Source organism: Mycobacterium sp. shizuoka-1 (assembly GCF_002723835.1).
GTDB lineage: Bacteria > Actinomycetota > Actinomycetes > Mycobacteriales > Mycobacteriaceae > Mycobacterium.
Genome location: NZ_BEWG01000105.1, coordinates 1 through 48,022 on the forward strand (window position 1 = coordinate 1; position 48,022 = coordinate 48,022).

The 48,022-nt window shown below is 68.9% G+C and carries 38 protein-coding genes; 15 read left to right on the forward strand and 23 right to left on the reverse strand.

Annotated elements, in window-relative coordinates; all coding sequences use genetic code 11:
- Nucleotides 1–49 precede the first annotated feature (49 nt).
- Entirely contained in the window at nt 50–1,687 is a 1,638-nt protein-coding gene (locus MSZK_RS26485) for a CocE/NonD family hydrolase (RefSeq protein WP_199203506.1), read from the forward strand.
- 65 nt (nt 1,688–1,752) lie between these two features.
- Nucleotides 1,753–2,502 carry an SDR family oxidoreductase gene (locus MSZK_RS26490; RefSeq protein WP_099251518.1) on the forward strand — a complete coding sequence of 250 codons (750 nt, stop codon included), beginning with the start codon at nt 1,753–1,755 and terminating at the stop codon, nt 2,500–2,502.
- Between the two features lie 74 nt (nt 2,503–2,576).
- On the opposite strand, the gene MSZK_RS26495 is transcribed toward MSZK_RS26490, so the two are convergent.
- Nucleotides 2,577–2,867 carry a WhiB family transcriptional regulator gene (locus tag MSZK_RS26495; RefSeq protein WP_043406099.1) on the reverse strand — a complete coding sequence of 97 codons (291 nt, stop codon included), beginning with the start codon at nt 2,865–2,867 and terminating at the stop codon, nt 2,577–2,579.
- Nucleotides 2,868–3,245: 378 nt separating this feature from the next.
- On the opposite strand from MSZK_RS26495, the gene MSZK_RS26500 reads away from it, so the two are divergent.
- The 3 genes from MSZK_RS26500 to MSZK_RS26510 all read left to right on the forward strand — a co-directional run bounded on the left by MSZK_RS26500 (nt 3,246) and on the right by MSZK_RS26510 (nt 6,006).
- On the forward strand, nt 3,246–4,061 hold the full coding sequence (locus MSZK_RS26500; protein ID WP_099251519.1) for a hypothetical protein: 816 nt from the start codon (nt 3,246–3,248) through the stop codon (nt 4,059–4,061).
- Nucleotides 4,062–4,148: 87 nt separating this feature from the next.
- A complete protein-coding gene (locus MSZK_RS26505; protein WP_099251520.1) occupies nt 4,149–4,727 on the forward strand; it encodes a sigma-70 family RNA polymerase sigma factor in 579 nt (192 codons plus the stop codon).
- Entirely contained in the window at nt 4,720–6,006 is a 1,287-nt protein-coding gene (locus tag MSZK_RS26510) for an anti-sigma-D factor RsdA (protein ID WP_099251521.1), read from the forward strand. The genes MSZK_RS26505 and MSZK_RS26510 overlap by 8 nt, the downstream gene beginning before the upstream one ends.
- 14 nt (nt 6,007–6,020) lie before the next feature.
- On the opposite strand, the gene MSZK_RS26515 is transcribed toward MSZK_RS26510, so the two are convergent.
- The gene (locus MSZK_RS26515) at nt 6,021–6,425 is read right to left on the reverse strand and encodes a DUF5319 domain-containing protein (protein WP_036340680.1); all 405 of its coding nucleotides are present in this window, start codon (nt 6,423–6,425) and stop codon (nt 6,021–6,023) included.
- A gap of 98 nt (nt 6,426–6,523) precedes the next feature.
- Between MSZK_RS26515 and guaB the strand changes: the two genes are divergently transcribed.
- Together guaB and MSZK_RS26525 are read left to right on the forward strand one after the other, a co-directional pair.
- A complete protein-coding gene (gene guaB, locus MSZK_RS26520) occupies nt 6,524–8,101 on the forward strand; it encodes an IMP dehydrogenase (protein ID WP_199203507.1) in 1,578 nt (525 codons plus the stop codon).
- Nucleotides 8,102–8,120: 19 nt separating this feature from the next.
- A complete protein-coding gene (locus tag MSZK_RS26525; protein WP_099251545.1) occupies nt 8,121–9,248 on the forward strand; it encodes a GuaB3 family IMP dehydrogenase-related protein in 1,128 nt (375 codons plus the stop codon).
- 26 nt (nt 9,249–9,274) lie between these two features.
- Here the strand turns inward: MSZK_RS26525 and MSZK_RS26530 are convergent, their stop codons facing one another.
- Entirely contained in the window at nt 9,275–11,515 is a 2,241-nt protein-coding gene (locus tag MSZK_RS26530) for an MMPL family transporter (RefSeq protein WP_099251522.1), read from the reverse strand.
- A 234-nt stretch (nt 11,516–11,749) separates the two neighbouring features.
- On the opposite strand from MSZK_RS26530, the gene fni reads away from it, so the two are divergent.
- Entirely contained in the window at nt 11,750–12,784 is a 1,035-nt protein-coding gene (fni, locus tag MSZK_RS26535; RefSeq protein WP_099251546.1) for a type 2 isopentenyl-diphosphate Delta-isomerase, read from the forward strand.
- An 8-nt stretch (nt 12,785–12,792) separates the two neighbouring features.
- A complete protein-coding gene (locus tag MSZK_RS26540; protein ID WP_099251523.1) occupies nt 12,793–14,091 on the forward strand; it encodes a glycosyltransferase in 1,299 nt (432 codons plus the stop codon).
- Here the strand turns inward: MSZK_RS26540 and MSZK_RS26545 are convergent.
- The 7 genes from MSZK_RS26545 to MSZK_RS26575 form a co-directional block, all read right to left on the reverse strand.
- Nucleotides 14,014–14,520 (reverse strand): MarR family winged helix-turn-helix transcriptional regulator, encoded by a 507-nt coding sequence (locus MSZK_RS26545; protein WP_099251524.1) that lies wholly within the window; start codon nt 14,518–14,520, stop codon nt 14,014–14,016. The genes MSZK_RS26540 and MSZK_RS26545 overlap by 78 nt on opposite strands.
- 160 nt (nt 14,521–14,680) lie before the next feature.
- Nucleotides 14,681–15,040 (reverse strand): DUF2784 domain-containing protein, encoded by a 360-nt coding sequence (locus MSZK_RS26550; protein ID WP_099251525.1) that lies wholly within the window; start codon nt 15,038–15,040, stop codon nt 14,681–14,683.
- Nucleotides 15,041–15,052: 12 nt separating this feature from the next.
- A complete protein-coding gene (locus MSZK_RS26555) occupies nt 15,053–16,054 on the reverse strand; it encodes a DUF5914 domain-containing protein (protein WP_099251526.1) in 1,002 nt (333 codons plus the stop codon).
- Nucleotides 16,051–17,571 carry an FAD-dependent oxidoreductase gene (locus MSZK_RS26560; protein WP_099251527.1) on the reverse strand — a complete coding sequence of 507 codons (1,521 nt, stop codon included), beginning with the start codon at nt 17,569–17,571 and terminating at the stop codon, nt 16,051–16,053. Before MSZK_RS26560 ends, MSZK_RS26555 begins: the two co-directional genes overlap by 4 nt.
- The gene (locus MSZK_RS26565) at nt 17,568–18,545 is read right to left on the reverse strand and encodes a phytoene/squalene synthase family protein (protein ID WP_099251528.1); all 978 of its coding nucleotides are present in this window, start codon (nt 18,543–18,545) and stop codon (nt 17,568–17,570) included. The genes MSZK_RS26560 and MSZK_RS26565 overlap by 4 nt, the downstream gene beginning before the upstream one ends.
- Nucleotides 18,545–20,071 carry a phytoene desaturase family protein gene (gene crtI, locus MSZK_RS26570; protein WP_099251547.1) on the reverse strand — a complete coding sequence of 509 codons (1,527 nt, stop codon included), beginning with the start codon at nt 20,069–20,071 and terminating at the stop codon, nt 18,545–18,547. Before crtI ends, MSZK_RS26565 begins: the two co-directional genes overlap by 1 nt.
- A gap of 19 nt (nt 20,072–20,090) precedes the next feature.
- On the reverse strand, nt 20,091–21,176 hold the full coding sequence (locus MSZK_RS26575) for a polyprenyl synthetase family protein (RefSeq protein WP_099251548.1): 1,086 nt from the start codon (nt 21,174–21,176) through the stop codon (nt 20,091–20,093).
- Between the two features lie 286 nt (nt 21,177–21,462).
- Between MSZK_RS26575 and MSZK_RS26580 the strand changes: the two genes are divergently transcribed.
- A complete protein-coding gene (locus MSZK_RS26580; RefSeq protein WP_099251529.1) occupies nt 21,463–23,199 on the forward strand; it encodes a GMC family oxidoreductase in 1,737 nt (578 codons plus the stop codon).
- Here MSZK_RS26580 and MSZK_RS26585 read toward each other — a convergent pair.
- The 3 genes from MSZK_RS26585 to MSZK_RS26595 all read right to left on the reverse strand — a co-directional run bounded on the left by MSZK_RS26585 (nt 23,196) and on the right by MSZK_RS26595 (nt 27,352).
- A complete protein-coding gene (locus MSZK_RS26585) occupies nt 23,196–25,559 on the reverse strand; it encodes a glycoside hydrolase family 65 protein (protein WP_099251530.1) in 2,364 nt (787 codons plus the stop codon). The genes MSZK_RS26580 and MSZK_RS26585 overlap by 4 nt on opposite strands.
- Nucleotides 25,556–26,299 (reverse strand): beta-phosphoglucomutase family hydrolase, encoded by a 744-nt coding sequence (locus MSZK_RS26590; RefSeq protein ID WP_099251531.1) that lies wholly within the window; start codon nt 26,297–26,299, stop codon nt 25,556–25,558. The genes MSZK_RS26585 and MSZK_RS26590 overlap by 4 nt, the downstream gene beginning before the upstream one ends.
- Nucleotides 26,300–26,377: 78 nt before the next feature.
- Complete coding sequence (locus MSZK_RS26595) at nt 26,378–27,352, reverse strand: alpha/beta hydrolase (protein WP_099251532.1); 975 nt, start codon at nt 27,350–27,352, stop codon at nt 26,378–26,380.
- Between the two features lie 63 nt (nt 27,353–27,415).
- On the opposite strand from MSZK_RS26595, the gene guaA reads away from it, so the two are divergent.
- Complete coding sequence (gene guaA, locus MSZK_RS26600) at nt 27,416–28,984, forward strand: glutamine-hydrolyzing GMP synthase (protein ID WP_099251533.1); 1,569 nt, start codon at nt 27,416–27,418, stop codon at nt 28,982–28,984.
- Nucleotides 28,985–29,120: 136 nt separating this feature from the next.
- Here guaA and MSZK_RS26605 read toward each other — a convergent pair whose 3' ends face one another.
- A complete protein-coding gene (locus MSZK_RS26605) occupies nt 29,121–30,002 on the reverse strand; it encodes a fructose bisphosphate aldolase (RefSeq protein ID WP_099251549.1) in 882 nt (293 codons plus the stop codon).
- A gap of 170 nt (nt 30,003–30,172) precedes the next feature.
- Here MSZK_RS26605 and MSZK_RS26610 point away from each other — a divergent pair, with 170 nt between their 5' ends.
- Both MSZK_RS26610 and MSZK_RS26615 read left to right on the forward strand, forming a co-directional pair.
- Complete coding sequence (locus tag MSZK_RS26610; protein ID WP_099251534.1) at nt 30,173–30,862, forward strand: hypothetical protein; 690 nt, start codon at nt 30,173–30,175, stop codon at nt 30,860–30,862.
- Between the two features lie 31 nt (nt 30,863–30,893).
- On the forward strand, nt 30,894–32,450 hold the full coding sequence (locus MSZK_RS26615; protein ID WP_099251550.1) for a DNA polymerase Y family protein: 1,557 nt from the start codon (nt 30,894–30,896) through the stop codon (nt 32,448–32,450).
- 14 nt (nt 32,451–32,464) lie between these two features.
- On the opposite strand, the gene MSZK_RS26620 is transcribed toward MSZK_RS26615, so the two are convergent.
- The 4 genes from MSZK_RS26620 to MSZK_RS26635 form a co-directional block, all read right to left on the reverse strand.
- Nucleotides 32,465–33,469 carry a nucleoside hydrolase gene (locus MSZK_RS26620; protein ID WP_233211528.1) on the reverse strand — a complete coding sequence of 335 codons (1,005 nt, stop codon included), beginning with the start codon at nt 33,467–33,469 and terminating at the stop codon, nt 32,465–32,467.
- A gap of 102 nt (nt 33,470–33,571) precedes the next feature.
- Nucleotides 33,572–36,178, reverse strand: coding sequence for a LuxR C-terminal-related transcriptional regulator (locus tag MSZK_RS26625; protein ID WP_099251535.1), 2,607 nt, complete (start codon nt 36,176–36,178; stop codon nt 33,572–33,574).
- 73 nt (nt 36,179–36,251) lie between these two features.
- Entirely contained in the window at nt 36,252–36,659 is a 408-nt protein-coding gene (locus MSZK_RS26630) for a thioesterase family protein (RefSeq protein ID WP_099251536.1), read from the reverse strand.
- 1 nt (nt 36,660) lies between these two features.
- Nucleotides 36,661–37,368, reverse strand: a complete 708-nt coding sequence (locus MSZK_RS26635) for a histidine phosphatase family protein (RefSeq protein WP_099251537.1) — start codon at nt 37,366–37,368, stop codon at nt 36,661–36,663.
- A gap of 92 nt (nt 37,369–37,460) precedes the next feature.
- Here MSZK_RS26635 and MSZK_RS26640 point away from each other — a divergent pair, with 92 nt between their 5' ends.
- Nucleotides 37,461–38,330 (forward strand): MaoC family dehydratase, encoded by an 870-nt coding sequence (locus MSZK_RS26640; protein ID WP_099251538.1) that lies wholly within the window; start codon nt 37,461–37,463, stop codon nt 38,328–38,330.
- Between the two features lie 22 nt (nt 38,331–38,352).
- On the opposite strand, the gene MSZK_RS26645 is transcribed toward MSZK_RS26640, so the two are convergent.
- The 4 genes from MSZK_RS26645 to helR form a co-directional block, all read right to left on the reverse strand.
- Nucleotides 38,353–39,078 carry a VIT family protein gene (locus tag MSZK_RS26645; RefSeq protein WP_233211526.1) on the reverse strand — a complete coding sequence of 242 codons (726 nt, stop codon included), beginning with the start codon at nt 39,076–39,078 and terminating at the stop codon, nt 38,353–38,355.
- On the reverse strand, nt 39,075–39,767 hold the full coding sequence (locus MSZK_RS26650; protein ID WP_099251552.1) for a DUF899 family protein: 693 nt from the start codon (nt 39,765–39,767) through the stop codon (nt 39,075–39,077). The genes MSZK_RS26645 and MSZK_RS26650 overlap by 4 nt, the downstream gene beginning before the upstream one ends.
- Before the next feature lie 66 nt (nt 39,768–39,833).
- Nucleotides 39,834–40,691: a hypothetical protein gene (locus MSZK_RS26655; RefSeq protein ID WP_099251540.1), complete on the reverse strand. Its 858-nt coding sequence runs from the start codon at nt 40,689–40,691 to the stop codon at nt 39,834–39,836.
- Nucleotides 40,692–40,833: 142 nt separating this feature from the next.
- A complete protein-coding gene (gene helR, locus MSZK_RS26660; RefSeq protein WP_199203508.1) occupies nt 40,834–43,038 on the reverse strand; it encodes an RNA polymerase recycling motor ATPase HelR in 2,205 nt (734 codons plus the stop codon).
- Nucleotides 43,039–43,223: 185 nt separating this feature from the next.
- Here helR and MSZK_RS26665 point away from each other — a divergent pair, with 185 nt between their 5' ends.
- Nucleotides 43,224–46,517 carry an error-prone DNA polymerase gene (locus MSZK_RS26665; protein WP_099251541.1) on the forward strand — a complete coding sequence of 1,098 codons (3,294 nt, stop codon included), beginning with the start codon at nt 43,224–43,226 and terminating at the stop codon, nt 46,515–46,517.
- A gap of 75 nt (nt 46,518–46,592) precedes the next feature.
- Here MSZK_RS26665 and MSZK_RS26670 read toward each other — a convergent pair whose 3' ends face one another.
- On the reverse strand, nt 46,593–47,876 hold the full coding sequence (locus MSZK_RS26670; protein ID WP_099251542.1) for an HNH endonuclease signature motif containing protein: 1,284 nt from the start codon (nt 47,874–47,876) through the stop codon (nt 46,593–46,595).
- Nucleotides 47,877–48,022: the final 146 nt, after the last annotated feature.

Here is a 48,022-nt window from a genome sequence, read left to right on the forward strand (position 1 = left end):
GGCGCGCCGGTGCCGGCCGCGCCTCCCGACGAGCAGCCGACCCCCTGACGTGACACCTCGGTACGACCGGCCCTGGCGGAGGCCGGGCGCCGTGGCGTATGCCCGCAACCGGATCCGCGCCTTCGTCCGTCCGCCGGTGACCGTCGTTTCCGCGCCGACCGACCTGATCAAGGACCACGACATCGCGGTACCGATGCGCGACGGTGTCACGTTGCGGGTCAACGTCTATCGTCCGCCCGGCGAGGGTCCGTTCCCGGTGATCCTGTCCGCCCATCCCTACGGCAAGGACAGATTGCCGCGCCGGACGCGTTCGGGGTGGCGGCTGAATTTTCAGTTCCGGATCATGAATCAGCCGCAACCCTTCCGGATTTCCAGCGAGACCGGGTGGGAGGCGCCCGACCCGGTGGCCTGGGTTGCGCGGGGCTACGTCGTCATCAACGCCGACACCCGCGGGGCGGGCACCTCCGAGGGCGTGGGTGCGCTGCTGTCCGACGAGGAGGCGCTCGACGTCTACGACCTGATCGAGTGGGCCGCAGCGCAACCCTGGTCCAACGGCCGGGTCGGGATGCTCGGGGTGTCGTATCTCGCGCTCTCGCAATACAAGGCGGCGGCGCTGCGGCCGCCGCATCTCGCCGCGATCTGCCCGTGGGAGGGGTTCACCGACGCCTACCGCGACTTCATGACGCCCGGCGGCATCCCCGAGCGGGGATTCTCGGTGATCTGGCAGGCCATGACCCGGCGGGTCGCCCGGCTCTCGGTCGACCTCGGCGCACAACGGCGGCGCCACCCGCTGCGTGATGCCTGGTGGGAATCGATCACCCCGGACCTGGCCCGCATCGAGGTACCGATCCTGGCCTGCGCCAGCTTCTCCGACCACAACCTGCACAGTCAGGGATCGTGGCGACTCGTCGAGCAGGCGGGTTCGGCCGAGTGCAGCGCCTACACCCACCGCGCCGGTAAGTGGGCGGCGTTCTACGGCGACGACGCCCAGCGCGTGCAGACCGCCTTCTTCGACCGGCACCTGCGCGGAGGCGACGCGGCGCCGCCACCGCGGGTCCGGCTGGAGGTGCGCGACCGTCGCGACGGGGTGGTGGCCGTGCGCGAGGAGCAGGAGTGGCCGCTGGCCCGGACCCGGTGGACGGCGCTGCACCTGAGCGATCACGGTGCGCTCGGCACCACCGAACCGACGGCGGCGACCACCGCGACGTTCCGGCTGCGCCGCCAGGCGGTGGCGTTTGCCCACCGCTTCGAGCGCGAAACCGAGATCACCGGCCCGATGAAGCTGAGCGTGCGGATCAGCCTGCACGGTGCCGACGACGCGCACCTGTTCGTCGGCGTGGAGAAGTGGAGTGGTGGCGAGTACGTACCGTTCGAGGGGTCGTACGGCTACGGCCGCGACCGGATCGCCGACGGCCGGCTGCGGCTGGCGCTGCGGGATTCACTGGTCAGCCCGTGCCCGGTGCGACCGGGCGAGGTCGTGGACGCCGACATCGAGCTCAGCGCGTCGGCGACGCTGTTCCGCGCCGGCGACGAACTGCGACTGCTCATCGCCGGCCGCTACCTCGAACCGTTCAATCCATTGTTCGGCCATCTGCCTGCGCGTTACGTGCCCAGCCGCCGGGGCAGCGCCGTCGTGCACTGCGGGCCGGGCGCCTCGGTGCTGACGATTCCTGTCATCCCCGGATGAGTTCGCCGCCGCCTCGGCGTTGAACACCATCAGGTAGCCACGACAACCCCTGGAGGTTCTTCATCATGCGAATCGCGGTAGCCGGCGCGACCGGCAACATCGGCGCCCGCACCGCCGCGGCCCTGGAACGCGACGGGCACGAGGCGGTCCGGATCAGCCGCTCGCTGGGCGTGGATCTGCTCAGTGGTGACGGGCTGGACGCGGCCTTGGAGGGCGTCGACGCGGTGGTCGACGCCATCAGCGTGGGGCCGATGGGCGTGGAGGAGGCCCGTGAGTATTTCGCAACGACGACAACAAACCTCCTCGAAAGTGAGCAACGGGCCGGCGTGCGCCATCACGTGCTGCTCTCGATCGTCGGCATGCATCGGCAGGACGCCAAGACCGCTCACCACGTGGGCAAACTCGAGCAGGAACGGCTGGTCGAGGCCGGTCCGCTGCCGTGGACGATCGTCCCGGCCACGCAGTTTCACGACTACGCAGCCATGGTTGCCGGCTGGACCGAGCAGGACGGCGTCGCGCTCATCCCACCACTGCTCGTGCAACCGATCGCACCGAACGACATCGCCGACGTGCTGGCCGAAATCGCGGTCGGGGCGCCCCAGGGCAGATACGTCGACGTCGCCGGACCCGACACTCAGGACCTGGTCGACATGGCGCGCCGGACGCATGCCGTGCATGGCAAGTCCGTGAAGCTGGTGCCGACGTGGGAGGGTCCGCAGGGTGTCGAGTTCGCCGGCAACGTCCTGCTTCCTGGCGACGATGCGCGGATCGCGCCGACGACGTTCGAACAGTGGCTGTCGGCCGGTGCCCGGTGACGTGATCGGGCGTCGTGCGACCAAAAGAGGCCCGTCCGCATCGGAGGGGCCTCTTCGGGAAGTTTGCTACGAATTCAGGCGGAGCGGCGAATTCCGCGCTTGAGCAACAACTCGCGCTCCGATTCGCTCAATCCGCCCCAGATGCCGTAAGGCTCACCGACGGCCAATGCATGCGAACGGCATTGGGTGATCACCGGGCAACTCCGGCACATTTCCTTGGCACGCATCTCGCGCTGCGCGCGGGCGCGTCCGCGCTCGCCGTCGGGATGGAAGAACATCGACGAATCGACACCGCGGCAAAGGCCTTGCATCTGCCAATCCCAGATGTCGGCGTTCGGGCCGGGTAGCTGTTGCGGCTGTGGCATTGGAAAACCCCTCTCTCCGCACATCTTTCGCATGCGTGAGTTGTGGAACCGATCCGAGCACTGTCGCCTGTGACTACTCGTGCCCCCAAAATTAGGGGTGCGTTGCAAACGGAGTCAATAGCCGCATCATGTGCGCAATCACATAATCGCAGCTCGAGAATTTACATCACGTTCATCATTGCGACCCACCGTCGCCGGCTGAGGTGCTATCCGGCAGGGCTCGACCGTGATGATTTCGTGATTTGCGCAGGACGGCACCGCGGCCGTCGTGGCCAGATTCCCGAACGCCCAATAGGTAGTAAACATGCCTGTAACACAGCGACCACGAACTGTTAACTGACGGGTTTCCCGCACCCGGTTGATAGCGTCCTGGATCAGATGAACCACACCGCACTGGCCGTCGCCGCGTTCGGCGACAACCCGGGCTGCTGGCCGCTGCCCGCCGCGCGCACGCCCGAGCAGCTCTGGCTGCGGGCGGTCGCCGCCGCCGGTCAGGGCCGCTACAGCAGCGCCCGCGCGGACCTCGCGACCCTGCGTCGTGAGCAGCCGGCCGGTGCCTTGGCGTCGTTGTCGCACAGCACCGAGGCATCGTTGCTGCGCCAACTCGGTGGCCACCGCCCGGCCGGCGGCTGGGACGGCCGGGCCCTGGCACTGGCGCGGACCGCGGGCGACGACCCGATGGCGCACGAAGCCGGTGTCGACGCCCTCGTCGGGCTGGCGGCCGACATGTTGGGCGTAGGCCGGCTCGCGGCCTCGGCCCGCTTACTCGGGCAGGCCGAGGAGATGATGCGCGACGCGGCGACGGCACCGCCGCGCCTGGCCATCCGGACGGCATGGGTGAGCGCCGAACTGGCGATGGCGGGCGGCCGCGGCGAGGACGCGGTGATCCATGCCCGCCGCGGGGTCGAACGAGCCCAGCAGTGCGAGCCTGCGCTGCGACGCCACCGGATCAAGAGTGACGTGGTGCTCGCCGCGGCGCTGTGCTGCGCCGGAGCCGTGGGCGACGCACGCGCGGTCGCCGACGCCGCGCTCGACGACACGCAGACCTACGGTCTGCTGCCGCTGCGTTGGGCACTCGCGTGTCTGCTCGCAGATATCGATAGCGCAACGCTTACGACACAGCAGGTCTCGGCGATCCGAGACGATTGTGCTGGCGTTATCACACGGCGCGGCGGGCGGTGGAGCCGCCGGTAACGCCCGATCGGCAGTTTCGGCCGATATTGTCTAGCTCAGTGCCTGCCGGGAAGCGTCCCGTTCGTAACGTTGGAGATATCGCCGTCGATGACAATTCCAGGAGATCGTCTCGACGCCGCCGTTGCTGAAGCTGTGGCCGGCAGCCGCGATGCCCTCCGGGAAGTTGTAGAGACCATCCGCCCCATCGTGGTCCGTTATGTCCGGGCTCGCCTGGGCGCCACGGAGCGGGTTGGCCTCTCTGCCGACGACGTCGCACAGGAGGTTTGCTTGGCCGCCATCCAGGCGCTGCCGCGCTACCAGGATCAGGGTCGCCCCTTCCTGGCCTTCGTGTACGGCATCGCTGCTCACAAGGTCGCCGACGCGCATCGCGCCGCGGGCCGCAACCGATCCGACCCCACCGATGTGGTGCCGGAACGGTACTCGCTGGAAGCGGGTCCCGAGCAGATGGCGCTGCAATCCGATTCCGCCGCCCGGATGAACAAGTTGTTGGCCGTCCTGCCCGAGAAACAGCGCGAGATCCTGATCCTGCGCATCGTCGTGGGGATGTCGGCCGAAGAGACCGCCGAGGCGGTCGGCAGCACGCCGGGAGCGGTGCGCGTCGCTCAGCACCGGGCGCTGGCCAAGCTCAAGGGCGAGATCACGGCGGGAGGTCACGGCTATGCCTGACTTCGGACGCAACTCCCGGGGCGACGACCCGTCGCTGGACGCCATCGTCAGCGCCGACCGCTTCATCGACGCCCTGGCCGCCGGTCATCCGCCGGCTCCCCAGGATCAGGGCGACGCCATGCTGGCCGAACTGCTCGGCGGATGGCGCGACGAGATGCGCTGGCCGCCGGCCACCGGACTGATCACCGAACGCGATGCCGTCACCGCCCTGCGCACCGGTCTCGCCGAGAAGCAGAGCAGCGGGCGCAGCCGGCGTGGCCTGAGCATCGTCGGTGCGGCCGCCGCCGGTGTGCTGATGTTCGGCGGCTTCGGTGCCGTCGTCTACGACGCCGGCCCCGGCGATGCGCTCTATGGGCTGCACACGATGTTGTTCGGCGAGCCCAAGCAGGTCCGCGAGGACCAGGTCACCCTCGCCTCCGCCGCCGAGCAGCTCAAACAGGTCCAGCAGCTGGTCGAGCAGGGTGACTGGCCCGCGGCCCAGGCCAAGCTCGTCGAGGTCAACAACCAGGTGGCCGGGGTCGCAGACGCGCCGCAGAAGCAGCAGGTGCTCGAGCAGTGGAACGAGTTGTCCGCGAAGGTGGTGCAGAAGGATCCGGAGGCCACCGTGCCGCCGGGCATCACCTACACGGTTCCGCCGTCGGCCACCGAGCTCGTCCCCGCGGTGATCACCCCGACCAGCGGGCCTGAAGCGCCGCCGACCAGCGTCCCCGACCAATCGTCGATCACGCTGTCCACGACGCCGGACGGCACCGGCACCGTCGGCCCGAGCACGTCGGACACCCCGACCACGTCGGTGGAGCAGACCGAGCCGACCACCACGTCGGCGCCACCGGCCACCACGACGACGTCGGCGCCACCGGTCACCACGACGACGTCGGCGCCACCGACGACCACGACGACCACACTGCCGACCACGACGACGACCACCACGGTTGCCCCGACGACGACGACCACTACGACGACGAGCTTGTCCGGCGGCGCAAGCGCCACGTCGTCCGTGGCGGTCCAGTCGCCGGCCGCTACGACGACGAGCCCGCCCGCCGCGGCGGAGTCGCCGTCGGCGGCGTCCACCCAGTCATCCGTGCAACAGTCGGCGGCTCCCACGTTCGATTCGACCCCGAGCTTCACCGAACCGCGGACGATCGCCACGATCCCGTCGACGGTGGTTCAGGCGCCGAAGACCCAGGCGCCGGCTGTGATTACCACCACGATGATGATGCCGATGCCGCAGTTGCCGAAGCTGCCGAGTCTCGGTGGCGGCGGTAGCGGCGAGAACTGAGCGTCAGCGCGACGTCAGCGGAAGCCGTCGTAGTCCGACGTGGCCTCGTTGAGTGAGGCGTCGGCATAGCCGCGGCAGTAATCCCACGTGACGTAGGCGTCCGGCTCGGGATCGTAAGCCGGCTCGTGCGGACGTACCGTGCCGTCGACCAACAGCTGAAGAAGGTTGGCGCGCAACATATCCCAGTCGTGATAGTGGTCCTGCTGGCACTCGTCGCAACACACCACGAGACCGCGGATGCCCCGATGGGCCAGCAGCGCCTCGTAGACCGCCAGGTCGGCCAGATCGGCCTCGACCGCGGCGCGCTCCTGCGGATCCAACGGCTGCCCGGGCTCCAGCGCATCCAACGCGGCCGACGGGTCGGCGGGATCGTCGGCGAACGGATCGGGTGGCAGGCCTGGTGGAAGGTGGTCGCGCACGACACCACACTACGCAGCGCGGCGGGTATCGCGCCAGGGAACGCAGCGGCGAGCCGATAGGATGGTGTCCTCTTTCCGCCAGCTGATGGGGGCTCCCGATGACCATTGCCGAAGGCAGCGCCGGCCGCATCGACGGCCTGACCGCGCATCTGAATGGCCTGCTCGGGGATTCGGTTCCCACCGGCGGAGACGACCCCAACAAAATCGCGATGCTGGGCCTGACGTTCGACGACGTGCTGCTGCTGCCGGCTGCCTCCGACGTGGTGCCGGCCGCCGCCGACACCTCCAGCCAGCTGACCAAGAAGATCCGGCTCAAGGTGCCGCTGGTCAGCTCCGCGATGGACACCGTGACCGAGGCCAGGATGGCCATCGCGATGGCCCGCCAGGGCGGCATGGGAGTGCTGCACCGCAACCTGTCGATCGCCGAACAGGCCGGTCAGGTCGAGATGGTGAAGCGCTCCGAGGCCGGGATGGTGACCGACCCGGTGACCTGCTCGCCGGAGAACACCCTGGCCGAGGTCGACGCGATGTGCGCCCGGTTCCGGATCTCGGGCCTGCCGGTGGTCGACGCCCAAGGCTCGCTGGTCGGCATCATCACCAACCGCGACATGCGCTTCGAAGTCGACATGAACAAGCCGGTCGCCGAGGTGATGACCAAATCGCCGCTGATCACCGCCCAGGAGGGGGTCACCGCGGACGCCGCGCTGGGCCTGTTGCGGCGCAACAAGATCGAAAAGCTGCCGATCGTCGACGGCCACGGCCGGCTGACCGGGCTGATCACCGTCAAGGACTTCGTCAAGACCGAGCAGCACCCGCTGGCCACCAAGGACAGCGACGGCCGACTGCTGGTCGGCGCGGCCGTCGGAGTCGGCGACGACGCGTGGGAACGCGCCATGGCCCTGGCCGACGCCGGCGTGGACGTGCTGATCGTCGACACCGCCCACGCCCACAACCGCCGGGTGCTCGACACCGTCGGCAAGCTCAAGGCCGAGGTCGGTGACCGGGTCGAGGTGATCGGCGGCAACGTCGCCACCCGCAGCGCGGCCGCCGCGCTGGTCGAGGCCGGTGCCGACGCCGTCAAGGTCGGGGTCGGGCCCGGCTCGATCTGCACCACCCGGGTGGTGGCCGGCGTGGGCGCACCGCAGATCACCGCGATCCTGGAAGCCACCGCGGCATGCGCGCCGGCCGGTGTTCCGGTGATCGCCGACGGTGGTCTGCAGTACTCCGGCGACATCGCCAAGGCGCTGGCCGCCGGCGCGTCGACCGCCATGCTCGGCTCGCTGCTGGCCGGTACCGCCGAGGCGCCCGGCGAGCTGATCTTCGTCAACGGCAAGCAGTTCAAGAGCTACCGCGGCATGGGCTCGCTGGGTGCCATGCAGGGGCGCGGCTCGGCGAAGTCCTACTCCAAGGACCGCTACTTCCAGGACGACGTGCTCTCCGAGGACAAACTGGTGCCCGAGGGCATCGAGGGCCGGGTGCCCTTCCGCGGACCGCTGGCCACCGTGATCCATCAGCTCACCGGTGGTCTACGCGCGGCGATGGGCTACACCGGTGCGTCCACGGTCGAGGCGCTGCAGCGCGCGCAGTTCGTCCGGATCACCGCCGCGGGTCTCAAGGAGAGCCACCCGCACGACATCGCCATGACTGTCGAAGCCCCCAACTACTACGCCCGCTAGGGGTACAGAAGTGCGCGACATGGTTGAAATCGGCATGGGCAGAACTGCCCGCCGCACCTACGAACTCGACGACATCAACATCGTCCCGTCCCGGCGGACCCGGTCGTCGAAGGACGTCTCGACCGCCTGGCAGCTGGATGCCTACCGGTTCGAGATCCCGGTCGTCGCCCACCCGACCGATGCCCTGGTGTCACCGGAGTTCGCCATCGAGCTGGGCCGCCTCGGCGGGCTGGGGGTGCTCAACGGCGAGGGCCTGATCGGCAGGCACCCCGACGTGCAGGCCAAGATCACCGAGCTCATCGAGGTCGCCGCCAAGGAACCCGAGCCGACGGCCGCGATCCGGCTGCTCCAGCAGCTGCACGCCGCGCCGCTGGATCCCGAACTGCTGGGCGCGGCGGTGGCGCGCATCCGCGACGCCGGGGTCACCACCGCGGTGCGGGTGAGCCCGCAGAACGCCCAGCTGCTGACGCCGGCGCTGGTGGCCGCCGGCGTCGACCTGCTGGTCATCCAGGGCACCATCATCTCCGCCGAGCGGGTCGCTTCAGACGGTGAACCGCTCAATCTCAAGACCTTCATCTCCGAGCTGGACATTCCGGTGGTCGCAGGCGGGGTGCTCGATCACCGCACCGCGCTGCACCTGATGCGGACCGGTGCAGCCGGCGTGATCGTCGGCTACGGCTCCACCCTGGGGGTGACCACCAGCGACGAGGTGCTGGGCATCAGTGTGCCGATGGCCACCGCGATCGCCGACGCGGCCGCGGCTCGACGGGAGTACCTGGACGAGACCGGCGGGCGCTATGTACACGTGTTGGCCGACGGCGACATCCACACCTCCGGTGACCTGGCCAAGGCGATCGCCTGCGGTGCCGACGCGGTCGTGTTGGGCACCCCGCTCGCCGAGTCCGCCGAGGCAATGGGCGACGGCTGGTTTTGGCCGGTGGCCGCCGCCCACCCGTCGCTGCCGCGCGGCGCCCTGCTGCAGATCGCGGCCGGGGAGCGACCGTCGCTGGACCGTGTCCTCAACGGTCCGTCCGATGACCCGTTCGGCTCGCTCAATCTCGTTGGCGGCCTGCGTCGGTCGATGGCCAAGGCCGGCTATTGCGACCTCAAGGAGTTCCAGAAGGTGGGCCTGACCGTCGGCAGCTGACCCTCGGAGGTCGCCGCGACTCGCGGTTACCGGGCCGCCGATCCGGCCCGATGCGCCCCGACGGTGGGGGAGAACAGGTATCGGTGCATGCGCGCCAGGGGAGCCGGCGCCCACCAGTTCAGCCGCCCGAGGACATGCATGAAGGCGGGCACCAGCAGCATGCGCACCACGGTCGCGTCGGCCAGGACGGCGATCGTCAGCCCGACGGCGAACATCCGCATGAACGACACCCCGGCGAATATCAGTGCCGCAAACGAGATCGTCATCAGCAGTGCGGCGGCGGTGACCACCCGCCCGGTGCTCTCGATGCCCAGCGCGATGCTCTCGTCGTTGTCGGCGTTCGTCTGGGGTGAGGCCAGCCAGTACTCGCGGATCCGTGACAGCAGGAACACCTCGTAGTCCATCGACAATCCGAACGCGATGCAAAACATCAGCACCGGGATGTTGACCGCCAGCGTGCCCGTCGGTGTCGTGCCTGCCGCCCACAGGTGCCCCTCCTGGAAGATCCAGACGAGCGCGCCGAACGCCGCCGTGAGCGACAGGATGTTCAGCAGCACGGCCTTCACCGGCAGGACGACGCTGCCGGTGAGCGCGAACAGCAGGATCAGGGTCACCACCGCGATGAACCCGAGCACCAGCGGGAGCCGAGACGTGATGCCTTGTACGCCATCGCGATTCGTCTGTGCTGCGCCGGTGAACATCGCGGCGGCATCGCCCGGCGGCGCGACCGCGTGCAACCGGTCCAGCTGGGTCTCGGACGCCTGCGTATACAACGGCGCGGTGGTTTCGACAGTCAGGAAGGCGGCTTGGTCGGTGCGGCCGGCCGGCGCCGACGGGGGCCCGCGGCGGACACCGCCGACGAAGGTGCCCGTCGGCGCCGAGACGGCGGTCACGTCGGGCACACCCGACAGCTGGGCGGCGTAGCTTTCCAGGTCGCGATCGGTCATCCCGGCGGTGTCGGGCAGCACGATCTTGACCGCCGTCGTCGAATTCATCGCGAAATCGGCGCGGATTCGGTCGTTGACGGCGCGGGCCGAGGAGGACGTGGGCAACACCCGGTCGTCGGGGTTGCCCCACTTGACCCCGAGGAACGGCGCCCCGAGCACCAGCAAGGCCGCGGTGATCACCAGCCCGAGCGGAATGGCATGGCGCATCACGAATTTCGCCATCCGGTACCACCCGGAGTGCCCGGCCGCCGACCGCGGCGCCGGTTCGGGGCGGCCGAACATCCTGCGCAGCGGGCGCCGGACGTCCAGGGCGTCGAGGCGTTCGCCGGCCAGCATGATCGCGGCCGGGGTCACCGCCACCGCCGCGAGTGCGGCGAACGCGACCACCGCCACCCCCGCGTAGGCGAACGATTTCAAGAAGTACATCGGGAACAGCGCCATCCCGACCAACGCGAGGGCCACGGTCATCGCCGAGAACAGCACAGTTCGGCCTGCGGTGGTCATGGTGCGCAGCAGGGCCTGCTCGCGGGAACTGCCGTCGGCCAGTTCTTCGCGGTAGCGGCTGATGATCAGCAGGGTGTAATCGACCGCCAGGGCGAACCCCAGGGCCACCGCGACGTTGAGCGCGAAGATCGACACGTCGGTGACGAAGGTCATCGCCCGCAGCACGGCCAGTGAGCCCAGGATGGCGAACCCACCCACCGCCACCGGCAGCGCGGCCGCGACCAGACCGCCGAACACCCAGATCAGCGCGAGGAAGCTCAGCGGGATCGCGACGGCTTCCATGCGGATCAGGTCTTTCTCGGTTTGCCGGCCGATCTCCGAATACACCAGGGCGGACCCGCCCGCCTGCACCCGGACCTCGCCGGTACTGCCGGGCAGCTGGTCGGCCAGGGTCTGGGCGCGTTTCGGCGCGGTGTTCTCGTCGCCTTTGATCGCGGCGACGATCATGGCCGATTTCCCGTCGGCGGTCAGCGTGCCGGGCACCGGTTGACCCCCAAACGGGGAGATGACCTGGGACACGAACGGTGATGCCGCGAGTTCGCCGGTGATCTCGGTGCCGACGGCCTTGGCCGCACCGGTCACGGCGCCGGTCTGGGAATCGAGCACGACGACCAGCTCCATGTCGCCCTGGCCGAACGTGTTGGTGAGCATCGCGGACGCGCGCGCGGACTCCGAACCGGGGTCGAGGAATCCGCCCGCGGACAGGCTGGCGGGGGCGGGGATTCCGAAGATCGCGGTGCCGATCAGCAGGAGCAAGGCGCCCGCAAGGATCCGTCGCGGCGCGGCGACGGATGCCCTGGCAATGCCCGCTAACATCTACCGCCCTCGGGGATCGGGGCCGATGCAGCTCGGATTCCGGCGATCGTCAACCCGCAGAACCGTTAACATAGTTAGCTATCCCTCGAGTCGAAACCATGGCCAATCCGCCTGCCGGCCATACTCTTCACCAAGTTATATTCACTTGCTTAACTATTCAACGGCTTAATCAAATCCAGATTCGCAGGTAGGGTGGACGGCACCGGCGACCAGGGAAACGAGGTGGTGAGTGACATGGCGTTGCTCGAACACCGCAAACGTCGGCACATCGAGGTCTGCCTGGACGGTGACGTCACCTATCGGGGTGTCACGACGGGTCTGGAACGCTACCGGCTGCCCTACAACGCCCTCACCCAGACCAGCCTGGACGGGGTCGATCTGTCGACGGAGTTTCTGGGGGTCCCGCTGCGGGCGCCCGTGCTCGTCGGTGCCATGACCGGGGGCGCCGAGCTCTCCGGGGTGATCAACCGTCATCTGGCCACCGCGGCCCAGCAGCTCGGCATCGGCATGATGCTCGGGTCGCAGCGGGTGATGTTCGCCAGCACCGGCGGCGAGCGCGCGGCGAAGAGTTTTGCGGTTCGCGACGTGGCCCCCGACGTACTGCTGATCGGCAACGTCGGACTGGCCCAGCTGAGCCGGGCGGCGGTCCCCGACATCTGCGGCGCACTCGACAGGGTCGGCGCAAACGCTCTCGCCGTGCACACCAATCCGCTCCAAGAGGCGATGCAGGGCACCGGCGAGACCGACTGCACCGGGTCGCTCGAGCGGCTTCACGAGGTGGTGCCGATGATCGACCGTCCGGTGCTGCTGAAGGAAGTGGGGCACGGCATCGGCGCGAATGCGGTCGCCGAACTGCTGCGCCGCACAGGCGAGCCGGCGGTGGCGGCGATCGACGTCGCGGGCGCGGGCGGCACTTCCTGGTCGCGCGTCGAACAGCTGGTCCGCTACGGCGAATTGCGCTACCCGCAGCTGGCGGACTGGGGCATCCCCACCGCCCAAGCGCTGGTGGAGGTGCGTTCGGCGCTGCCGCGTCTGCCGCTGGTGGCCTCCGGGGGAATCCGAACCGGTTCCGATGCGGCCAAGGCTCTGGCCTTGGGCGCCGACGTGGTGGCGATCGCCCGGCCACTGCTGGCCCCCGCGATCGAGTCCGCCGCCGCGGTCACCCGGTGGCTGGAGAACTTCATCGACGAACTTCGAGTATGCCTACACTGCTGCGGCGCAAGCGATCTGGCGGCGCTCCGCGTTCTCGGTGCGGTTCCCGTCAGCTAGGCGACACCATGGCAGTGATTTTGGCCTACAGTTCACCGGGCCTTGGGCACGTCTACCCTCTGGCATCGCTTCTGGTGGAGGTGGCTCGGCGCGGCCACGAGGTGCATCTGCGGACCATGGCCGACGAAGTCACCGCGATGCGCGCGGCGGGCCTGCATGCCGAGCCGGTCGATGCCCGTATCGAGGCGATCGACGGGCAGGACTGGTTGGCGCGCAACGCGTTGGGCGTGTTGCGGCGATCGACCGACGTGATCTGCCGCCGCGCGGTCATCGAGGTGGACGACTACCGCGCGGCGGTCGAGCAGGTACGCCCCGACGCGGTGATCGTGGACGCGAACTGCTGGGGTGCGATCTCGGCCGCGGAGACTACAGATGTTGCCTGGTCGGTATTTTCACCGTTCACCCCGTATCTGCGCTCGCGGCATGCGCCACCGTTCGGGCCGGGTCTGCGGCCGCTGCCGGGCGCCCTGGGTGCCGTTCGTGACGCGGTCATGCGACCGGTGGTCGGGTTGCTCTTCGACCGCCCGGTCCTACCCAGAATCAACGCGATTCGCTCCAGGTTGGCGGTGCCGCCGGTCGACTCCGTGGACGGCCTGATGCGGCGGGCGCCGTTGCTGCTGGCCGTCGGCGGTGAGCCGTTCGAGTATCCGCACCCCGATTGGCCGGACACCGTGCACTTCCTCGGAGCCTGTGTCTTCGACCAGAACCCGGCACCCGTCCCGCAGTGGCTGGCCGGGATCGACAGCCCGATCGTCCTGGTCTCGACTTCCTCGATCGCCCAGGGCGACGAGCAACTCGGCCACATCGCCCTGCAGGCTCTGGCCGACCAGCCGGTCCACGTCGTCGCCAGCTTCCCGGCGGGCATTCCCGCGGGACTGCCCCGCACACCCAACTCCACCGTGTGCCGCTACGTCTCCCATGACCTGGTCCTGCAGCGCGCGGTCTGCGTGGTGACCCACGGCGGCATGGGAACGACGGTCAAAGCACTCGATCGCGGCGTGCCGGTCTGCGTGGTGCCGTTCGCGCGGGATCAGGCCGAGGTGGCCCGCCGGGTGCAGATGGCCGGCTGCGGGACTCGGTTGACGCGCAGGAGACTCACCCCGCGCCGACTGCGGAACGCGGTGCTGCAGGCGGCCACCATGACCGAGGGGGCGCGACGGGTAGCCGACGGCTTCGCCGCGACCGGCGGCGTGCGGCACGGCGCGGACGTGATCGAGCAGCAGCTGCTCTCAGCGGGTGCGCGAGGTGGAACGGGCTTTTCCCCGCGTCCGTCGCGGGGCGTCGGCGGCGTGTCCGACGTGTGCTGATCCGGGCGAATCGCCGTCACCGAGATCGTCTTCGAACATCGTCATGGCCTCGATCATCGCGGTGAACACCCGGTGCGCTGCGACCAGCTCGGTGTCGTCGAGATCGGCCAGCGCCGTGCTGATCCGGGCTCCGAGGGGTCTGAAGAAGTCATGGGCCAGCGCCATCCCGCGATCTTCGTAGCGCAGCAGCCACTTGCGGCGATCGTTCGGGTCGGGCTCCCGACGAATGTGGCCGGACTCGATCATCCGGTCGACGAGGTAGGTGATCGCCGGGGGAGAGAGATCCATCCGCTGCCGAAGCTGCGCCGGAGTCAGCGGCACGCCGGCCGTCTCGGCGACCATGATGTGCAGGAGGGCGTGAAAGTCGCTGTTGTTGACGTCATTCGCCCGGGCAAAGTAGCGGCCTACGCGGTCGGATCGTGCGGTCATCGCGCGGACGTCAGCTGAAAGCTGTCGTTCCAACTCGGCCCGCTGCGGCGCTGTGTCACCCGTGGGGCGCTCGTCGCTCACCTACCCGCATCTTTCATCAGGTCCTCAAGGGTACGGCGTCGAGGGCCGGAATGGTCGCATCGGCCGCTCGGCAGCCTCGTCACCGGCGCCGATGGACTGCCAGCGCCACCCACGACACCGCGGCCGATGCGAAGGCCAGTGCCTGGGCGACGCGGGTCTGCCGGGCCGGGAACAGGACGCCTTCGACGTAGCGGCCGATGAATCCGGTTTCGCCGAGCGGCTCGAGTCCCGCCGAGATGCGGGCGCGCTGTTCGAGTGCGGTCAGCGGGCAAGGCACGTCCGCGGCCACCACGGCCACACCCCAGCACACCGCAGGCAGGTGCAGCCAGAAGGTCCGCCGCCAGCGCAGCGCCATGAAACCGCCGCTCGGCAGGTAGATCAGAAAGCCGAAATGCGCGACGACAGAGGCGATGACGATGGCCAGATGGACTTTCTTCATGACCGGATAAGGCTATCCCGATCCGCGTTGCCGCAGCTGATATCTGCGTTCGGCGTACTCCAGGTCGTCGCGCCAGAGTCGGTGGCCGGCGTGCCGGACCAGCGGCTTGACCACCGGTGCCAGCGCGCGCGCCGCCCGGAACCCCGGGCGCGGCGACTGTGCGACCACCGCCTCGAGCACCGCCACGTTCGGCCCCCCTTTCGGCCCGGGCCCGAGCGGGGTGGCGTGCGTCTCGACGACACTGCCCACCCCCTCGCCCTCGACGATGCGCATCACGATGGTGCGGGCGTCCGGGCAGGTGAACTCGGCGATCGTGGGCACACCCAGCCCCCCGACCCGGAAGGTCACCGACACCACGAAGCGGTCGTCGTCTTCGGTTGGCGTGCTGAGCACGTCGAGCAGTGCGAACGAGTGCGGATGGAACCAGGCGCCGTGCCATGGGTCCAGGCGGTTGGCGATGATGTCGCTGGGTTCGCACGCGCCGACGACGCGGGTGACCGCGGCCAGGGTGGCGCCCTCGGGGCGGCTGGGAACCACCGGACGATCCAGCGGCGTCTCGCCGCCGACCGAATCCAGGCGGACCCAGGCCAGCACACCGTCGTCGTGGCCGGGCAGCCGACGCCATCTCAGAGCACACCCCGCGGCGGTCATCGCCAGCCCGTGCCAGGGGCAGAACAAGGTGCCGTCAGACACCGTGCCGGTCGCCAGATCCGCGCCGAGGTGGGGACATCCGGCCGGCCCGACGATGAGCTCGGAGTCAGCGCCGCGCCACGCCACCAGTTCGACCCCGGCGACCCGCGTCCCGAACGGCCGGTCACCGCGAACCTCGTCGCTGGCCGCGAACGCGAACCAGTTTCCCGTCGGTCGGTGAAGGGCGCGGTCCAGCGCCGCGTTGATGATCGCCGGCTGTGCCTCGGCGTACAGCGGTCGCTGCTGTGTCCAGGCGACGCGCGGAACCATCTGCAGCGGCCACTGTTTGGGCCACCGTCGGCGTAGTTGATCTGCGAGGGTCATCGAGTCCTGGTCTCCTCGCGCAAAGCCAGCGAGCGCAGCAGTGCCGACCTGCCGCGGGTGGGGACGGTGTACAGGTCGTGCCCGGTGAGTCCCCAGCGCGCCAGCACGTGGTTGGCCGCCAGCCAGCCGGTGGTGGCGGCCCGTTCCATCAGAGCGACCGGCAGGTCCACCCGAATGCCGTCGCCGGCCAACACCAAACCGGGTTGCGGGGTGAGGATTTGGGGGCGGCGGGTGTAGGTCCCCGGGGTGAACAGCGGGCAGTCGTTTCGCTCCAGCACCCGCTCGTGGACGACCGTCGCCGATGCGGTCTCCGGGTAGAGCTTGTGCAGCTGGCGCAGGGCCTCGTGGCTCGGTGTCGCGCCGTTGAGCGCATAGGAATGCAATTCGACGACCGAGCCGTGGTGACGGCGGGCCCACGCGGCGGCCTGGCTTTCGTAGCGGTCCAGCACGCTGATGTTGTCCAGCGGCTCATGGCCCGACGTGCCGAGGAAGGCCGGCCGGTCGGCGCCGACCGGCCGGTCCAGCCACAGCCGGTGTACGGCGAACGGCGGAGCGTTGCGGAGTTGTCGAATCTGCTCGTGCCATACCGTGTTTCCCAACCTCGGGGACTGGGCGGCAATGGCCTGCAGGCCGGCGACGTCGGTGGCCAGCACGACGGCGTCGGCGTCAATGGCATCCCCGGCATCGGTATGCACGCGGAAGCCCGCGCCGACGGCGTCGATGCAGCGAACCGCGGTGTTCATCGCGAACCGCACGCCGCGATGACTCAGGTAGTCCCGCAACGGATTCCACAGGCTCGCATCGAAGTTGTCGTTCGCGACGTCGAAGATGAGCCCTTCGCTGGAGCCCAGGAAGTAGATGTGGAACATCGTTGCCAGTTCGCCGGCGGACAGCTGTGACGGCTCGGCAAAGAAGCTGCGGGAGAACACCTCGAACGCGAGATGACGCGCCGATTCCGGGAAATTGATGTTCTTCAGGAAGGTTTCGGCATCGACGTGATCGAGCTGATGGTAGGTCTCGGGTACCGATACCGTGGCCAGCGGCGCGGCGGCGCGGGCATCCATCCGAACCATGTCGCGCAGCCGGAACGTCGGGCTGCGCAACGCGAACATCAGCGCGTTCCACGGTGGCGTCCTGGGCAGCCCGCGGAAGGTGTCGCGCCGGCCCGCCCCGTCGATCAACGGGTAGTCCTCGACCGGTGTCAGCATCCGCAGCTCGGGGTCGACGCGCCGCAGCAGGGCGCGCAGGTTGTAGTACTGGCGGAAGAATGCGTGGAATCCGCGGTTCATCGCGTAGTCGGCACCGTCGTGGTGTTCGGTCCAGCCGCCGACCCGCCCGCCGAGGTGGTCCTGCTTCTCCACGACGTCGACGATGACGCCGCGTTCGGCCAGCGCCGTCGCGGCGGTCAGGCCGGCGATACCTGCTCCGACGATCACTGCCCGGGGCTGGGTGGCCAGGGCATCGGCGTCGGCCAATCCCTGCGGTCCGGGATGGCGCTCGCGGCGGCGGTCAGTCATGCGGCACCGGGGCCCTGGCGTTCGGGCCGGTTGCCCGGCGGCGTTCCCGGGTCGGCCCGCCGGGCCCGCCAGGATCGGACGAGCGCGCCACCCGCGACCTGCACCCTGCGCGCGGTGCCCACGGTGGCCCGGTGGCTGAACACCGCGAAATCGGATGCTTCGATCCGGTCCAGGATCTCCGAGTAGAGGGTCAGCGCCGTCTCGACGCACGGGCGGGACCGCGGGGCCAGGGTGTCGATGCCCTCGGCGGCGAACCGGTAGATCTTCCGGGTCGTCTCGTGCTGGTCCACCAGTGCGTTGCGCACCCGCGGGTCGGTGCGGCGATTGTCGTGGCACCAAGCCAACAGCTCCCGGTCCACGCCGTGGGCGGCCAGTTCGTCGGCGGGCAGATACACCCGATTACGCACCAGGTCCTCGTTGACGTCACGCAGAAAGTTGGTCAACTGGAAGGCCTGGCCCAGCGCGGTCGCGTACGGCTCGGCCTCGGCCGGGTCGCCGGCCGTCCCCAGCACCGGAAGCATCTGCAGGCCAATCACTTCCGCCGACCCGCGCATGTAGTGGTTGAGTGCGGCGCGGTTCGGATAGTCGGTGACGCTGAGGTCCATGCGCATCGACCGCAGGAAGTCCTCGAACAGGTCGCCGGCAATGCGGTAGCGGGCGATGGTGTGGTCCACGGCGATCAGGACCGGCTCGTCGTGACGCCCCGCCCCGGCGAAGAACTGCTCGGAGAACTGTTGCAGTCGTTCGCCGCGCATTCCGGCGTCCAGGTCTGGGTTGAGTTCGTCGAGGATGTCGTCCGCGTAGCGGGCGAAGGCGTAGAGCGCGTGAACGGCGGGACGCTGATCGGGGGCCAGCAGCCGGGTGGCCAGGAAGTACGTCCGCCCGTTCTTAGCCGCGATGCGACGGCAGCGCCGGTATGCCGCGCGCAGCCGGGGATCCTCGATTCCGGCGGCCGACAGTTCGGTGTGGATCATCAGCTCCGGGCCTTCGTGTCGAGGTATGTCGTCGACCGGGACGCAGTGCCGGTGATCCGGTCGGCGGCCAGTCGCCCGGAGATCAGGGTGGTCGGTACGCCGACACCGGGGGTGGTCGACGACCCGGCCAGCACTGCGTTCTCGATCCCGCGGACCAGGTTGGCCGGCCGAAATGGCCCGGTTTGGGCGAAGTTGTGCGCGAGCGCGAACGGCGTGCCGTCGATCATTCCCTGTCGGGCCCACTCGACGGGGGTGTCCAGATGCAGCAGTTCGACGTCGTCACCCAGGTTCGGAAGCAGCCGCCGCTCGACGGTGTCGAGCATGGACTGCGCGTACGGTGCGGCGACGTCGGCCCAGTCGACGCCGCCGTGGGACAGGTTCGGCGCCGGCGCCAGCACGTAGAGCAGGTCGCGGTCCCGGGGCGCGAGGCTGGGGTCGCTGGCAGTCGGGCAGGTCACCAGCAGCGACGGGTCCCGCATGAGGCGGCCGTCGCGGATGATGTCGGTGAACGTCTCCTCCCACGCGTCGCCGAACAGAATGGTGTGGTGCGAGCGAGACGCACCGTCTTCGGTGCGCGCCCGGCAGCCGACGTGCGCCACCACCGCCGAGGGTGCCGTCCGCAGCCGCAATGCCCGCTTGGGCCGGCGGCCCAGCAATCGGTAGGTCAGCGGCAGTTCCGTCGTCAAAACGACCGCGTCGCATCCGATGCGCTCACCGTTGTCGGTGATGACGGCGCTGACCCGGTCCGACGTGCGCTCCAGCTCGGTGACGGTGCAGGAGTACCGGAACTCCACGCCCGCGGTCTTGGCCGCCGCGGCCAAGCCGTCGGTGAGTGCGCGGACTCCGCCCCTCGGGAAGTACACCCCGGCGACGGTGTCCATGTAGGCGATCACCGCGTACACGGCGAGCGCCTGTTGCGGAGCCACGCCGGCGTACAGCGACTGGAAGGTGAAAACCCGTCGCAGTCTCGGGTCGGCGATGTGCTTCTTGACCATCGTCTCCCATTTGCGGAATCCGCCCAGCGCGGTCAGCCGGGCCAGCTGGGGGGCCAGCATCGACAGTGGGGAGTCGAAGTTGGACGAGATGAAACCGTCGAACTCGGTCCGATACAGCTTGTCGAGCCACTCCCGCAGTGCGAGGTAGCCGGCGGCATCTCGTGGACCGGCGAAGTCGCGCACCGCGGTGGCCATCCGGTCGGCGTCGGTATGGACGTCGATGCCGGCGTCATCGGCGAACTTCGCGTGGTAGGCCGGTTCGACCGGAAGCAGTTCCACTCGCAATGACGTGTTTTCACCGACTGCGGCGAACGCCTCGTCGATGAGGTCGGGCATGGTGATCACCGTGGGGCCGGTGTCGACCAGGTATCCGCCGACGTCGTGCCGGCCCGCTCGCCCGCCGGGCCACGGCTCGCGCTCGACGACTGTGACCTCTCGGCCGCGTCCGGCCAAATGCAGCGCAGCGGACAGACCGGCGAAGCCTGCACCGACGACGATCACCCGGTCGGTCGGCCCCGAGACAGTTCGCATCAGACCCACACCCCCTTGCTCACGCGGCCCGGCTCGTGCAGACACTGGCCATGTCCAGCAGGGCCGCCCTTATCGATCCGTCGATGCGACTGTCGTCCAGCGCGTCCTGCGCGGTCTGGACCCGCTCGGCGATCAGGTCTTCGATCCGTTGCACCGCGCCGGTGGCAACGATCAGGTTGCGCCAGCGCTCCAGGTCGGCTTCGTCGAGATGCGCGCTGTCGATCAGTTCGCCGAATTGCGCGCGGGTGGCCGGGTCGGCCATGTGGTGGGCGGTCACCATCACGGCGGTGGCCTTGCGTTCGAGCAGGTCCCCGCCGTTGGGTTTGCCGGTAGCCGTGGGCGCCCCGAAGATCCCGAGGATGTCGTCGCGGAGTTGGAACGCCTCGCCGACCGCGACGCCATAGTCGCCGAGCCGGGTCAGGGTGTGCTCATCGCAGCCGGCCATCGCCGCGCCGATTTCCAGTGGCCGCCGCACGGTGTAGTTTCCGGATTTCATCCTCGCCACCCGTAGCACCGAGTCCAGCGTGGGGGACTTGCGGATGTCGAGGGCGAGGTCGGCGAACTGCCCGGTGGCCAGCTCGGTGCGCATGGCGTCGTAGCGGGGCCACGCGCGCTCGAGCTGCTCGGACCTCAGGCCGCTTTCCCGGAGGACGCGCTCGGCCCAGATCAGACACAGATCGGCCAGCAGGACGGCGGCCGATTCGCCGAAGCGCTGCGACGATCCGGCCAGGCCGCGCTTGCCGTGCCAGTCGGCGAGCTGGATGTGGGCCGAGGGTCGACCGCGACGGGACGGGGAATTGTCCATGACGTCGTCCTGCAGCAGGGCAAATGCATGGATGAGTTCCAGACTTCCGGTCGCTGTCAACGCAGCGTCGTCGGGTGGGGCTGCGCACAGCCAACCCAGATACATGAAGGTCGACCGCAGGCACTTGCCGCCGTTCACGAACTCCAGCAGCGTCTCGCCGGCGGCGTCGACACCGCAGTCACCGAGGGTGTCGGTGCAGCGGGCCGCGATGAACTCGGTCACCTGCGCCAGGATCGTCTTGCGTAAATCCGTTCGCCAGGAGTCGAATTGGCCGACCTCGGGTAGGCCCAGCAGGCTCATCGATGCGGACTCGGCCACCGTGACCTGTGCACATTCGGCCACATTCCCCACCAATGCTCCCTCGCGCTGACGGCTTGGAGTCGGCTCGCGATGGTCCTCATTCACCGCTTCGTAACCCTTCGCCGAGAGACTGGCCGCAGGCCCAGAACTGGAGCATCTGAGCGCGGCGTCTCATTCACTTATTTAACCATTAACTTAATGAATCAATCGCGTGTGCGCCAGTGTAGCGGCAGACTTAGGCGTCCCTCGCTAGCTTGTTACCTGCCGGTAAGTTCATACTGGTTCGATGGAGCCGGATTTCGACGTGCTGATCATCGGTTCGGGTTTTGGCGGCAGCGTGAGCGCGCTGCGGCTCACCGAAAAGGGCTATCGAGTTGGCGTCCTGGAAGCCGGCAGGCGCTATGCCGACCACGAATTCGCCAAGACGTCCTGGCGGTTGCGGGAGTTTCTGTGGGCGCCGCGGCTCGGCTGTTACGGCATCCAGCGCATCCACCTGTTGCGCAACGTGATGATCCTGGCCGGCGCCGGGGTCGGCGGCGGTTCGCTGAACTACGCCAACACCTTGTACGTACCGCCGGACCCGTTCTTCAACGATCCGCAGTGGAAGGACATCACCGACTGGCGCGCCGAACTGATGCCGCACTACGACCAGGCCCAGCGGATGCTCGGCGTGGTCAAGAACCCGACCTTCACCGACGCCGACCGGATCATGAAGGAGGTCGCCGACGAGATGGGGGTGGGGGACACCTTCACACCCACGCCGGTCGGAGTGTTCTTCGGCGTGGGCGGTGAGAAGACACCGGGCAAGACCGTGCCCGATCCGTACTTCGGCGGGGTGGGCCCCGCCCGCACCGGCTGTATCGAGTGCGGCGAGTGCATGACGGGTTGCCGGCACGGCGCCAAGAACACGCTCGTGAAGAACTACCTTGGGCTGGCTGAACGTGCTGGGGCACAGGTCTTTCCGATGACCACGGTGAGCGGATTCGCGCAGCGGCCCGACGGGGTGTGGGAGATCGACACGGTGCGCACCGGCCGGTGGGCCCGCAAGGGCCGCAGGACGTTCACCGCCCGCCAGCTGGTTCTGGCGGCGGGCACCTGGGGCACCCAGAACCTGCTGTTCGCGATGCGCGACAGCGGGAGGCTGCCCAAGTTGTCGGACAAACTCGGGGTCCTGACCAGGACCAACTCGGAGTCCATCGTGGGCGCCGGGCGGCTGGAGGCGCGAGACGACCTGGACCTCACCCACGGCGTGGCCATCACGTCGTCCATCCACCCGAGTCCCGACACGCACGTCGAGCCGTGCCGCTACGGCAAAGGCTCCAACGCGATGGGTCTGCTGCAGACGCTGATGACGGACGGCCCGGGACCGGAGGGCTCCGACGTGCCGCGCTGGAAGCAGCTGTTCCTCAACGCGGGTGAGGATCCGAAGGGGATGCTGCGGATGCTCAGTCCGCGGCGATGGAGCGAGCGGACGATGATCTCGCTGGTCATGCAGCATCTGGACAACTCGATCACCACCTACACCAAACGCGGTGTGCTCGGCAGGCGGCGGATGACCAGCAAGCAGGGTCATGGCGAGCCCAATCCGACCTGGATCCCGGTGGGCAACAAGGTGACCCGGCGGATCGCCGAGAAGATCGACGGGGTGGCCGGCGGCACCTGGGGTGAGTTGTTCAACATCCCGCTGACCGCGCACTTCCTCGGTGGCGCGGCGATCGCCGACAGCCCGCAGCGCGGAGTCATCGACCCCTACCAGCGGGTGTACGGCTATCCGACCCTGCACGTGATGGATGGCGCGGCGATCTCGGCCAACCTCGGTGTGAACCCGTCGCTGTCGATCACCGCCCAGGCCGAGCGGGCAACCGCGTTGTGGCCGAACTCCGGTGAGGACGACCAGCGCCCGGCCCAGGGGCAGCCCTACCGGCGGTTGGCCCCGATCGAACCCAAGAATCCGGTCGTGCCTGTCGATGCGCCGGGCGGTCTCCGTCACCTGCCTATCGAGCCGATCAACACGGGGAGTTAGCACTCGGTCCGCTGGATGTGGCGCTGCGGCGCTCGTCCGGGGGGCTGTTGGGGTGGGGGAAGCAGAGCCACCCGGGTCCGCACGGCCACCGTCGTGGGTTCGCGTGTGTTCAGCGTCAGCTGGTCACCGGAATGCCGGATGGCCAGGGTGCCGTTGGGTCCGTCGCGCAGCGTGTAAGTGACCGACTGGTGGTCGATCTCGGCGGCCAACCGGTAGTTGCGCCAGTGCACTCCGAACTTCAGCCGTGAAATTCCTTCGGGTAGTTGCGGATCCAGCGAAAGAATGTGTTCGTCGTCGCGCAGTCCGCCGAAACCGGCGACCAGCGCCGTCCACGTTCCGGCCAGCGACGCCATGTGCAGGCCGTCGCGGGTGTTGTGGTGCAGGTCGCGCAGGTCGATCAGGGCCGCTTCCGCGGTGTAGGCGTGCGCCAGTTCAAGATGGCCGACCTCGGCGCACATGACGGCCTGGGTGCAGGCCGACAGCGACGAGTCCCGCACTGTGCGCCGCTCGTAATAGTCGACGTTGCGCGCCTTTTCGTCGTCGGTGAACGCGTGACTGTGCCACTGCATCGCCAGCACCAGATCGGGCTGCTTGATCACTTGGGCGGGGTAGAGCCGGACATACGGCTGGTGCAAGAGCATCGGATAGCCGGTGTCCTCGGTGAAGTCCCACTCCCGCAGCCGGGTGAACCCCTCCGACTGCTGGTGGACGCCCAGCCCCTCGTCGAAGGGGATCGCCACGCTCTCGGCGGCGTCGCGCCAGGCTGCGGTCTCTTCGGTGTCGACTCCCAGCGCTTCGGCGACCTCGGCGTTGCGTGTGCACGCGTCGGCGGCGGCGCGCAGGTTGTGGGCGGCCATCAGGTTGGTGAACACGTTGTCGCGGACCACCGCGGTGTACTCGTCGGGGCCGGTGACACCGTCCAGATGCCACACGCCGTCGCGATCGTGATGGCCCAGCGACTTCCACAGCCGTGCGGTCTCCACGAGAACCGCGAGCCCGCAATCGGATTCCAGCGAATGATCGCCGGTCACCGTGCGATACCGCTCGAACGCCATCGTGATGTCGGCGTTGACGTGCCAGGCGGCGGTGCCGGCCGGCCAGTAGGCCGAACACTCCTCGCCGTGGATGGTCCGCCACGGGAACGCCGCCCCCCGCAGGTCGAGCTGCTCGGCGCGTCTCTTGGCCATCCCGAGGATCGACGCGCGCCATCGCAGCGCGTCGGCGGCCGCGCCGGGTTTGGTGTAGGTGAGCACCGGAAGCACGAAACCCTCGGTGTCCCAGAACGCGTGACCGTCATAGCCGGGTCCGGTGAGGCCCTTGCCCGCAATCGCCCGGCGCTCGGCCCGGGCGCTGGCCTGCAGTACGTGAAACATGCCGAACCGCACCGCCTGCTGGCAATCCGGATCGCCGTCGACCTCGACGTCCGCGCAATCCCAGTACTCGTCGAGATAGTCCCGCTGCGTCTGCAGCAGACCCTCCCACCCGGTGTAGCGCGCGCCCGCGACCGCGCCGGCCACCTGGTCGTGCAGCGCGGGGCGAGACCGCAGGCTGGACCAGCCGTACGCCAGGAACTTCACGATGCGCAGCCGCTGGCCGGGCCGCAACCCGCAGATCACCGTGGTGCGGGCGAGGTTCTCCGAGGCCATCGTGTCGATTTCCACCCGGCCGGGCACCTCGACCAGGTGATCCATCGCGGCGGCCATCATGAGCTTGCTGGCCCGGGTCCGGTGCACCAGCAGCGAGCCGTCATCGGTGGCTTCGTGGTGGATCGGCTCCAAGGGGCGCTTGAGCACCGCCGAGACCCGGGGGTCGTCGGAGTGCTCCCGTTGGTCCTCGTTGGCGACGAGTTCGGATTGCACGGTGATCCGGGTGAATTCGTCGACCGCCTCGACCACGTATTCGATCGCGGCCACCGAGCGCTGCACCAACGAGACCAGTCGGGTCGAGACGAGGTGGATCTTCTTGCCCGCCGGCGAGCGCCAGCGCACTCGGCGGGTCAGGGTACCGGCCCGGAGGTCGAGAATCCGCTCGTGCTCGTCGAGATCGCCGTAGCGGACGTCGAACGGTTCGTCGTCGACCAGCAGCCGCATGATCTTGCCGTTGGTCACGTCGACAATGGTCTGGCCGTCCTCGGGATAGCCGAACCCGGACTCGGCGTAGGGCAGTGGGCGGGTTTCGTAGAACGAGTTCAGGTAGGTGCCGGGGATTCCGAAGGGCTCGCCTTCGTCGAGGTTGCCGCGTAATCCGATGTGTCCGTTGGACAATGCGAACAGCGACTCCGATTGGGCGAGTTGATCCAGATGCAGGTGGGTCTCGCGGACCTGCCAGGGCTCGATCGGGAAGGCGTCGCCGTCGATCACCGCGGCCCCAGGAGCTGGTCGAGGTCGGTGACGACGACGTCGGCGCCGTGTCGCGCAAGCGCGTCGCCTTGCCCCACCCGGTCCACTCCGACGACGAACCCGAATTTGCCTGCGCGGCCTGCTGCCACGCCGGCGAGGGCGTCCTCGAACACCGCCGCGTGGGCGGGCGCGGTGTCGAGCAGTTGGGCGCCGCGCAGGAACGAATCGGGTGCGGGCTTACCGCGCAGGTGTTCGTCGCGAATGGTGATGCCGTCCACCCGGTGCGTCACCAGGGCGTCCAGCCCGGTGATCTCCAGAACCTGGCGGGTGTTGGCGCTGGAGGACACCACCGCTGCCGGCAGGCCGGCCTCTCGCACGGCGGTCAGGTATCGCCGCGACCCGTCGAAGACGTCGACCCCGTCCCGGGCCAGCAGCTGTTGGAAGAGCTCGTTCTTGCGGTTACCCAGGCCGTAGACGGTGTCGCTGGTGGGCGGGTCGGCAGGACTGCCGTCGGGCAGGTCGATGTGCCGGCCGGCCAGAAACGAGCGGACGCCGTCCTCGCGCTTCTTGCCGTCGATGTAGGAGCGGTAATCGTCGTGGGGGTCGAACGGCACGAACGCGGCGCCGGTCTGTTCGGCCCGCTGCCGGAGGTACTCGTCGAACATCGTCTTCCAGGCCCGGGTGTGCACCGTGGCGGTGTCGGTGAGCACGCCGTCGAGGTCGAACAGGCAGGCGTGCACCTCGTCGGGTAATCCGAGCATGCTCGACCTCCTCGTGGGAACCGGTGTGCTCTCCATTCCCGTTCTCGCCGGAGAACATGCCTGGCTGGGACGAAGGTCTCAGAGGTGGCTGCGCAGGTGATCGAGCAGTCCGCGACGAAACGCCTGCATCGCAGGCGTTTTCGCGGCCAACCCGTCGGCGCCGTGATACATCCCGGGCACCGTGATGAGTTCGCATTCGACACCGGCGGCCTGTAGCCGACGGGCGTAGTCGACGGATTCGTCGTAGAACAGGTCGAGGTCGCCGACACCGATCCAGGCCGGCGCTAGGCCGGCCAGGGCTTGGCGGCGGCCGGGGGCGGCGTACTCGGGCGCGTCCGACATTCTGGGCGGGCGGCCGAGATACGCCGTCCAGCCGAACCGGTTGGACGCCGGTGTCCACAGGAAACGCCCGCGCCCGCCATGGTCGGCGCGCAGCACGGTCCGGTCGTCGAGCATCGGGTAGGCCATCGCCTGGGCGCGCAACGGGATTTCCTCGTCATGGGCGCGTTGGGCGACCGCCGCGGTCAGCCCGCCGCCGGCGCTGGACCCCGTCACGGCGATGCGGTCGGGGTCGGCGCCGAGCTGCTCGGCGTTGGCCCGCATCCAGCGCAGGGTCGCCATGCAATCGTCGAGCGCGGCCGGGAACGGGTGCTCGGGTGCCAGCCGGTAGTCGGGTGAGACGACGACGGCGCCCAGCCCGCGCGCCAGCTTCGCAGCTCCTCCGACCTCCGCATGCGGGGAGCCGACCACCATGCCGCCGCCATGGATGTAGAGCAGGGCCGCACCACTGGGGCTCGTCGGGGTGAGCACCAGCACGTGGCGGCCTGCGACACGCTGCCTGCTCAGCGTCACGCCCGGGCCGGGGCGGCGGGTGATCCGGGAGGCCAGCCTGGCGAGCCGCAGCGAGCGGGCGGTGGTGTCACCGGTCAGGACGGGCAGCAGCGGGCTGCGGAATTCGGCGGGCACCGCGGCCACCGCCTCGCGGGTGGCCAGGTGGCGTCGCAGCCCCAATGCCACCACGGTGGCGGCCAAGGCCGCAGGCAGGGCTTTCATCTGCGAAAGGCTACCGGCGCCGCAGGGCGGACCGGCGGCTGCGGCCCACTAGACTCAGTACCCGTGACATCCCCATCGCCTCGTCCTGTTTTGGTGGTCGACTTCGGTGCCCAGTACGCCCAGCTGATCGCCAGGCGAGTCCGGGAGGCCCGGGTGTTCTCCGAGGTCATCCCGCACACGGCGACCGTGGAGGAGATCAAGGCCAAGGACCCGCAGGCCATCGTGCTGTCCGGTGGTCCGGCCAGTGTGTACGCCGAGGGTGCGCCTCAGCTGGACCCGGCGGTGTTCGACCTCGACGTGCCGGTGTTCGGCATCTGCTACGGCTTTCAGGCCATGGCCCAGGCCCTGGGCGGCACCGTCGCCCGTACCGGCACCAGTGAGTACGGCCGCACCGAGCTGGAAGTCCTTGGCGGTGAACTGCATTCAGGGTTGCCGGGCATGCAGCCGGTCTGGATGAGCCACGGCGACGCGGTCACCGCCGCTCCGGAAGGCTTCGAGGTGGTGGCCGTCAGTTCGGGCGCACCGGTCGCCGCCTTCGAGGACCGCGGCCGCCGGTTGGCCGGCGTGCAATACCACCCCGAGGTCATGCACACCCCGCACGGTCAGCAGATCCTGAGCCGGTTCCTGCACGACTTCGCCGGTATCGGGGCGAGTTGGACACCGGCCAACATCGCCGAGAGCCTGATCGAGCAGGTGCGCGAGCAGATCGGGGACGGCAAAGCGATTTGCGGCCTGTCCGGCGGCGTGGATTCCGCGGTGGCCGCCGCGTTGGTTCAGCGGGCCATCGGTGACCGTCTGACGTGTGTGTTCGTCGACCACGGTCTGCTGCGCGCCGGCGAACGCACCCAGGTGCAACGCGACTTCGTCGCGGCCACCGGAGCCCGACTGGTGACGGTGGACGCCGAGGGGCGTTTCCTGGAGGCGTTGTCGGGCGTGCACGACCCCGAAGGCAAGCGCAAGATCATCGGGCGCGAGTTCATCCGCGCATTCGAGGGCTCGGTGCGTGACCTGCTGGCCGAAGGCGATTCCGATGGGCACCCGATCGAATTCTTGGTTCAGGGCACGCTGTATCCGGACGTCGTCGAGTCCGGCGGCGGCACGGGAACAGCGAACATCAAGAGCCACCACAACGTCGGCGGTCTGCCTGCGGACCTGAAGTTCAAGCTCGTCGAGCCGCTGCGGCTGTTGTTCAAGGACGAGGTGCGTGCGGTCGGCCGGGAGCTGGGCCTGCCGGAGGAAATCGTTGCCCGCCAACCGTTCCCGGGCCCAGGGCTGGGCATCCGCATCGTCGGTGAGGTGACCGCGGACCGGCTGGACACGTTGCGCCGCGCCGATCTGATCGCCCGCGAGGAGCTGACCTCGGCCGGTCTGGACCACCAGATCTGGCAGTGCCCGGTGGTGCTGCTCGCCGACGTCCGCTCGGTCGGCGTGCAGGGCGACGGACGCACCTATGGGCATCCGATTGTCTTGCGACCGGTGTCCAGCGAGGACGCGATGACCGCCGACTGGACGCGGGTGCCCTACGAGGTGCTCGAGCGGATCTCGACGCGCATCACCAACGAGGTGCGCGAGGTGAACCGGGTGGTGCTCGACATCACGAGCAAACCACCCGGCACCATCGAGTGGGAGTAAATACTCAACGCGTCGGCACAGGGGTTCGATCGAGCGTCCCAAGGATTGAGCTCGGCAACGTGGGCTGGGCCGGTATCTGCGGCGATGTCGAACGCCGCGAGCAGCTAAGCCGGATGGTTGAGCGCACGGGTGCCCCTTAAGTTCTTGACGCCGCGGCGATTTCGGCGATAGCCGCGTCCAGGGTCTTGTCGAATTCGGCGTCGCTCTGTTGGGCGGTCAGTCCCTCGGTCAGCGCCCGGGAGAAGCTGGCGATGACGCCGTGGTTGCGGGCCAGCCGCTCGCAGGCGGCGGCGCGGTCATATCCGCCCGACAGCGCCACCACCCGCATCACCCGGGGATGCTCGACCAGGTCGCGGTAGAGATCGTCGACGTCGGGAAGCGTGAGCTTGAGCATCACCTGCTGATCGCCGAGGGCGTCGAGGTGCCGGAGGATCGCGGCCTTGAGCTGCTCCTCGGCCTCGCCCTTGCGGGGGCTGTGGATGTCGACCTCGGGTTCGATGATCGGCACCAGTCCGGCGCCCAGGATCTGGCGGGCGACTTCGAACTGCTGGTCGACCACTGCCTCCAGCCCGGCGCCGGGCAGCTTGATGACCGAACGCATCTTGGTGCCGAAGATGCCCTTGTCCACCGCGCGGGCCAGCAGTGCGTCGAGACCGTCGATGGGTTTCATCACCTGGGCGCCGTCCTCCTCGGCCGCCAGCCCCTTGTCGACCTTGAGGATGGGCACGACGTTCTTGACGTTCCACAGGTAGTCGGCCGTCGGGCGGCCCTCGATGTCGCGGTCCATGGTCATCTCGAACAGGATCGCGGCGATGATCCGGTCACCGTTGAAGCTCGGGCTGGTGATGATGCGGGTGCGCATCTGGTGCACGAGGTCGAACATCTGCTCGTCGCCGGAGTACTCGTCCTCGGCGATGCCGTAGAGCTTCAGCGCCTTGGGGGTGCTACCGCCACTCTGGTCGAGCGCGGCAATGAAGCCGGCTCCGTGGGCGACCTTCTCAGCCTGTTCGCGGTTCATCGTCATGCCCTGCATCGTGCCAGGTGTGATTTCGGCGCCGTGATCAACGTCGGCTCGGGACGTCAGGCAGGTGAGGTTCGCGCTTGACGCTGTCGGTGGGTGGGTGTTTACTCGATTCATCGAACATACATTCGAACACAGTGGTCGGCGATCGTGGCTGGAGGTGGGCGATGACGGCGGCGGTTCCCCTGGAGAGGCGCCAGCATGACCGTGCTGAGCAGCTACAACAGCTTCGGCGCCAGATGGCGGCGGTGTCCGGAAAGGTCGGCGTCACCCGGTCTGTTACGGATGTGGCCAATGAGGTAATCTCGCCCTCTGAAAGTTTGCTGCGGGTCCCGGAATCGCTGGCTGAACTGCTCCCGAATGGGTTGCCGAGGGGGGTGGTCGCGGTGGTGTCGGGGGCCCGTTCGTTGCCGGTGCACGTAGCCGCGGCAGTGACGGCCGGCGGGGGGCATGTGGCCGTCGTCGGGCTGCCCGACTTCGGTCTGCTCGCTGCCGCGGAGATGGGTGCGGATCTGAGCCGGCTCGCGGTGATCCCCGACCCGGGCACCGATCCCGTCGAGGTGGCCGCGGTGCTGATGGACGGGATGGATCTGGTGATCCTCGGCCTGGCCGGCCGGACGGTGACCGCCACTCGGGCGCGGGCGGTGGTGGCCCGGGCCCGGCAGAAGGGTTGCACCCTGCTGGTTGCGCGCGGCGACTGGCAGGGTGCCACGATGCGCCTCGATGCGCGGGTGAACGGGTATGAGACCACCACCGCCGGCCATGGCGGCATCCCGGTGCCGGGGTCCGGACGCATCGGCCGGGTGCGGTTGTCCGTCCGGGCCCATGGCCGCACGGCACGGTCCAGGGTGAGCTGATGTGACCGGCCGGGTGCTGGCGATCTGGTGCATGGACTGGCCGGCGGTTGCCGCGGCCGCAGCGGCGGGACTGCCGGCGACGGCCCCGGTCGCGGTCACCCTGGCCAACCGGGTGATCGCCTGCTCGGCGGCCGCCCGCGCGGCCGGGGTGCGCCGCACGCTGCGTCGGCGCGAGGCTCAGGCGCGGTGCCCGCACCTGCATGTGGTCACCGCCGACCCGGCCCGCGATGCCCGCTACTTCGAGGGGGTGACGGCCGCGGTCGACGAGGTGGTCCCGCGCGCCGAGGTGTTGCGCCCGGGGTTGTTGGTGCTGCCGGTCCGCGGTGCCGCCCGCTACTTCGGCTCCGAGTCGACCGCCGCCGAGCGGTTGGTCGACGCCGTCGCCGCGGCGGGCGCGGAATGCCAGGTGGGGGTGGCCGATCAGCTGCCCACCGCCGTCTTCGCCGCCCGCGCCGGCCGGATGATCGAACCCGGCGGAGATGCCGGATTCCTCTCGGCATTGTCCATCCGCCAGCTGTCCGGCGAGCCGAGCCTGTCCGGGCCCGGTCGGGAAGAGTTGGCTGATCTGTTGTGGCGCATGGGTATCCGCAACCTCGGCCAGTTCGCGGCATTGTCCCGCAGTGATGTGGCCTCCCGGTTCGGGGCCGACGCGATCGCCGCGCATCGCTTCGCCCGCGGCGAACCGGTGCGCGGGCCGTCCGGGCGTGAACCGGCGGCCGACCTCGATGCGGTGCTGCACTGCGACCCGCCGATCGAGCGGGTCGACGCGGCCGCATTCGCCGGGCGGACGTTGGCCGGCGAACTGCATCGCAGCCTGGCGGCCGCGGGAGTTGGCTGCACCCGGCTGGCCATCCACGCGGTCACCGCGGCAGGCGGTGAGCTGACCAGGGTGTGGCGCTGCGCCGAACCGTTGACCGAGGACGCCACCGCCGACCGGGTGCGGTGGCAGCTCGATGGGTGGCTCACCGGGCGGACGGCAGCGAAGCGGCCGAACTCCCCGGTGACCGTTCTGCGGCTGCAGCCGGTGGAAGTTGTTTCCGCAGAAGCCCTTCAGCTGCCGCTATGGGGCGGGGTGGGGGAGGAAGACCGGTTGCGCGCCCGCCGGGCTCTGGTGCGGGTGCAGGGGTTGCTGGGACAGGAGGCCGTCCAGCTGCCGGTGTTGTCCGGTGGTCGGGGTCCTGCTGAACGCATCACGTTGACCCCGCTCGGTGACGAGCTGGTGCCCCGTGCCGACCCGGGCCGGCCCTGGCCCGGTCAGTTGCCCGAGCCGGCACCGGCGGTGATCCTCGACGATCCGGTGGAACTGCTTGACGCCCAAGGTAACCCGGTGCGGGTGACCGGGCGCGGGATGTTCACGGCCGAACCGGCGCGGCTGGACGGTGCGGGGCACCATTACCGGGGTGTGCTGAGTTGGTGGGCCGGGCCGTGGTCGGTGGACGAACGGTGGTGGGATCAGGGCGAGCAGTCCAGGGCGGGTAGGACCGCGCGAGCCCAGGTGCTGGTGGACAACCGGCCGGGCGAGCCGAAAGTCGCACTGCTGCTGTGTTACCGGCAGCGCCGGTGGTACCTGGAAGGCGTCTACGAATGAGCCGCCCACACCGGCTATCTGTCGGCGTGCAGCCGACGTGCGAACGGGCCGACCCGGTCGATGAACCGGTCGAAGAACACCGCCGGGTCGACTGCGACACCGACATGAGCGTTGGGCTCTCGGCCCCATCGCCCGCTCCAGTCGGCGATCGTCATGCCGCGCGTCAGCGTCCCGGTGAGCTCGACGTCGACCGTGGTCGCCCTGGTCTGCACCAGACCGGGATCCAGGGCCACTGCTGCCGCCAGCGGGTCGTGCAGGTGCGCCAGAAAGCCCTCGCCCTGATCGAAATGGAACTCGAAGTAGAACCTCATCGCGTCCTCGAGCGCGCGGATCACCACGTTGTCGGCGGTCGACCGGGTGCCCCGGGAATCCAGCACACTCATGGCGGTCGTGATCGCGCCCGCGGCACCGGCCAGGCGACTCAGGATCGCCGGCGTCAGCATGACGCTCTCGGTCAGGTTCAGTCCGCACACGATCGGAAGCTGGTGCGGCTGAATCGCTTTGGTATCCGCGGCCCGCCCCCACGCATCGAACACCTCAGCCGCGGCCTCCGGGTCGACGCTGATGTTCCATTCGGCCACGGGGGTGGTGTTACCGCGGTAGTCGAAGGCGCCGCCCATGATGACCAGCCGCCGCAACAACGACGGCAGCGCCGGCTCGTCTCGCACGGCCAGCGCGAGGTTGGTCAGCGGGCCGGTGACCAGACCGACCAGTTCGCCGGGCCGGGCGTGCGCGGCGCGCACCCAGGCCTCGGCCGAGTCGTAATCGGTGAGTTCGCGTTGGTGCACCGGTAGTTCGGCGTAGCCCAGGCCGGCTGGTCCGTGGGTGTCTTCGGCGGTGCGCATCTCGGCGCTCAGCGGTTGGTCGGCGCCCCGCGACACCGGCAGGTCGATGGCTCCGCACAGTTCGAGAAGGCCGAGGTTGTTGCGGCACACCTGATCCACACCGACATTGCCACCGGTGGAGGCGATGCCGACGAGTTGCGCATCAGGGCTGGCCAACAGGTACACCAGTGCCATCGCATCGTCGACGCCGGTGTCCACATCGGCGAAAACGGGCAGCGTCGCAGCCTGCTCATCCCCGTCGGTCACGCGGTAACGATACCCGCCGCCGCTTCAGGATCAGGCCGGGCGTGGACCGCCCTGACGGATGACCGCGGCCAGCCCGTCGCGATCGGAAACGCCGAGTTTCAGGCACGCCCGGTAGACGTGGCCCTCGACGGTGCGCACCGAAACCGACAGCTGCTCGGCGATTTCCCGGTTCGACAAGCCGGCGGCGACCAGTTCGGCGACCTCGAGTTCGCGGGAGGTCACCGGCAGCGGCCGCGCGGCACTGCGGATGGCCGGGGTGGCGGCGCCTCCGCAGACGGCCGCCAGACGCGTTGCGCGGGCGACGGATTCGATCTCGCGGCGCCGCGCCCCGCGTTGCTCGTGGATCGCGGCCGCCGCAGCGGCGGCGTCCGCGGCCGACAACAGCAGCCCGGCCTGCTCGAAATCGATGCTGACCGCATCCAGCGCTTCGCCGTCGGCGTCGGCCACCGCGGTGGCATGGCGGAGATACAGCTGCGGCAGCGGCCCGTCGACGAACGGCGCGCGCGACTGGAGTCGGTGGGCGACCTTGCGATCCCCGAAGCGCGCCGCGTCGTGCAACGCCTCGATCTCCACGGCGAACTGGCCGCTGCGCGCGGCGACGTCGGCGGCGGCGCGGCACAGTTCCAGCGCGCGGCGGCCTGCACCGCGCGCCGCCGCGACCCAGGCCCTGACGAGCAGCATCTGCGGGTCGAACAACGCCACGCTGGGTCCTGAATGCTCGCCGGCTTCGGCCAGCACCCGGTCGGCGTCGTCGGGCCGCCCCGAGCCCGCGTACGCGCGGGCCAGCAGAAACCGGCCCGGCAGCCGCCACGGCAGCGAGTTCTCCGCGTTGAATGCCGCGAGTGCTTGTTCGATGGTCGGGATCGCCTCGGCGAACTTGCCCCGGTACCCCGCGACCACACCGGCCATCAACGTCGCGATCGCCCATCCGAGAAACTCCCCGGACGACGTGAACTCCGCGTACTCGACCGCACGTCCCTCGGCCTTGTCCAGGTTGCCGGTGTACACCAGGGCGAGCACTTCGCCGTAGCGTGCCATCATGCGGATCAGCCCGTCGGTGGACCGCTGGGTGTGCAGGCAGCGCTCGGCGATCTCGGCGAACTCACCGCCGCGCCCGGCGAACGGCATCGCCATCCCGGCCGCGAACGCGGCGGTCTCCACGGCTTGTTCGGGTGCGGCGGGATTGGCCAGCACCGCTTCGGCCATCGCCAAACCCTCGACCAGCCGGTTCTGGAACACCGTGAACGCGGCGTCGGCCGCGTCGACCATCGGTCGCAGGATCGGGTTGTCGACCCGAGCCCGCAGCAGCGCCATCACCTCGTCGGCACGATCGGCCTCGCCGAGCGACCAGAACACGATCGACGCCCGCGGGATACCCCACAGCACCAGCTGACCTTCGTCGAGCTCGTCGGGGTCGAACCGGGCCAGGACCTCCTCGGCCTCGTCCGGGCGGCCCTGCCACAGCAGCGCTCGAGACAGCAGGTGGGCGGCCTGCATTCCGGATTCGCGCTCGAACGCGGTGCGCGCCAACCGTTCACCGAGCGGTGCGTTGGCCAGTGACACCGCGTCTTTGGCCGCGGTGATCAGCAGACGGGTGTCGGCGGACTGGTCACTGTCCAGATACAGCTGCGCGAGCCGGATCCGATCGGCCGCCGACGCCGGTGGGTGTCGGTTGAGCACGGTGACGATCCGGCCGCGCAGCATGCGGGCCGACGCGGTCCCGATCTGTCGCAACACCACGTCGCCGTAGAGCGGATGGCTGATCCGCGCCACGAGTGTCGGTCCGTCGCGGTCGATCCGGATCAACTGCGCCTTCTCGGCGGCATCGACGGCCCGCTCGCCGGCCAGCTCCACCAGCGCGTCGATGTCCAGCGGCTCGGACAGGGCCAGCAGTCGCAGCACGGTGAGCGCACCGGGGTCGGCGTTGTCGAACCGGTTCTCCAGCAGGGTGGCCAGTCCCGACGACACCGTGGTCGCCCCGCGTAACTGCCATACGCCGTTGACCTCGCTCAGGGTGCCGGCTTCCAGCGCCGCCTCCACCATGTGCCGCAGAAACAGCGGGTTGCCGCCGGACTGCGACCAGATCACGTTGGCGCTGAGCTCTTCCAGGGTGCCGCCGAGCACCGACTCGACCAGCGCGATGCATTCGTCGCGGCTGAACGGTTCCAGGTCGATGCGGCGCAGGTAGCCGTCCTTCCACAGCGTCATCACCGAGTCGGGGACCGGTTCGCCGCTGCGCACCGTCGCGACGATCGTGCCGGCGCGTTCCACGGCGATCTGGTGCAGCAGCGTGGCCGACAGCTGGTCGAGCAGGTGGGCGTCGTCGACACCGATCACCGCGGGTCCGTCGGCCAGCAGCGACTGCCGGGCCGACACCAGCAGCTCGATGGGATCGCGGGCGTCGGTCGGTTTGACCCACTGGGCGAACGCCCCGAGCGGGATGCTGCGCGACGACGTGGTGCACGCGGCCCAGCGGACCCGGCCGGGAAGCGACGCGGTGACCGATCGGGCGAGGGTGGTCTTGCCGACCCCGGCGGGACCGGTGATCACCACTCCGGATATTTCGCTGTCGGACAGCGCGGACGCGATGACCTCATGCTTGGCAGGCCGGTCCAGTAGCTGCCAAGCCGTCCCCATGCGGTCAGCCTAGGTGCCGACCCCGCCCGCCGCTGGGTCTCTTGCCGATCTGCCCGCCCTCGGGGCCGCCGCGTCAACCAGCGCGGTCGAGGTGCCCCCGAAACCAGTCCGGCCAGGGCTGTTTGTCGAACGTCGTGGCGTCGACGCAGACGTGGATCATGGCTGCCTGGGCGATGATGTCCGCGCCGCGGCGGATCTCGTACCTGCTGCGCAGGGAGGTGCGCCCGAGGGGATCGAAGTCCACGCCGACGATCAGGTCATCGTCGAAATGGGCCGGCCGGCGGAACTGCAGCTCGGCTGCGGCCACCACGAGATCGACACCCCGGTCGGTCAGCACCTGGTAGTCGCCGAAGATGTCGCGGATGGCCTCGTTGAGGGCCATGTCGACCCACGTCAGGTAGTGACCGTTGAACACCCGGCCCTGCATGTCGCATTCGACGTACCGCACCCGCAGCGGCATGCCGAACCGTTCGGCGGTCATGTCAGAACGAGGTGATGCCGTCCCAGTCCACGATCGTCCACCCGATCACCGGGTTGCCGGTCAGCACCACCCGGCCGGTGTTGGGCAGCGGATGATCGGTCGCGAGGCTGTCTTTGGCGTTGCGCGCGTTCATCAGCGTCCACAGCATGATCGATGCGGCGCTGGAGAAGGCGACCGGCTTGTTGTCGCCGCTTTCGTAGATGCGCTGCACCGCGGCGGTGAACGCGCCGTTGAAGTCGGTGCCGCTGACCGAGCCGGGGATGCTGAAACTCGTGTCGCCGCGTAGCCAATCCGCCGGTGCCACCATGTAGGTGGCGGCCGCTTTGTCGGTGCCCAGGCCGTTGAACCAGCCTGCCGGCACCTCGTTGAGCCCCGGTAACACCGTGACCTGTTCGCCGAGCGCCTTGGCCATCGGCGCGGCCGTCTGCTGGGTGCGGACCATCTCCGAGGCGTAGACGCCGTCGTACTTGTTGTTCTGCAACCGGCTGGCCACCGCCTGCGCCTGCTGCTGTCCGGTCGGTGTCAGCGACGGACCGGGCACCGCCGTGTCGATGATGTTGTCGGCGTTGGCCACCGACTCCCCGTGCCGGATGAACGTCAGCGTGATCGTGCGCTCGCTTGGCGCCGACGAACCGCAGGAAGCGAGCAGGACGGCCACCAGGAGCGCGGCGAGCGTCGCGACGACGGTCCGCAGACGGGAAATGTGCATGGCCCTAGCGTGCCCTGTCCACCGCCGTGGTGGGCGGAATTTAGCCAGTGCGACGATGGAGTTTCTTGTTCCACGACCCGAGGAGTGCGGCAATGCCCATCGATCCCACGGCAATCGGCGCGGTCACCGAACCTCAGAGCACCCGATGGACCGATCGCGACACGATGCTCTACGCGCTCGGCGTGGGTGCCGGTACCGAGGACCTGGCGTTCACCACCGACAACAGCCACGACATCGCCCAGCAGGTGCTGCCCACGTTCGCCGTGATCTGCTGCCCGGCGTTCGGGGCGGCCACCAAGGTGGGTTCGTTCAACTGGGGCATGCTGCTGCACGGGTCGCAGTCGATCCGGTTGTATGCGCCGCTGCCCGCCTCCGGTGAGCTGTCGGTGGTCTCCGAGGTCGCCGACATCCAGGACAAGGGCGAGGGCAAGAACGCGATCATCGTGATGCGGGGCCGGGGAACCGATCCGGCCACCGGCGAGCTGATCGCCGAGACACTGTCGACCGCTGTCATCCGCGGTGAGGGCGGGTTCGGCGGTCAGCCCGGTCAGCGTCCGGTCGCCCCGGAATTCCCCGACCGCGAGCCCGACGCCCGCATCGCCATGCCGACCCGGGGCGACCAGGCCCTGATCTACCGGCTCTCCGGTGACCGCAACCCGCTGCACAGCGATCCGTGGTTCGCCCGCGAGATGGCCGGGTTCGACCGGCCGATCCTGCACGGCCTGTGCACCTACGGATTCGCCGGGCGCGCACTGCTTTCCGAGCTGGCCGGTAACGACGCCGCCAAACTCACCGCGGTCAGCGCGCGGTTCTCGGCGCCGGTCTTCCCTGGCGAGACGTTGACCACCTCGATCTGGCGCACCGCGCCGGGACAGGCCGTCTACCGCACCGAGGCCAGCGGGCTCGACGGTGCCAACGCGCGGATCGTGCTCGACGACGGCACGGCCGAATATATCGACTGATGTCGCGGCACCGCCGCGGTGACTAGCCGACCGCGCCGCCGACGAGGTGGCCGATGCCGAAGGTGACGGCCATGGCCAGCGCGCCGCCGATCACCACCCGGTAGATCGCCCGCCGCGCGCCGGCACCGCCGAGCCGCGCGCTGATCCACCCGGTGACCGCCAGCGCGAGCAGGACCGCGACGAATGTGATCGGCACCCGCATCGACGGCGGCGGGAGCAGGATCGCCAGCAGCGGCAGCACCGCGCCCACGGTGAACGCGACCGCCGACGAGAACGCCGCCTGCCACGGGTTGGTCAGTTCGTCGGGATCGATCCGCAGCTCGATGTCGACGTGCGCGGCGAACGCGTCGTGATCGGTGAGTTCCTCGGCGACGGTGCGAGCCGTCGCAGGCGAGAGCCCCTTGGCCTCGTAGAGCGCCGCGAGCTCTTCGAGTTCCTCCGCCGGCTGGGTGTCGAGCTCGCGGCGTTCCTTGTTGAGCATCGCCTTCTCGGTGTCGCGCTGGGTGCTCACCGACACGTATTCGCCGACGGCCATCGACAGCGCACCGGCGGCCAGGGCCGCGATACCGGCGGTGAAGATCGGTCCGCGTTCGGCGGTCGCCGCGGCCACGCCGACGACGATGCCCGCCGTCGAGACGATCCCGTCGTTGGCGCCGAGGACGCCGGCTCGCAGCCAGTTCAGCCGGCTGCCGAAGGCGCCGTGGTGGGGTTCGGCGGGATGGGTCGGCAGGTCGCCAGGAGTATTCACGTGTGCAGCGTAGGGCTTCCGCCGTATGCCCGCGCGATGTCGGTGGAGTCGGCCCAACCCGAGTAGGTCGGCCGCTGCGGCCATCCGTCAGGGGAGTCCTGCCATTCCTCTTGACGGCCCCACGGGAGCAGGTCGATCAGCGCGAACGAATGGCTGAGCTGTTCGGTCCCGCGACCGTTGGTGTGCCAGGTGCGATAGACGGTGTCGCCGTCTCGCAGGAAGACGTTGACGGCGAATCCCTCGCCGGGTGCGGCGTCGACGTCGGCGCCGAACGTACTGTCCGAGGACGAATACCAGTCCATCTTGTTGCCGACTTTTTCCTTGTACGCCAAGGCTTCTGCGATGGGTCCGTTGGTGACGATCACGAAGCGGGCGTCGTAGTTGTCCAGGAACTCCAGCCGGGTGAACTGGGAGGTGAACCCGGTGCAGCCGGAGCATTGCCACTCCTGGCCGTCACTCCACATGTGGTGGTAGACGATCAACTGGGAACGCCCGTCGAACACCTCGGCCAGGCAGACGGGCCCGTCCGGGCCGATCAGGACGTACTTGGGCATCTCGACCATCGGCAACCGCCGACGCTGGGCGGCGATCGCATCGAGTTCGCGGGTGGCGGCCTTTTCCCGGACGCGCAACTCGTCGAGAGCGGTGCGCCAGGACTGCTGGTCGACTACCGGGGGCAGGGCGGACATGTGCATCTCCTTGGGTCGGGTTCGTTCACAAGGATTGACCCGCCCTGCCGCCGTTAGTCATCGGTGCTAGCCGCGCTTGCTGTGTCCCTGCCCGGTCCCTGGCTTGCCGGCCGGATTACCGGCAGCCTTGGCCGATGCCGCCTTCCGGTTACCGGCTGCCGATGCCTTCGGCTTGGAGCGCGCCGAGGACGCGGTGCCCGACGGTGCGGACGGCGTCGCCTTGGTGGTGACCGCTGCCGTGCTTCGCAGCGCGGCGGCGCTGGGCTTCTTGAACGGCAGCGTGATCGTGGGCGGTGGGGTGTAGAGCGCCTTGGCGATCAGGTTCCGGACGATGAGCGGCAGCCCGATCGGCCCGTACTGGCCGAGCAGTCCGGCGTCGGCATTGAGGGTGATGTCGAGGAACACCGCGGGTGCCTGCACCAGGGCCGCCAACGGGTTGGCGCTGCCCGCAACGAACGTGAATGCTTGCTGGATGGCGTAGATGGGGACGTAGAGCTGCTGGGGAATGATGGCGGGCACCGCGGCGGCGACTTCGCCGAGCACGTTGAACAGCTCCGTCACATGGGTGCTGATCTCTCCCGGGATCTGGCCGGCCTTACCGGTGAGAAGCTGGGTGGCGTAGATCAGCTGATTGAGGACCAGCTGGGTGACGACGGGCGCGAGCGGGAAGGTGGGGGACGGCAGGGGAAAACTGTTGTTGGTCCCCAGCGCCAGCTTGCCGAGCTCGTACACGCTGGAGACCGTGTTGCTGGCCAGGTCGGACCAGGCATCGGTCAGCACGATGGCTTCGGTGGAGATGCGCACCGGCGACATGCTTGCCGGGTGCAGATCGGGCGGTGTGACGATGACCGGGGTCAGGGCCAGCGCTCCCGTGGTGGTCAGCGTGGCGACGGCGAACAGGGGGCGGCGGGCGGGGTGTTCCATCGGGCGTGTCTCCCTCGTTGTGGCGGCGTCGACGAGGGCTCGTCGGCTTCAATTCCGGGCTGGGAATCCGCTGTGGGTGAGCTTTCCAGGAGCGTGAGACGGACGCACCGAAATTTGCTGGATCAACCGGTTCGGTGCAGTTTCAGCTGTCGAGTTCGGTGAGCCCGGCCAGCGCCGCAGGCAGTGGATTCCGGTGGAGTACACCCAGGCGCTGGGTGGCGCGGGTGAGCGCGACATAGAGTTCGGCGGCACCGCGCGGTCCGTCGGCGAGAATACGGTCCGGCTCCACGACCAGCACCGCGTCGAACTCGAGTCCTTTGGTCTCCGACGGCGCGATGACGCCGGGAATGTCCGGCGGTCCGATCACCACGCTGGTGCCCTCTCGGGCGGCCTCGGCGGCGGCGAACTCCTCGATGGCGGCCGGCAGCTGCGCTGCGGTGACGCGCCGCGACCACGGCCGAACGCCGCACGCGCGCACCGACTCCGGGGGCTGGACATCAGGGGCGAACTCGGCCAGCACGGCGGCGGCGACGGCCATGATCTCAGCGGGAGTGCGGTAGTTCACCGACAGCGACCGGTACACCCAGCGGCCGGGCACGTAGGGCTCCAGCATCTGCGCCCACGACGTCGCCCCGGCCATCGACCGGCGCTGCGCGAGATCGCCGACCACCGTGAACGACCGACTGGGGCAGCGGCGCATCAACACCCGCCAGTCCATCTCCGAGAGCTCCTGTGCTTCGTCGACCACGACGTGCCGATAGGTCCAATCCCGGTCGGCGGCCGCGCGTTCGGCGAGGTCTCGGTAGTCACCCTCGGTGAAACGTTCGGCCAAGCCCTCGGCGTCGATCAGGTCCTGCGCGAGCAGATGGTCCTCGTCGTCCATCAGATCCTCGTGCGCGACCATGTTCTCCAAAACACCTCTGGCATAGTCAGTTTCGTTCTTTCGGGCTTGTTCGGCGGCGGCATCCGCCTGCTTGTCGCGGCCCAGCAGGTCGACCAATTCGTCGAGCAACGGCACGTCCGACACCGTCCAGGCCGCACCGTCTTCCCGCCACAGGGTCTCCTCGGCGCCGGCGGCACGTAACCGCTCGGGCGAGCTGTACAGCTCGGCCAACAGATCGTGCGGCTCGAGGACCGGCCACAGTTGGTCGAGGGCCGCCAGGAACCGCTCGTTGTCTTCGAGGTCGGCGAGCAGGTCCGCCCGAACCTTCTCCCAGGCGTCGCGATTGTCGCGGGTCAGCCAGCCGCGGCCGATGCGGGCGACTCCGCGCTCGGTCAGCACGTAAGTGACGATGTCGCGGAACACCGCACGCGCCGCGTTGTGCGGCAGGCCACTTGCGCGTGCCTCGTCGATGGCCCATTGCGCTGTGTCGGCGGCGATCTGCATCGTGACGTCGCCCAGCGGGATCTCGATCGGGTGCTCGGGCACGCGCTGGCGGTCCGCGATCGCGGCGGCCAGCACGTCCAGCATCGCGCGGGCGCCCTTGATGCGGGCGACGTCCGGGGTGTCCTCGGCCGTGACGTGCAGTCCGGGAAGCAGGTCGCCGACCGTGGCGAACACGACGTCCGACTCGCCCAGTGAAGGAAGCACGCGACCGATGTGCTTCATGAACGCCTCATTGGGGCCGACGACCAGCACGCCGTGGCGTTCGATCCGCTGGCGTTGGGTGTAGAGCAGATAGGCCACCCTGTGCAGCGCCACCACCGTCTTGCCGGTGCCGGGGCCGCCCTCGATCACCAGAACGCCCGGATGCTCGAGCCGGATGATCTCATCCTGTTGGGCCTGGATCGTCGCCACGATGTCGCGCATGCCCTCGCCGCGGGGCGCGTTGACCGCGGCCAGCAGGGCAGCGTCGCTGCTGAACGGGCTGTCGTCACCGGCGCCAGGGTCGGGACGGCCGAAGACCTCGTCGGTGAAATCGATCAGTCGCCGCCCCAGCGAGTGGAACTGACGGCGCCGGCGCATGCCCTCTGGGCTGGCGCCGGTGGCGATGTAGAAGGCGCGGGCCGCCGGTGCCCGCCAGTCGATCAGTAGTGGCTCGTGGTCGTTCTGCTCGTCGAAGATGCCGAGACGGCCGACGTAGAGCCGTTCGCCCGAAAGGGCGTCCAGCCGCCCGAAGCACAATCCCTGATCGGCCACGTCCAACCGCGCCGCGGATTGCGCCAATGCACGTACCTCGGCGTCCCTGGCCACCAGTGTCCCGCCGTCCTGGACGTCGATCGGCCCCCCGAGCGCGGCGCGGTACTGGGCCTTGACCCGCGCGCGCTTGGCGTCGAGCCGGTCGTAGAGCCCGGCCAGGTACTCCCGCTCGGATTCCAGTTCACGCTCGTGTGCCTCGGTGGTCATACCCCTCATTTCCATGGTCCGGTCAGCGAGTGTGCGTCAGCCACCGGGTCTTGCCGCAAGCCCCCCGGTGCGTTATAGCTTGAGAAGGGCAGACGTTCGCGGCCTCCTCCATCCTCACCCACCTCGTTGGCACGGGCTGCCCCATCGACCAGCCGTCGCACATATGTTCGATTAAGCTCGGTGTGATGAGTTGGTTCAACGGGCCGCCGAGCTGGTCGGAGATGGAGCGGGTGCTGGGCGGCAAGCCGCGCCGTTCGGGCCTGTCGCTCGGTGAGCCGCACGCCGACGGCGGCGACAGCCCGGCGTGGTCGCGCCGCCGGGAACCCTACGAGCCTCACGGCGGGCGGCTGACCCGCTCGGCCGTGCCCTACGCGGAGCTGCACGCGCACTCGGCCTACAGCTTCCTCGACGGGGCCAGTACCCCGGAGGAGCTCGTCGAGGAGGCGTCGCGGCTGGACCTTCGGGCCATCGCCCTGACCGACCACGACGGGCTCTACGGCGTGGTGCGGTTCGCCGAGGCGGCCAAAGAACTCGACATGCGCACCGTCTTCGGTGCGGAACTGTCGCTGGGCAATACCGCTCGCACCGAGTCGCCCGACCCGCCGGGCCCGCACCTGCTGGTGCTGGCGCGCGGGCCGGAGGGGTACCGGCGGCTGTCCCGCCAGCTGTCCGCCGCGCATCTGGCCGGTGGTGAGAAGGGCAAGCCGCGTTACGACTACGATTCGCTGACCGAGGCCGCGGGCGGGCATTGGCACATTCTCACCGGTTGTCGCAAAGGCCATGTCCGGCAGGCTCTTTCGTCCGGTGGGCCGCAAGCCGCGGCAACGGCGCTGGCCGATCTGGTGGACCGCTTCGGTCGCGACCGGGTCAGTATCGAACTCACCTGCCATGGTGATCCGCTCGACGACGAACGCAACGCCGCGCTGGCCGCGCTGGCCCCGCGGTTCGGCGTGGGGGTTGTCGCCACCACCGCTGCTCATTTCGCCGGGCCGAGCCGCGGCCGGCTGGCCATGGCGATGGCGGCCATCCGGGCGCGCCAGTCGCTGGACGAGGCCGCCGGTTGGCTTGCCCCGGTGGGCGGTTCGCATCTGCGCTCCGGCGACGAGATGGCCCGGCTGTTCGCCCGCCATCCCGAGGCGGTCAGTGCCGCCGCCGACCTCGGTGAGCAGTGCGCCTTCGGGCTGGCGCTGATCGCTCCGCAGCTTCCGCCGTTCGAGGTGCCGGCCGGGCACACCGAGGACAGCTGGTTGCGGGAACTGGTGATGATCGGTGCCGCCCGGCGCTACGGGCCGCGGGCCGGCGCGCCGGAGGCCTACGCCCAGCTCGAGCGCGAACTGGACATCATCGCCGCGCTGAAGTTCCCGGGGTACTTCCTGGTGGTTCACGACATCACCCGGTTCTGCCGGGAGAACGACATCCTGTGTCAGGGCAGGGGATCGGCGGCCAACTCCGCCGTCTGCTATGCACTGGGTGTCACCGCGGTCGACCCGATCGCCAATGAACTGCTCTTCGAACGGTTCCTGTCTCCGGCTCGCGACGGGCCGCCGGACATCGACATCGACATCGAATCGGACCTTCGGGAAAAGGCCATCCAGTACGTCTACGACCGGTATGGCCGTGACTACGCCGCCCAGGTCGCCAACGTCATCACCTACCGGGGTAAGAGCGCGGTGCGGGACATGGCCCGTGCGCTCGGCTTCTCTCAGGGGCAACAGGATGCCTGGAGCAAGCAGATCAGCCACTGGCACTCCGGTGCCGATGCGCCGGATGTCGAAGGCATCCCGGCGCCGGTGGTCGAGCTGGCGACCCAGATCAAGAACCTGCCGCGGCACATGGGTATTCACTCCGGCGGCATGGTGATCTGCGACCGGCCCATCGCCGATGTGTGCCCGGTCGAGTGGGCCCGCATGGAGAACCGAAGCGTGCTGCAGTGGGACAAGGATGACTGTGCGGCAATCGGTTTGGTGAAGTTCGACATGCTCGGCCTCGGCATGCTCTCAGCGCTGCACTATGTCATCGACCTGGTGGCCGAGCACAAGGGCATCACGGTCGACCTGGCCAAGCTGGATCTCGCCGAACCGGCGGTCTACGAGATGCTGCAGAAGGCCGACTCGGTCGGAGTGTTCCAGGTGGAATCGCGAGCCCAGATGGCCACCCTGCCAAGGCTGAAACCTCGGGTGTTCTACGACCTGGTGGTGGAGGTGGCGCTGATCCGGCCCGGGCCCATCCAGGGCGGCTCGGTGCATCCCTACATCAAGCGCCGCAACGGTCTGGAGCCGGTCACCTACGACCACCCCTCGATGGAACCGGCACTGCGAAAGACCCTGGGAGTGCCGCTGTTCCAGGAACAGTTGATGCAGCTGGCGGTGGACTGCGCGGGCTTCTCGGCGGCCGAGGCCGACCAGCTGCGCCGGGCCATGGGTTCCAAACGCTCCACCGAGAAGATGCGCCGGCTGCGGGACCGGTTCTATGCCGGGATGGCCCAGCGGCACGGCATCACCGGCGAGGTTGCCGAACGGATCTACGAGAAGCTGGAAGCCTTCGCCAATTTCGGCTTCCCGGAGAGTCATTCGCTGAGTTTCGCCTCGCTGGTGTATTACTCCTCATGGTTCAAGCTGCACCATCCGGCGGCGTTCTGTGCCGCCCTGCTGCGCGCCCAGCCGATGGGCTTCTATTCGCCACAGTCGTTGGTCGCCGATGCCCGCAGACACGGGGTTGTGGTGCACGGGCCTGATGTCAATGCCAGCCTGGCGCATCCCACGCTGGAGAACTCCGGGCTGGATGTGCGATTGGGTCTGGGTGCGGTGCGCCATATCGGTACCGAGCTGGCCCAGCGTATCGTCGACGAGCGCAAGGCGAATGGACCGTATGCCTCGCTGCTGGATTTGACTGGACGAGTACAGCTTTCGGTGCCGCAGACCGAGGCGCTGGCCACCGCCGGGGCGCTCGGCTGCTTTTCGATCACCCGCCGGGAGGGGCTGTGGGCGGCCGGTGCCGCGGCCACCCAACGCCCCGACCGGCTACCCGGCGTCGGCTCGTCGTCGCACGTTCCCGCCCTGCCCGGGATGAGCGAGGTGGAATTGGCCGCGGCCGACGTGTGGGCCACCGGCGTCTCGCCGGACAGCTATCCGACCCAGTTCCTGCGCGCAGACCTCGACGCGTTGGGGGTGCTGCCCGCCGACCGGCTGCTGGAGGTGCCCGACGGTGCCCGGGTACTGATCGCCGGGGCGGTGACGCATCGTCAGCGGCCTGCCACCGCACAGGGGGTGACGTTCATGAACATCGAAGACGAGACCGGCATGGTCAATGTGATGTGCTCTCCAGGGGTGTGGAACCGGCATCGCAAACTCGCCCAGACCGCCTCGGCGCTGTTGATCCGCGGTCAGGTGCAGAACGCCACGGGTGCGGTCACGGTGGTGGCCGAGCGGATGGGCCGCATCACGATGACGGTGGGTTCCCGCTCGCGGGACTTCCGGTGAGCGAAGCGAAGCGGAAGAATCTGGCCTGAGCCGGTGAGCGAAGCGAAGCGGAAGAATCTGGCCTGAGCCGGTGAGTCAGTCCTTTTCGTCGTCACGGGGGAGCAGTCGTTCTGGGTGGTGATAGTCATTGGTACCGCCGATGAGCGGCACATCCGGTGGTGGAATCCATTCGGTTCGGCCGCCGGGGAGTTGGCGGGTGGCCCAGCCGTCGTTCTCGACGAGTAGGTTGTCGCATTTGCAGGCCAGGGTGAGGTCGTCGATGTCGGTGGTGCCACCGTGTTTCCAGTCTTTGGCGGCGTGGTGGACCTGGCTGTTGTAGCCGTTGACCGTGCATCCGGGTGCGGTGCAGCCACGGTATTTGGCCAGCAACATGATTCGCTGATCGGCCGAGGCCAGTCGCTTGCTTCGACCGAGCCACAACGACTGTCCGGTGACCCCGTCGAACACCGCCAGATAGTGGTTGGCGCGGGCGGACATCCCGATCAGGTCACTGATCGGGATCAATGTCCCGCCGGCGGTGACGGCGTGCCCGGCACCGGCTTGAAGTTCCTGCAGGGTAGTCGACACGATCACCGTCACCGGAAGGCCATTGTGCTGGCCGAGTCTGGGGTCGCCGAGGCGGGAGCGCACCAGGTCGGCGAGTGCATCGTGTTGGCGTTGGGCGTGGCTGCGAAGGTCGTCCGGTTCCGGTGCGGCGGATTTCGCCATCCACGCATCGAGCATCGCCCGCAGTTGTGGGTCGGCCACCAGCTTGCCGACGCTCATGCCGTCAGGGCGCTGACCCCCGCACCACACGAAGCCGCGCTTGCGTGCCCGGTCTTCTTCCGAGTACTTCCCGTCGGGATTGAGGTGGGTGGCCAACCTGTCGGCCACTTTCTCCAGCTGATCGGGCCGCATTGTCTCCGCGTGTTGGGCCAGGGTGCGCTCGGCTTTCTCGATCTCAACTGGTCCGACGTGGTCGGGCAGATCGTTGAAAAACTTCTGAATCACCCGGACGTGCTCGCCATCGAGCAAGCCGGCCTCCCACGCCACGCCGGTGGCCGGCAACAACGCCGGCAAGTGGTCGCCCGTCAATGTTGTGCGCGGCGTCAACTGCTCGGCATCACGTACTCGACGCTTGGCCGCCGCACGGCTGATCCGCAACACGTCGGCCAGCACGATCGGAATCGGCGGGCAGCCCTCATACCGCTCCAAGTGGGTGATCAGGTCGTACGAGATGGCGACCTGCCGACGTATCGACTTTTCCAGCCGCTCGATGGCCGCGAGCCGTTCCGGCGCGGGCAGCTCCTCGATATCGGTGGCACCGAGCATCTCGACCGCAACGGCAAGCGCATCCAACGCCGCAGTGATCGAACTCATGTTCGAAACGCTACCGCGTAGCCCCGACAGAAATTGTCATCTCTCACGACATCGGTGACAGTTCTGCATCAGGACATCGGTGACAGTTCGGGTGGTCTCGGTGGTGACACTTCTGCCTTCAGGCTGCGGTGGTGGCAGTTAATGAA

Coding starts and splice junctions, on each gene's coding strand:
- MSZK_RS26490 (WP_099251518.1), top strand. CDS start 1,753: ATGCGAATCGCGGTAGCCGGCGCGACCGGCAACATCGGCGCCCGCACC.
- MSZK_RS26670 (WP_099251542.1), bottom strand. CDS start 47,876: ATGAGTTCGATCACTGCGGCGTTGGATGCGCTTGCCGTTGCGGTCGAG.
- fni (WP_099251546.1), top strand. CDS start 11,750: ATGGCGTTGCTCGAACACCGCAAACGTCGGCACATCGAGGTCTGCCTG.
- MSZK_RS26625 (WP_099251535.1), bottom strand. CDS start 36,178: ATGGGGACGGCTTGGCAGCTACTGGACCGGCCTGCCAAGCATGAGGTC.
- MSZK_RS26620 (WP_233211528.1), bottom strand. CDS start 33,469: ATGGCACTGGTGTACCTGTTGGCCAGCCCTGATGCGCAACTCGTCGGC.
- MSZK_RS26615 (WP_099251550.1), top strand. CDS start 30,894: ATGGACTGGCCGGCGGTTGCCGCGGCCGCAGCGGCGGGACTGCCGGCG.
- MSZK_RS26640 (WP_099251538.1), top strand. CDS start 37,461: ATGCCCATCGATCCCACGGCAATCGGCGCGGTCACCGAACCTCAGAGC.
- MSZK_RS26540 (WP_099251523.1), top strand. CDS start 12,793: ATGGCAGTGATTTTGGCCTACAGTTCACCGGGCCTTGGGCACGTCTAC.
- MSZK_RS26655 (WP_099251540.1), bottom strand. CDS start 40,691: ATGGAACACCCCGCCCGCCGCCCCCTGTTCGCCGTCGCCACGCTGACC.
- MSZK_RS26505 (WP_099251520.1), top strand. CDS start 4,149: ATGACAATTCCAGGAGATCGTCTCGACGCCGCCGTTGCTGAAGCTGTG.
- MSZK_RS26650 (WP_099251552.1), bottom strand. CDS start 39,767: ATGTCCGCCCTGCCCCCGGTAGTCGACCAGCAGTCCTGGCGCACCGCT.
- MSZK_RS26510 (WP_099251521.1), top strand. CDS start 4,720: ATGCCTGACTTCGGACGCAACTCCCGGGGCGACGACCCGTCGCTGGAC.
- MSZK_RS26550 (WP_099251525.1), bottom strand. CDS start 15,040: ATGAAGAAAGTCCATCTGGCCATCGTCATCGCCTCTGTCGTCGCGCAT.
- MSZK_RS26530 (WP_099251522.1), bottom strand. CDS start 11,515: ATGTTAGCGGGCATTGCCAGGGCATCCGTCGCCGCGCCGCGACGGATC.
- MSZK_RS26665 (WP_099251541.1), top strand. CDS start 43,224: ATGAGTTGGTTCAACGGGCCGCCGAGCTGGTCGGAGATGGAGCGGGTG.
- MSZK_RS26610 (WP_099251534.1), top strand. CDS start 30,173: ATGACGGCGGCGGTTCCCCTGGAGAGGCGCCAGCATGACCGTGCTGAG.
- MSZK_RS26630 (WP_099251536.1), bottom strand. CDS start 36,659: ATGACCGCCGAACGGTTCGGCATGCCGCTGCGGGTGCGGTACGTCGAA.
- MSZK_RS26635 (WP_099251537.1), bottom strand. CDS start 37,368: ATGCACATTTCCCGTCTGCGGACCGTCGTCGCGACGCTCGCCGCGCTC.
- guaB (WP_199203507.1), top strand. CDS start 6,524: ATGACCATTGCCGAAGGCAGCGCCGGCCGCATCGACGGCCTGACCGCG.
- MSZK_RS26555 (WP_099251526.1), bottom strand. CDS start 16,054: ATGACCCTCGCAGATCAACTACGCCGACGGTGGCCCAAACAGTGGCCG.
- crtI (WP_099251547.1), bottom strand. CDS start 20,071: ATGCGAACTGTCTCGGGGCCGACCGACCGGGTGATCGTCGTCGGTGCA.
- MSZK_RS26560 (WP_099251527.1), bottom strand. CDS start 17,571: ATGACTGACCGCCGCCGCGAGCGCCATCCCGGACCGCAGGGATTGGCC.
- MSZK_RS26580 (WP_099251529.1), top strand. CDS start 21,463: ATGGAGCCGGATTTCGACGTGCTGATCATCGGTTCGGGTTTTGGCGGC.
- MSZK_RS26595 (WP_099251532.1), bottom strand. CDS start 27,352: ATGAAAGCCCTGCCTGCGGCCTTGGCCGCCACCGTGGTGGCATTGGGG.
- MSZK_RS26605 (WP_099251549.1), bottom strand. CDS start 30,002: ATGAACCGCGAACAGGCTGAGAAGGTCGCCCACGGAGCCGGCTTCATT.
- MSZK_RS26525 (WP_099251545.1), top strand. CDS start 8,121: ATGGTTGAAATCGGCATGGGCAGAACTGCCCGCCGCACCTACGAACTC.
- MSZK_RS26500 (WP_099251519.1), top strand. CDS start 3,246: ATGAACCACACCGCACTGGCCGTCGCCGCGTTCGGCGACAACCCGGGC.
- helR (WP_199203508.1), bottom strand. CDS start 43,038: ATGACCACCGAGGCACACGAGCGTGAACTGGAATCCGAGCGGGAGTAC.
- MSZK_RS26575 (WP_099251548.1), bottom strand. CDS start 21,176: ATGAGCCTGCTGGGCCTACCCGAGGTCGGCCAATTCGACTCCTGGCGA.
- MSZK_RS26565 (WP_099251528.1), bottom strand. CDS start 18,545: ATGATCCACACCGAACTGTCGGCCGCCGGAATCGAGGATCCCCGGCTG.
- MSZK_RS26590 (WP_099251531.1), bottom strand. CDS start 26,299: ATGCTCGGATTACCCGACGAGGTGCACGCCTGCCTGTTCGACCTCGAC.
- MSZK_RS26545 (WP_099251524.1), bottom strand. CDS start 14,520: ATGACCGCACGATCCGACCGCGTAGGCCGCTACTTTGCCCGGGCGAAT.
- MSZK_RS26495 (WP_043406099.1), bottom strand. CDS start 2,867: ATGCCACAGCCGCAACAGCTACCCGGCCCGAACGCCGACATCTGGGAT.